The sequence below is a fragment of the Streptomyces sp. NPDC039736 genome (assembly GCF_055596485.1).
In genome coordinates this window covers 1-55,296 of sequence record NZ_JBVIUQ010000005.1, presented here as the reverse complement: position 1 = coordinate 55,296, position 55,296 = coordinate 1, and the positions used below count along the sequence as shown (strand labels likewise).

The following is a 55,296-nucleotide window of genomic DNA, read 5'->3' as shown; positions in this document are numbered from 1 at the left end:
GCCGGACGGCCCCACGGGCCCGGATCTCGCTGACGGTGACGCCCTCGGCGGACCCGGCGGGGGTGGTGGCGGAGGTCACGGAGACGGCGCTGGCCCGCGCGGGCGGATCGATCGGCACGGGCCGCTTGCCGGGTGTGCTCCGCCTGCACGGCCGGGGCCGGGGCCGACGGGTCCAGTAGGACAAGGGCACCGGCCACGACGCCCCCGCACGGCGCCACCCGGGGTGGCGCCCGTTCAGGGGCGCGGGGAACCGCGCGCCCGGCCACGACGGATCTGCACGGAACCGTGCACCTGGCCGCGCGGCGAGCGCTTCAGGAAAGGGGCAGGCCCGGGGCCCCCTGCCCGAGCGGCACGGGCTGACGCGTCCGGTACGGGGGCCGGGCTCCCGGCCTGGACGGGACCGCGCGACCCGGGACCGCGCGACCGCTCGCGCAGGGTGCGGCGCTCATCCCGCGCCCTCCCCGGACCGGGCCTCGTCGCGGGCCTCCGCCCGGGCCAGCGCCACCGCCGTTCCCACCAGTCCGATGTGGCTGAACGCCTGCGGGAAGTTCCCGAGCTGCCGCCCGGCCACCGGGTCGTACTCCTCGGCCAGCAGCCCGACGTCGTTGCGCAGCGCCAGCAGCTTGTCGAAGAGTTCGCGGGCCTCCTTGACCCGCCCGGTCAGCAGCAGCGCGTCCGCCAGCCAGAAGGAACAGACCAGGAACGCGCCCTCGCCGCCCGGCAGCCCGTCGACCCGGTTGCCCTCCGCCGTCTCGGCCTCGGCGGTGCTGTAGCGCTGGATGAAGTCGCCGTCCCGGCCGAGTTCGGCCCGTACCGCCTCCACCGTTCCCACCACCCGCGGGTCGTCCGGCGGCAGGAACCCCACCTGCGGTATCAGCAGCGCCGCCGCGTCGAGTTCGGCGGAGCCGTAGGACTGGGTGAAGGTGTTGCGCTCCGGGTCGTACCCCTTCTCGCAGACCTCGCGGTGCACCTCGTCGCGCATCGCCCGCCAGCGTGCCGCGTCGCCCGGCAGCGAGGGGTCCTTCTCCAGGGTGCGGACCGCCCGGTCGGCGGCCACCCACGCCATGACCTTGGAGTGCACGAAGTGCTTGCGCGGGCCCCGCACCTCCCACAGCCCCTCGTCGGGCTCGCGCCACATCGTCTCCAGGAAGCCGAGCAGGCTGAGCTGGAGCTTCCAGGCGTGCGGCTTGGGCGCGAGACCGGCCTCCCGGGCGAGGTACAGGGAGTCGATGACCTCGCCGTACACGTCCAGCTGCAACTGCTCGGCGGCGTCGTTGCCGATCCGTACGGGCGCGGAGTTCTCGTAGCCGCGCAGCCACGGCAGCTCCGTCTCCGGAAGCCGGCGCTCGCCGGAGATCCCGTACATGATCTTCAGGTCGGCGGGGTCCCCGGCGACCGCCCGCAGCAGCCAGTCCCGCCAGTGCCCGGCCTCCTCCAGGTACCCGGCGGCCAGCAGCGCCCCCAGCGTCAGCGTCGAGTCGCGCAGCCAGCAGTAGCGGTAGTCCCAGTTGCGCACGCCGCCCAGCTCCTCGGGCAGCGAGGTCGTCGGCGCGGCGACGATGCCGCCGGTGGGCGCGTACGTGAGGGCCTTGAGGGTGATGAGCGAGCGCAGCACCGCCTCCCGGTGCGGGCCCTCGTAGGTGCAGGTGGACGTCCACGCCTCCCAGTCCTCCAGGCTGTGCGCCAGGGACGCGTACGGGTCGACGAGGGGCGGCCTCGGCTCGTGCGAGGGGTGCCAGGTCATCACGAACGCGACCTGCTCGCCGGGCTTGACGGAGAAGGAGGAACGGGTGCTGTACTGCTGGCCCCACGTCTTGACCCGGGGCCCCGCGCCCTCGGTCCCGTCCGCCGACCGCGGCACGTCCCGCAGCCAGATCGCGTCCGGGCCCGCGACCGCCACCCGGTGCCCGTCGGTGTGGCGCACCCAGGGCACGATGTGCCCGTAGTCGAAGCGCAGCCGCAGCGTGGAGTGCACGGTGACCTCGCCGGTCAGCCCCTCCACGATCCGTACGACATCGGGGGCCTGGTCGCGCTGCGGCATGAAGTCGGTGACCTTGACGCTGCCGGAACGGGTCTCCCACACGGTCTCCAGCACCAGCGAGTCCCCCCGGTAGGAGCGCGCGGCGCAGGTGGTGGCGCCTTCGGGGGCCAGCCGCCAGTGGCCGTTCTCCTCGTCGCCGAGCAGTGCCGCGAAACACGCGGCGGAGTCGAAGCGGGGCAGGCAGAGCCAGTCCAGGGAACCGTCGCGGCCGACCAGGGCCGCGGTCTGGAGGTCCCCGATGAGCGCGTAGTCCTCGATGCGTTGGGTCACGCAGGGCGTCTTCCCGGCGGGGAAGTGTGCCAATCCGTCAGGCCGGTCACGTGTTCACCCTGGCCACGGGGCCCGCGCCGCGGCCACGAACGCCGGCGCGCGCCGGCCGCGCACCGCCGCCGACGCCCCACCGGCTCCGGTCCTTCAGGCGGAGGACGCCGTCGCGGACCTCTCCGCCTCGGCCGCCTCCGCCGCGTCCTGCGCCGCCCCGGCCGCCGCCGCGTCCCGCTCGCGCTTCTCCCGCCGTACGAGAACGACCCAGCCGACCGGCACTCCCGCCGCGAACAGCCACCACTGCACGGCGTACGCCATGTGCGCGCCGATCGACTCGGAGTCGGGAGCGGGGATCACCTCGGGGCTGCCGCCGGGCGGAACCGGAGCGGTCAGCTCCAGGTAGCCGCCGAGCACCGGGCGGCCCAGCAGCCTGGACTGCTGCGCGCTGTTGATGAGCATGACGTGCCGGGGCGGGAGACCTTCGAGGTCCTTGATGCCGCTGCCGGAGGTCGTCTCGTCGGCCTTGAGCCGGCCGGTGATCGTGACCTCGCCCTTCGGCGGGGCCGGAACGTGCGGGAACGCCTGCTGGTCGGTGCCGAAGGCCACCCAGCCCCGGTTGACCAGGACCGTGCCGCCGCCGGTGAGGTCCAGGGGCGTCAGGACGTGGAAGCCGACCTGGTCGTCGGCGGAGGTGCGGCGGCGCACGACGACCTCGTGCGCGGTGTCGAAGGTGCCGGTGGCGGTCGCCGCGCGCCAGAAGTCGGCGCGCGGGACGGTGTGCCCGGGGGAGGTGAGCTCACCGACGGGCTTCGGCTTCGCCTTGACGTTCCCGGCGATCAGCTGGTTCTGCGCGACCCTGTGCTCGTGGCGGTGGAACTGCCAGAAGCCGAGCTCGACCATCACGGGGATCAGCACGAGCGCCAGGAGGGTGAGGATCACCCACTGCCGGGACAACAGGAAGCGGTACACGCTTTGACGGTACCCGGCGCGAGAAGTCCCCCGGTGGGCGGGTTGCCCGAGCCGGGGGGAGCGCCCCGGCGCCTCACACCTTGTCGACGATGCCCGCCTTCCCCTCCGCCCGGGAGCAGTGCGCACCGCAGTACCAGTGGCCCTCGGCCTCGACGCCCTGGCCGATGATGCGGCACCGGCAGTGCTCGCAGATCGGGGCCATCCGGTGGATGGCGCAGGCGAAGCAGTCGAAGACGTGCACCGCGCCCTGTGCGTGCACCTCGAAGGACATGCCGTAGTCGTTTCCGCAAACCTCGCATCGTGCCATGGGGCACAGGGTGCACGGCGAGGACGCGTGCGGCGCGCAGGGCACGCCCGGCACTCACCCGTCCGACGTCATATGTCCGTCCGGGCCGGGGCCACGTCCCGCAGCAGGTGCGTGTACGCGGCCTCGTCGACGACCGGCGTCCCGAAGGTCTTCGCCTTGACGGTCTTGGAGGTCGCCGAGTCGGGGTCGTTGGTGACCAGCAGGCTCGTCAGCCGCGACACGCTCGTCGCGACGTGCAGCCCGGCCTCGACCGTGCGGTCCTCCAGCAGGTCGCGGTCGACGGAGGTGTCCCCGGAGAACGCCACCCGCATCCCCTGCATCAGCGGCTTGTCCGCCTGGTAGCGGCCCGGGTTCGGGTACGGGCAGGCCGGCCGCTTCCTGGACGGCCGCCAACTGCCCTGTCCGCCGCCGCTGCCGCCGTACGCGGACTGGTAACCGATCCGGGGCGCGGGCGGCGCGTCCGTCCACTCCGTCAGCGGACGGCACTCCAGCAGCGGCAGCCGTACGTTGCCCTGCGCCGCCGCGTGCAGGCTCGGCCGGAACGCCTCCGCGAGGACGCGCGCGTCGTCCAGGGCGTGGTGCGCGTGCTGCTGGACGACGCCGAAGTGGGCGGCCAGCGAGGCCAGCTTGTGGTTGGGCAGCGGCAGCGCCAGCTCCTTGGCGAGCGCGATGGTGCACAGCCGCTGCCGCACGGGCGCGGTGCGCCCGGCGCGCGCGTACTCCCGCGCCAGCATCGACCAGTCGAACATCGCGTTGTGCGCGACCAGGACCCGCCCGTCGAGCCGCTCGGACAACTCGCCCGCGACCTCCGGGAAGAGCGGGGCGCCTTCCAGTACGTCGCTCGTCAGGCCGTGGATCCACGTCGGACCCGGGTCCCGCTCGGGGTTGACCAGGGTGTACCAGTGGTCGACCACGTCGCCGTGCGCGTCCAGGCGGTAGACGGCGGCGGAGATTATCCGGTCGTCGCGGGAGAGACCGGTGGTCTCCACATCGACGACCGCGTACCCCTTCGGGTAGGCGGTCGGCCAGGTTGCTGCCGCTGGGGTCTGGTCATCGAGCATGGTCACAGAGAATACGGGCCGCCACTGACAGACCCCTATTCGCCCAGTACGGAGCGGGTCCGCCCCGAGCCGCGCCGGTCCGCGTCGAGCCGTCGGCCGGAAACCGGCGCCGGGGCCCCTCACTCCGCTTCCCCCGCCGCCCCAGCAGCGCCCGTACCGACACCACGAACACCCGCTCCGGGCCCGCCGGGCGGGCCAGGGCCCTCGCCGGGGCCGGGTCGGGCCCGGCCGGGCCGGGGGACCACAGGTCGGCCCCGGCGGGGGACTGCACCGGCGTGCGCTCCCGGTTGCGTTCGACCAGGACGTGCCCCACGGCCTGGAGCTGCACCGCCCGCACCACGGAGGCCGCCCGCGCCCCGCGCAGTCCCGCCGCGTGCACCTCGCGGACGAGGGCCTGCTGCGCGGGCAGGAACATCCGCTCGGTGAGGCCGCGTTCGTGCACCGTCGCGATCAGGTGCGGGCGGGCACGCAGCTCGCGGCGCAGGGCCCGGGTCACCGAGACCACCCGGTCGGCCGGCGTGCGGCCGCGCGGCACCAGCTCGCCCCTCTCCCGCACCGTCCGCTCCACCAGCGCGTCCAGCACGGCCTCACGCGTGAGCCGCACTCTCGGCATGGCCTCCAACTTCCCCCGGCGCACGGCTCTTTGCTCTTCATCGCCGCTGCGCCACCGCATCGGCCTCGACAAGGTCATGTGGGGCGGCGACCACCCGCACGACGAGGGCACCGCCCCCTGCTTCCTGGACGCGCTCGCCGCCGAGGCCGGGCCCACCGTCGAGGAGATCGCCCAGCCGCTCCGGGAGGTGCCGGCGGACGCCACCGGCCCGGCCTTCGCCCCGGGCGGGTCGGTGCGCGTCTGGTGAGGAACCGGGCGGCACCGCCCGCACCGCGGGCCGGTCCTGACGGAAGTTCTTACATACTTGTGGGTAACAACCCCTAGTCGGGTCCCCGCCCGCCGTCCTATCGTGCGGGCATGCCGAACCTGCCCGATGTCGTGCTGTGGTCGATCCCGGCCTTCGTCCTGCTCACCGTGCTCGAAATCGTCAGCTACCGACTGCACCCCGACGACGAGGCCGAGGGGTACGAGACCAGGGACGCCGCCACCAGCATCACCATGGGTCTCGGCAGCATCGGCTTCGACTTCCTGTGGAAGATCCCGATCGTCGCGCTCTACACGCTGGTGTACGAGCTGACGCCCGCCCGGATACCCGTGCTGTGGTGGACGGTCCCGCTGATGCTGCTGGCGCAGGACTTCTTCTACTACTGGTCGCACCGCGGCCACCACGTCGTGCGCATCCTGTGGGCCTGCCACGTCGTCCACCACTCCAGCCGGAAGTTCAACTTCACCACCGCGCTGCGCCAGCCCTGGACGACGCTCACCGTGTGGCCGTTCTACCTGCCGCTGATCGTCGCGGGAGTGCACCCGGCCGCCCTGGCCTTCTGCTCGTCCGCGAACCTCGTCTACCAGTTCTGGGTGCACACCGAGCGGGTCGGCAAGCTGCCGAGGCCCTTCGAGTACGTCCTCAACACGCCCTCGCACCACCGGGTGCACCACGCGTCCCAGGGCGGCTACCTCGACCGGAACTTCGGCGGCATCCTGATCGTCTGGGACCGTATCTTCGGCTCCTTCGTGTCCGAGACGGAACGCCCCGTCTACGGCCTGACGAAGAACATCGAGACCTACAACCCCCTGCGGGTCGCCACCCACGAGTACGCGGCCATCGCCCGCGACGTGCGCGCCGCCCGCACCTGGCGCGAGCGCGCCGGGCGCGTCTTCGGCGGCCCGGGCTGGCAACCGAAGCCGACGGCCGCCGGTGCTGCCACTGGTGCCGCCGCTGCCGCTGCCGCTGCCGCCGACGCCGCCCCCGCCCAGCAGCCCGAGCCCGCCGCGTGAGCCGCGACCGGGTCGCCCGCGCCCTCCTCGCCGCGTTCCTGCTCGCCGCCGCCGTCGACCTCGGCGGTCTCCTGGCGGGCGCGTGGCCGGTGCACGCCATCGCCAAGCCGCTGCTGATGCCGCTGCTCGCCGGTCACGTCGTCGTGCGCGGCGGCCCCCGCCTCCTGGTGGCGGCGCTCCTGTTCGGCTGGGGCGGAGACGTGGCGCTGCTCTTCGACGCCGACCCCGCCTTCCTGCTCGGCATGGGCTCCTTCGCCCTGGGCCACGTCTGCTACCTGCTGCTCTTCAGGGGCGCGCCGACGCGCCGTCCGCTCGGCGCGCTCTACGCCCTGGCGCTCGCCGGCACGGTGGCGCTGCTGTGGGCCGACCTCCCCGCCGAGCTGCGCGTCCCGGTCGCCGGATACAGCCTGCTGCTCACCGTGACGGCCTTCCGGGCGAGCGGCCTGGGCCGGTGCGCCGGACTCGGCGGCGCGCTCTTCCTGCTGTCGGACACCCTGATCGCCACCGGGGTGGCCCAGTGGCCACAGCTCCCCGCACCGGACTTCTGGGTGATGGCCACCTACGCGGCGGCGCAGTGCCTGCTGGCCCTGGGCGTCCTGCGCGCCCCGGAGCGGGCCGCCGCCCCCCGCCGGGGAGGCGCGGCGACGGCGACCCGCGGTGCGCGGGACAGGCGTGAGGGGGGCGGGGCCGTACCCGCGGCCCCGCCCCCCTCACGGTTCAACTAGCGCACGGCGCGCAGCGCGTCGACGATTCCGGCCCCGTAGAAGCCGTTGTCGTTGACCCCGCCCTTGCAGACCGCGTCGATCTTGCCGTCCTTGTCGATGTCGTACGGCGCACCGCACGCGGTGGACTCCGCCTGCGACGTCAGCATCCGCTCCAACTGGTTCGGCGTGGCGTTCGGGTGCGTCGACTTCAGCAGCGCGAGGACGCCCGAGACGTGCGGGGACGCCATCGAGGTGCCGTTCTTGTAGCCGTAGCCGCCGCCCGGCAGGGTGGAGAGGATCGCGCCGTTGACGGCCGGACCCTCCGGCTCCTGGTACGCGGTGCGGTCGCCGCCCGGGGCCGCCACGTCCACGACGCCCTTGCCGTAGCTGGAGTACGACGACTTCAGGTTCTTCGCGCCGGTGGCGGAGACCGTGATCACGTCGTCCAGCTGCATCGGGATGTCGAGGCACTTCTTCGGGTCGATGGTGCGCGGACCCGGAGTGGAGTCGTTCGGGCTGGAGGTGTCCAGGATCTCCTTGCCGCCCAGGTCGAAGTTGGAGTTGCCCGCCGAGGCGACCGAGATGGTGCCCTGCTTGCGGGCGAACCGCTGGGCCCGGTCGACGGCCTCCACGAGGGCGCCCTGGTCCGGGTCGTCCTTGCAGTTGAACATCCACGGGTCGGTGTAGTAGCTGTTGTTCGTGATGTCCGCGCCGTGCTCGGCGGCGTACACGAACGCGCAGACGACGGCCTCGGTGTAAAAGAAGCCGGTCGCGTCGGCGACCTTGATGCCGGAGACCCGCACGTTCGGCGCGACGCCGGTGACGCCGACGCCGTTCTTCGCCGCCGCGATGGTGCCCGCCACATGGGTGCCGTGGTCGGACTCGCCGGTCTTCGGCCGCCAGGTGCCGGGCGTGGTGTCCGCCTTGCCGCCGACGCAGTTCGCGGAGCCCTGCGCGTCGAAGTTCGGCGCCAGGTCCGGGTGGGTGTCGTCCACGCCGGTGTCGATGACGGTGACGTTGACCCGCTTGCTGCCCAGGGTCTTCTGGTGCGCCTTGTCGGCACGGATCGCCGGCAGGCCCCACAGCAGCGGCTCCAGCGGGTCCTGCGCGGTGTCGGCCTTCTTCGCGAGGGCCGCCGCCTGCTTCGCCTCGGCCTGGGTCAGCACCTTCGTGCCGCCGACGTCCGTGGTGCTCGCGGCCGCCATCGGCTTGGTGCGGGTGGCACCGGCCGACTCCACGCCGCGCACCGCGCGGATCTGCTTCCCGAACTCGGGGTTCTGGGAGGTGACGACGATGACGCCTATCTTGTCGTACGAGATCACGACGGTGCCGCCGGCCTTGGCTATCGCCTTCTTCACCGACGCGGCCGTCGACCTGCCGCCCTCGACGTTCACGACGTACGACAGCTTGGGGCCGTCCGCCGCCGGGACCGCCGCGGGCGCGGCCTCCACGGGCGCCGCGTTGGCCGAGGCCAGCGGGAGCACACCGAGCGAGGCCGTCAGGGCCAGCCCGACGGGCAGGGCCAGTACGCGAGATCGTCTGCTTCCCAGATGAGCCATGGGATCTCCACATCATCCGTGCCGAACGTCCCACCGCGAAAATGCGGTTGGACGGGTACATGACCAGCGAAGCTATCGCTGATCAACGGGTGCAATCAATGAGTTCGGAAAAGAAAACGCGTCCGTTGAACCGAGACGCCCCGCGCGCCGTGCCGTTGACAGGGGGAGGCAAGCCGTCCGTCCCCCGTCCCAGTGAGGTCCTCTTGACCCCCTCCGTTCCGACCGCGTCGCGAGGAGAATCCGTGACCACCGATGCACCACCGCCCCAGGGCGGCCCGGACACCCAGCCCGCCGGGCCCACGACAGAGCAGTTCGTCGCGGTGCAGGAGAGCGCGGAATTCGGCGAACTGCGCCGCGCCCACCGCTCGTTCGCCTTCCCTCTGACCGTCGCCTTCATCGCCTGGTACCTGCTGTACGTACTGATGTCGAACTACGCCGGCGGCTTCATGGGCACCAAGCTCTTCGGCAACATCAACGTCGCCCTCGTCTTCGGCATCCTCCAGTTCGTGACGACGTTCCTCATCGCCTGGTTCTACGCCCGGCACGCGGCGACCAAGCTCGACCCGAAGGCCGCGGCGATCAAGTCCCGTCTGGAGGCCGGCGAATGAACACCCTGAACCTGGGCTGGCAGCTCGCCGCCGGTGAGGGCGCGAGCGAACACCGGCCGCTGATCATCAGCCTCTTCGCCGCGTTCGTCGTGGCCACCCTCGGCATCACCGTCTGGGCCGGACGGCAGACCAAGAGCGCCTCCGACTTCTACGCCGGCGGCCGCCAGTTCACCGGCTTCCAGAACGGCCTCGCGATCTCCGGCGACTACATGTCCGCCGCTTCCTTCCTGGGCATCGCGGGCTCCATCGCCCTCTTCGGCTACGACGGCTTCCTGTACTCCATCGGCTTCCTGGTGGCCTGGCTGGTGGCCCTGCTGCTGGTCGCCGAACCGCTGCGCAACTCCGGCCGGTACACCATGGGCGACGTCCTGGCGTACCGCATGAAGCAGCGCCCGGTGCGCACCGCGGCGGGCACCTCGACGATCGTCGTGTCGATCTTCTACCTGCTCGCGCAGATGGCCGGCGCCGGTGTGCTGGTGTCCCTGCTGCTCGGTATCACCAGCGACGGCGGCAAGATCGCCATCGTCGCCCTGGTCGGCGTCCTGATGATCGTGTACGTCACCATCGGCGGCATGAAGGGCACCACCTGGGTGCAGATGGTCAAGGCCGTCCTGCTCATCGCGGGCACCCTGCTGATCACCTTCCTGATCCTGCTGAAGTTCAACTTCAACATCTCCGACCTGCTCGGCGCGGCCGCCACCAACAGCGGCAAGGAGGGCTTCCTGGAGCCGGGCCTCAAGTACGGCGTCAGCGCGATGTCCAAGCTGGACTTCCTCTCCCTGGGCATCGCCCTGGTGCTCGGCACGGCCGGACTGCCGCACATCCTGATCCGCTTCTACACCGTCCCGACCGCGCAGGCCGCCCGGAAGTCCGTCAACTGGGCCATCGGGATCATCGGCGCCTTCTACCTGATGACGATCGTGCTGGGCTTCGGCGCCGCCGCCCTCCTCAAGCCGGGCGACATCACCGCCTCCAACAAGGCGGGCAACACCGCGGCCCCGCTCGCCGCGCTCGAAATCGGCGGCGGCTCCGGTTCCACCGGCGGCGCGATCCTGCTGGCCGTCATCTCCGCCGTCGCCTTCGCGACGATCCTCGCGGTCGTCGCGGGCCTCACCCTCGCCTCGTCGTCCTCGTTCGCGCACGACATCTACGCGAACGTCATCCGGCGCGGCAGGGCGACGGAGAAGGAGGAGATGCGGGCCGCCCGCTGGGCCACCGTCCTCATCGGCATCGTCTCCATCGCGCTCGGCGCCCTCGCCCGCGACCTCAACGTCGCCGGCCTCGTCGCCCTCGCCTTCGCGGTCGCCGCCTCCGCCAACCTGCCGACGATCCTCTACAGCCTCTTCTGGAAGCGCTTCACCACCCAGGGCGCTCTGTGGTCGATCTACGGCGGCCTGTTCGCGGCGGTCTTCCTGGTGCTGTTCTCGCCGGTCGTCTCGGGCAAGCCGACCTCGATGTTCAAGGGCGTCGACTTCGCCTGGTTCCCGCTGGAGAACCCGGGCCTGATCTCGATCCCGCTGGGCTTCCTGCTCGGCTGGCTCGGCTCGGTGCTCTCCAAGGAGGCGCCCGACAAGGGCAAGTACGCCGAACTGGAGGTCAAGTCGCTCACCGGCACCGGAGCGCACTGACCGTACTTTCCGGTACGCGCCGTACTGACCGGTACGTTCCGGTACCCGGCACCGGGGCCGCGTCGTAGAGTCCTACGACGCGGCCCCGTCGCGACTCGTGACAATCGGCCCCCGGCGTTGTCAGTGCCGTCGCGTAGTGTCGGAAGTACCAGTCACCCATCGGGGAGGGGGCCCACAGTGCTCATCGACACCTTCGGCAGGGTCGCCACCGACCTGCGCGTCTCTCTGACGGACAAGTGCAATCTGCGCTGCACCTACTGCATGCCGGAAGAGGGCCTGCAGTGGCTCGGCAAGCAGGAGCTGCTCTCCGACGACGAGATCGTCCGGCTGATCCGCATCGCCGTCACCGAACTGGGCATCACCGAGATCCGCTTCACCGGCGGCGAGCCGCTGCTCCGCCCCGGCCTGGTCGGGATCGTCGAGCGCTGCGCCGCCCTCGTCCCCCGCCCCAGGATGTCGCTGACCACCAACGGCATCGGCCTCAAGCGCACCGCCGCCGCCCTCAAGGCCGCCGGCCTCGACCGGGTCAACGTCTCCCTGGACACGCTGCGCCCCGACGTCTTCAAGACCCTGACCCGCCGCGACCGCCACCGGGACGTCCTGGAGGGCATGGCCGCCGCCCGCGACGCCGGACTCACCCCCGTCAAGGTCAACACCGTCCTGATGCCCGGCCTCAACGACGACGAGGCCCCCGACCTGCTGACCTGGGCGGTCGAGAACGACTACGAGCTGCGCTTCATCGAGCAGATGCCGCTGGACGCCCAGCACGGCTGGAAGCGCGACGGCATGATCACCGCCGGTGACATCCTGGCCTCCCTGCGCACCCGCTTCACCCTCACCGAGGAGAGCGACACCGAGCGCGGCTCCGCGCCCGCCGAGCGCTGGACGGTCGACGGCGGCCCGCACCGGGTCGGCGTCATCGCCTCGGTCACCCGCCCGTTCTGCGGGGCCTGCGACCGCACCCGGCTCACCGCCGACGGCCAGGTCCGCACCTGCCTCTTCGCCCGCGAGGAGTCCGACCTGCGCTCGGCGCTGCGCTCGCAGGCCACGGACCAGGAGATCGCGGAGCTGTGGAAGGTCGCGATGTGGGGCAAGAAGGCGGGCTCGGGCCTCGACGACCCGGCCTTCCTCCAGCCGGACCGCCCGATGTCGGCGATCGGCGGCTGACGGGGGCCTCAGCGGGCCGGGGGCTCGTCCCAGTCGGCGAGCTTCACGACGTCCTTGAGGAAACCCCGTACGCCCAGGAACTGCGACAGGTGCTCGCGGTGCTCCTCGCAGGCGAGCCACGTCTTGCGGCGCTCCGGAGTGTGCAGCTTCGGATTGTTCCAGGCCAGCACCCAGACCGCGTCGACGCGGCAGCCCTTGGCGGAACAGACGGGGTTCTCTTCGCTCACCGCAGACTTCCCACAACACATCCCAGAACAAAAAGGCGACGCCGAGCAGCCACGGGGGGAGCTGCCCGGCGTCGGTCCGTCGCTCCGACGGGGGATGCGGAGCGCCTACGAAGTATGTCACGGGGGACGGGGTGCGGTGCACCGGAACGTCATGATTGATCTGAGCTTTTCTTGAGCCCGGGTGGAGCTAAGTGGTCCGCCCCCGGGGCTCGTTGACCGGTTCGGCCCGCCCGGAGGCCGCCCCCGCGTCCCGGAAAGGACCCTCGTCGGGCCCCATCACGGTGCCCTCCAGCGGCGGCCCGATCGCCGGCCGCACCGGCGCCGGCACGAACGAACTGGGCAGCGGCTTGGCGCTCTCCCGGCCGGCGTTGGCGATCACCACCGAGACGTACGGCAGCAGCACGCCCAGCGCCAGCGCCACGATCGCCACGTGACGCTCCACGTTCCACAGCACGGCGGCGAGGATGACCGCCACCGTCCTGACCGACATCGAGATGACGTACCGGCGCTGTCTGCCCCGGACGTCCTCGGCGAGGCCCTGCCGGGCTCCGGTGATCCGTACGACCTCGGCCCCGCGCAGCTTCCGCACCACGACTCCACCACCAGACTCCAGCGCCGGGCACTCCCCGGCCCGGATACCTCCACGGTACGCCCGCCCTCCGACAGACGGCAGAGCGGGGCCCGTACGGACGGGGGCGGAACCGGCCGCGCCTCGCCCGTACGGCGGTGTCCGACATGCGCCGTACGGGGTATCCGCCCAGACTTGGTCGCAGCGCACATCCGCGCCCGTACGAGGAGGCGACATGAGTTGGTTGTGGGCAATCATCGTGGGACTGGTGCTCGGTCTCATCGCCAAGGCGATCATCCCGGGCAGGCAGCAGATCCCGCTCTGGCTGACGACGATCCTCGGCATGATCGGTGCCGTGCTCGGCAACTGGATCGCGGCCGGGCTCGGTATCGACGAGACCCGGGGCATCGACTGGGGCCGGCACATCCTGCAGCTGATCGGAGCCGTGGTCATGGTCGGGGTGGGCGATGCGCTCTACGCCATGGCCCGGGGGAACAGGCGCCGCGCCTGACCCCCGGCACGAGAGCGGGCCGGAACCCCGAGGGGGGCTTCCGGCCCGCTGCCGCGCCTGCCGTACGGAAGCAGCTCCCGTACGGGTGCGAACCAGGCTCCCGTACGGGTGCGGACCCGGTTCAGCCCGTGATCTCCACCGCGGCCAGGTTCTTCTTGCCCTTGCGCAGCACCAGCCAGCGGCCGTGCAGCAGCTCGTCGGCGGTGACCTCGGCGTCCTCGGCGGTGACCTTGACGTTGTTCACGTAGGCGCCGCCCTCCTTGATGGTGCGCCGGGCGCCGCCCTTGCTGGGCGCGAGGCCCGCCGCGATCAGCAGGTCCACGACCGGGCCCGGGCCCTGCGCCTTCGCGTGCGGCAGCTCGGACAGCGCGGCCCTCAGCGTCGGCTCGTCCAGGTCGGTCAGCTCGCCCTGCCCGAACAGCGCCTTCGACGCGGCGATGACGGCGGCGCACTGGTCGGCCCCGTGCACCAGCGTCGTCAGCTCCTCCGCCAGCGCACGCTGGGCGGCGCGCGCCTGCGGACGCTCCTCGGTCTGCGCCTCCAGCTCCTCCAGCTCGGCGCGCGTGCGGAAGCTGAGGATGCGCAGGTACCGCGACACGTCCCGGTCGTCCACGTTCAGCCAGAACTGGTAGAACGCGTACGGCGTGGTCATCTCCGGGTCCAGCCAGACGGCCCCGCCCTCGGTCTTGCCGAACTTGGTGCCGTCCGCCTTCGTCATCAGCGGCGTCGCCAGCGCGTGCACGACCGCCTCCGGCTCGATCCGGTGGATCAGGTCGAGACCGGCGGTGAGGTTGCCCCACTGGTCGCTGCCGCCCTGCTGGAGGGTGCAGCCGTAGCGGCGGTACAGCTCCAGGAAGTCCATGCCCTGGAGCAGTTGGTAGCTGAACTCGGTGTAGCTGATGCCCTGCTCGGACTCCAGCCGGCGGGCGACCGAGTCCTTGGTGAGCATCTTGTTGACCCGGAAGTGCTTGCCGATGTCCCGCAGGAACTCGATCGCGGACAGGCCGCCGGTCCAGTCCAGGTTGTTGACCATGGTCGCCGGGTGGGCGGACCGCGAGCCCTCGAAGTCGAGGAAGGGCTCGATCTGCGCACGCAGCCGGTCCACCCACTCCCTGATGGTCTCCGGGTCGTTCAGCGTGCGCTCGGCCGTCGGACGGGGGTCACCGATCTGCCCGGTGGCCCCGCCCACCAGCGCCAGCGGCTTCAGACCCGCCTGCTGGAGCCTGCGCATCGTGAGCACCTGCACCAGGTGTCCCACGTGCAGGCTCGCCGCGGTCGGGTCGAAGCCGCAATAGAACGTGACGGGGCCGTCCGCGAGCGCCTTGCGCAGTGCGTCTTCGTCCGTGGACTGGGCGAACAGCCCGCGCCACTTCAGCTCGTCGACGATGTCCGTCACGGTTCTCGTATCTCCTCGGATGTACGGGTACGCGGCGATTGCCGGTACCGATGCGTGCTGACCGAGGTTATACGCCCCGGCTGACAGAACTCATATTGAAATCCGGCACCCGCAGCGCGGGCATCGCGGCCCGGGTGAACCAGTCGCCCCATTCCCTGGGCAGCGTCTTCTCGGTCGCACCGGCCTCGGTGGCCCGCGACAGCAGGTCCACCGGCGACTCGTTGAACCGGAAGTTGTTCACCTCGCCGACCACCTCTCCGTCCTCCACCAGGTACACGCCGTCCCTGGTCAGGCCGGTCAGCAGCAGCGTCGCCGGGTCGACCTCGCGGATGTACCACAGGCAGGTCAGCAGCAGTCCGCGCCCGGTGGACGCGACCATCTCGTCCAGCGTCTTCGTGCCGCCGGCGTCGAGGATCAGGTTGTCGATGTCCGGGGCCACCGGCAGTTTCGTCAGGGCGGCGGTGTTGCGGCTGGTGATCAGCCGCTCCAGCCTCCCGTCCTTGATCCACTCGGTGGGGGCCAGCGGCAGCCCGTTGTCGAACACCGACGCGTCCCCGCCCGAGGAGTGCGCCAGCACGAACGGCGCCGCTTCGAGCCCCGGCTCGTCCGGGTCGCTGCGCAGCGTCAGCGGCAGCGCGGACAGGGTGTCCCCGAGCCGGGTGGAGCCGCCCGGCCGGGAGAACACCGTCCGCCCCTCCACCGCGTCCCGCGCCCCCGACGACCAGAGTTGGTACACCAGCAGGTCCGCCACCGCGCTCGGCGGCAGCAGCGTCTCGTACCGCCCGGCGGGCAGGTCGATCCGCCGCTCGGCCCACGCCAGCCGCCGCGCCAGCTCCTCGTCCAGGGCCCCGGGGTCGACGTCCCGGAAGTCCCGGGTGGAGCGCCCGGCCCACGCCGACTTCGTACGGTCGGGGGACTTGGCGTTGACCTCCAGGGTGCCGTTGGGCTGGTCGTGGCGGAGCCGCAGCCCCGTCGACGTACCGAGGTAGCTGGAGGTCATCTCGTGGTGCGCGAACCCGTACAGCTCGCGCCCGCCCGACCGGGCGCGGGCGAAGGCCTCGCCGAGGGCGGGCGCGAAGGAGTCGAAGACCGCCGACGAGGTCTCCGCGGGCGCGTCCCGGAAGTCCGCCGACACCGGCACGCCCTCGACCAGCGGCTGGGCGTCCTCGGCGGGACCCGCCGACCGGGCGGCCGCCTCGGCGGCCCGTACCAGCGGTTCCAGCTCCTCGGCGGTGACCGCCGACCGGGACACGACACCGGACGCGGTGCCCTCGGCGCCGTCCACGGTCGCGACGACGGTCAGGGTGCGCCCGCGCGTCACACCGTTCGTGGTCAGGGCGTTGCCCGCCCACCGCAGGTTCGCGGACGACTCCTCGTCGGCGATGACGACGCATCCGTCGGCGGTGGACAGCTCCAGCGCCCGCTCGACGATCTCGTAGGGCTTGCTCACGCGGCTCATCGCCCGGCCTCCTGCGTGGTGTTCAGAATGTTGACGCCCCGGAAGAGGGCCGAAGGGCAGCCGTGCGAGACGGCCGCGACCTGGCCCGGCTGGGCCTTGCCGCAGTTGAAGGCGCCGCCCAGCACATACGTCTGCGGGCCGCCGACCTTCTCCATCGAGCCCCAGAAGTCGGTGGTCGTCGACTGGTACGCGACGTCCCGCAACTGCCCCGCCAGCCGCCCGTTCTCGATCCGGTAGAACCGCTGACCGGTGAACTGGAAATTGAAGCGCTGCATGTCGATCGACCACGACCGGTCGCCGACCACGTAGATCCCGCGCTCGACACCCCCGATCAGATCCTCCGTCGACAGCCCGCCGGGCTCCGGCCGCAACGAGACGTTCGCCATCCGCTGCACGGGCACGTGCCCGGGGGAGTCGGCGTACGCGCACCCGTTGGACCGCCCGAGCCCGGTCAGCTTCGCGATCCTGCGGTCGGTCTGGTACCCGACCAGCGTGCCGTCCTTCACCAGGTCCCAGGACTGCCCGGCGACGCCCTCGTCGTCGTACCCGATCGTCGCGAGACCGTGCTCGACGGTCCGGTCCCCGGTCACGTTCATCACCGGCGACCCGTACGCGAGCTTCCCGAGCTGGTCGAAGGTGGCGAACGAGGTCCCGGCGTAGGCCGCCTCGTACCCCAGCGCCCGGTCCAGCTCCGTCGCGTGCCCGATCGACTCGTGGATCGTCAGCCACAGGTTCGACGGGTCGACGACCAGGTCGTACGTCCCCGCCTCGACGCCCGGCGCCCGCATCTTCTCGGCCAGCAGCGAGGGAATCTCCTCGATCTCGGAGTCCCAGTCCCAGCCGGTGCCCGTCAGGTACTCCCAGCCCCGCCCGGCCGGCGGCGCGATCGTCCGCATCGAGTCGAACTCGCCGGAGCCCGCGTCCACCGCGACCGCCGTGAGCTGCGGATGCACCCGTACCCGCTGCTGCGTGGTGACGGTCCCCGCGGTGTCGGCGTAGAACTTGTTCTCCTGCACGGTCAGCAGCGAGGCGTCGACGTGCGCCACGCCGTCCGCCCGCAGCAGCCGCCCGCTCCAGTCGGCGAGCAGCGCCGCCTTCTCCTCGCCCGGCACGTCGAACGGGTTGATCTCGTACGAGGAGACCCAGGTCCGGTCCTCGTGCACCGGCTCGTCCGCGAGCTCCACCCGCTCGTCGGACCCGGCCGCCTTGATCACCTTGGCGGACAACCGGGCCATCGCGACGGCCTGCCCGGCGACGCGGGCCGCGGCGTCCATGCTGAGATCCACCCCGGAGGCGAACCCCCAGGCCCCGCCGTGCACCACCCGCACCGCGTACCCGAGGTCGGTGGAGTCGCTGGACCCGGACGGCCTGGCGTCCCGCAGCCGCCAGGAGGCACTGCGCACCCGCTCGAACCGGAAGTCGGCGTGCTCCGCCCCGAGCGCCCTGGCCCGCGCGAGGGCGGCGTCGGCGAGGGCGCGCAGGGGGAGCGCGGTGAAGGCGGGGTCGATGGGATGAGGGGATCGGGGGGACTGCGGCACGGATGTCTCCTGTCGTCGAGACGAGGTCGCCCCGATCATGTCCTGTACGGGGGCGGGGCGGCCACCCCCTTTGCGCGGCGCGGCAGCGGGACGTTTCTGTAGGGACCCGACAGCCGCCGGATGACTGCGCTGTCAGGGCCCGATTCTCCGTACGAGCTCCGGTACCGATAGTTTCGGTCGGTACCAGACCGCTATTCGAAAGGGTGATCCGTTGAGCCGCTCGGTTCTCGTCACCGGAGGAAACCGGGGCATCGGCCTCGCCATCGCCCGCGCTTTCGCCGACAACGGCGACAGGGTCGCGATCACGTACCGCTCGGGTGATCCGTCGGACCTTGAGAAGGCGGGCTTCCTCGCCGTCAAGTGCGACATCACCGACACCGAGCAGGTGGAGCAGGCCTACAAGGAGATCGAGGAGAAGCACGGTCCCGTGGAGGTGCTGGTGGCCAACGCCGGCGTCACCAAGGACCAGCTCCTGATGCGCATGTCCGAGGAGGACTTCACGTCCGTCCTCGACACCAACCTCACCGGCACCTTCCGGGTCGTGAAGCGAGCCAACCGCGGCATGCTGCGCGCCAGGAAGGGCCGCGTCGTGCTGATCTCCTCGGTGGTGGGTCTGCTGGGCTCGGCGGGGCAGGCGAACTACGCCGCCTCGAAGGCCGGTCTGGTGGGGTTCGCGCGTTCGCTCGCCCGTGAGCTGGGGTCGCGCAACATCACGTTCAACGTCGTCGCGCCCGGGTTTGTCGACACCGACATGACCCAGGTGCTCAACGACGAGCAGCGCAAGGGCATCGTCGCCCAGGTGCCGCTCGGCCGTTACGCGCAGCCGGAGGAGATCGCCGCGGCGGTGAAGTTCCTCGCCTCCGACGACGCGTCGTACATCACTGGAGCCGTCATCCCGGTTGACGGCGGATTGGGCATGGGTCACTGATCGCCATGAGTGGAATCCTCGAAGGCAAGAACATCCTCATCACGGGTGTCCTGATGGAGTCCTCCATCGCCTTTCACGCGGCCAAGGTGGCGCAGGAGCAGGGTGCGAACGTCATCCTGACGGCCTTCCCCCGCCCGACGCTGACCGAGCGCATCGCCAAGAAGCTCCCGAAGCCGGCGAAGGTCATCGAGCTGGACGTGACGAACCAGGAGCACCTGGACCGTCTCGAAGGTCTCGTCCGCGAGGAGCTGGGCTCGCTCGACGGCGTCGTGCACTCCATCGGCTTCGCGCCGCAGGACGCGCTCGGCGGCAACTTCCTGAACACGCCGTTCGAGTCGGTCGCCACCGCCATGCACGTCTCGGCCTTCTCGCTGAAGTCCCTGACGATGGCGTGCCGCCCGCTGATGAGCGAGGGCGGCTCGATCGTCGGCCTCACCTTCGACGCGCAGTTCGCCTGGCCGCAGTACGACTGGATGGGCCCGGCGAAGGCCGCGCTGGAGGCCACCTCCCGCTACCTCGCCCGCGACCTGGGCGCCGAGGGCCTGCGCTGCAACCTGATCTCGGCGGGTCCGATCGGGTCGATGGCCGCGAAGTCCATCCCGGGCTTCGGCGACCTGGCGAAGGTGTGGGACGAGCGCTCCCCGATGAAGTGGGACATGGCCGACCCGGAGCCCGCGGGCAAGGGCATCGTCGCGCTGCTGTCGGACTTCTTCCCGAAGACGACCGGCGAGATCATTCACGTCGACGGCGGCGTGCACATGATCGGCGCCTGACCTCCCGGCAGTGCACGGGCGAGGGGCGGTGCGGGATCGCACCGCCCCTCGCCGTTCTTCCGGGCGGCCCTCACGGGGACCGCTCCGGGCGGGCCAGGCGGTGCAGGCGCAGGGCGAGCTGGATCTCCAGGGCGCGGGACGGGGTGTTCCAGGCCGGTCCGAGCAGCCGGGAGACGCGCTCCAGGCGTTGGGTCACCGTGTTGACGTGGACGTGCAGCGCGTCCTTGGCGCGGATCAGTGACGCCCCGTGCGCGTAGTACGCCTCCAGCGTGCGGATCAGCTCCGTCCCCTGCGCCGCGTCGTAGTCCAGTACGGGTCCCAGCACGCGTGCCGTGTACGGGCCGACATCCGCCCGGTCGCCCAACAGGACGCCCAGGAAGCCCAGTTCCGTGACGTCCGCCCCCTCCCCGGTGCGGCCCAGCGCGTGCAGCGCGGTCAGGCAGCGTACGGCCTCCGCGTGGGCGTGCGGCAGCCCGTCGGGCCCTTCGGCGGTGCCCGCCGCGCCCGCGGTGACCGGTGAGTCCAGGACCCGGCCCAGGTCGCGGGCGAGCTCGTGGGCCAGCCGGGCGGCCCGGTCCGCGTTCCCGGGGGCGACCAGGACGACCTGCCCCTCCCGCGGACCGGACAGCGCCCCCAGCGCCCGGGCCCGCCGCGCCGCCTCCGTGGCCAGCCGGGACCTGACCCGCGGCGCGCAGTCCAGTGCCACCACCACGTGCGGCCCCGCCACGTCGACGCCCAGCCGCCGGGCGCGCAGCGCCAGACTTCCGCCGCCGGTGCGCCGCGACGGGTCGGTCAGCAGGTCGTCCAGGAGTTCGCCGCGCACCCGGTCCTCGGCCTCCGCCACCGACCGGCGCAGCAGCAGCACCAGGGCGGTGACCAGCGCGGCCCGTTCGAACAGGCGCAGGTCCGCGTCGGCGAGCACCCGCCCCGGCTCCCCGGGCCCCGACCGCCCCGTCAGCACCAGGCACCCCAGCAGTTCCGCCCCCGCGACCACCGCACAGGTCCAGCGGTCCTCCGCGTACACCGCCCGCCCGCTCGTGCGGGACTCCGCCAGCCCCCGGCTCGGCGGAACCGGCGCGCCCCCGCCGACCCGGGCCAGCACCTCGCCGTCCGCGTCGTGCACGGTGAGGCCGCCGCCCAGCAGCGCCGCGATCTCTCCCGCCACGTCCGCCACTCCGCCGCCGCGCAGCACCAGTTCGGTGAGCCGGTCGTGGGCGTCCGAGGCGCGGCGCAGCGCGTCGCTGTGCGCGCGGGCCGTGGCGTTCGCGGCCTCCAGGCCGGTGAGCGCGGCCCGGGTCTCCTCCATCAGGCGGGCCCCGTCGATGGCGACGGCCGCGTGGTCGGCGAGCGAGCCGAGCAGCGCGATCGCGTCCGGGGTGAAGTCGCGCGGACTGCGGTCGGCGGCGAACAGCACCCCGATCACCCGGTCCCCGAGCCGCAGCGGCACACCGAGGATGCCGCGCAGCCCCTCCTCCCCGACGCCGTCGTCGATGGCCCCGGTGTGCCGGAACCGGAAGTCGGTGCGGTAGTCGCGGCTGGCGTACGGCCGCGCGGTCTGCGCCACCAGCCCGCCGAGACCGTCGCCCATCCGCAGCCGCAACTGCTGGAAGGCGGCGGACACCGAGCCGTCCGTGACCCGCATGTAGGTGTCGTGGCGCGCCGGGTCGTTGAGGGTCAGGTACGCCACGTCCGCGCCCAGCAGCGTCCTGGCCCGCCGGACGATGGCCCGCAGTACGGCGTCCAGCCCGCGCAGCGCCGCCAGGTCGCCCGCCGTGTCGAACAGCGCGGCCAGTTCCGCCTCCCGCCGCCGGTGCTGGTCGAGGGTGCGCCGTACGGACAGCGCGGCCTCGGTCGCCTCGGCGAGGAGCGCCGCCTGCGCGGGGCCGGCCCCGGCCCCGGCCCGTGCGGCGGGCGCCGCCAGCTCCTCGGCGGTGGCCCCGGCGGCCAGCAGGCCGAGCAGCTCGCGCGGCACGTTCGCAGCCCCGTCGGCCACCGGGGGCGCGGGTGCGGGTGCGGGGGCGGCGTGGTCGTCGGTCATGGTGGCGGCGGTCCGTCCGTACGGGAGAGGGGAGTTGGGGGGTCATGGTGCGGGATACCAGAGTGCCGGACGCGCGGCGGGGACCGGGGCGCGCACCCGCGCCCCGGTCCCCGCCCGCCGTCCCCGCGTGCCGCCCCCGCCCCCGCCTCAGGCCCGTTCCGCCGCCTGCGCGGCGCCCGCGCCCGGCCGGCCGGAGGGGACGGCCGTGTCCGGCGACGCCTGGTCACGGGCCAGGTCGCGGCCCCGGGTCTCCCGCGCGAAGAACACCGTCAGCGACGTGACCAGCGCCGCCCCGCCCAGATACAGGCTCAGCGGCAGCGAGGAGTCGAAGTCCTTCAGCAGTTCCACCGCGACGATCGGGGCGAGCGCGCCCGCCACGATCGACGCGAGCTGCGAACCCATCGAGGCCCCCGAGTACCGCACCTTCGTGTCGAACATCTCCGAGATGAACGCCGCCTGCGGCCCGTACATCGCCCCGTGCAGCAGCAGCCCCACCGTCACCGACAACGTGATCACCGCGAAGGACTTCCCGTCCACCAGGGCGAAGAAGACGAACGCCCACACCGCCATCCCCACCGAGCCGATCAGCGTCACCGGCCGCCGCCCGAGCCGGTCCGACAGCGCCCCCCACAGCGGGATCGTCACGAAGTGCACCGCCGAGCCGATCAGCACCGCGTTCAGGGCGGTGGACCTGGGCAGCCCGAGGTGCACGGTGACGTACACGAGGAGGAAGGAGGTGAGCAGGTAGTACGAGATGTTCTCGCCGAACCGGGTGCCGATCGCGGTGAGCACCTCGCGCCAGTTCCGCTGGAACACCTCCACGACCGGCGCCTGCTCCCTGCCGCCGCGCTCCGCCTCCGTCCGCGCCTTCGCCTGCGCGGCCAGGAAGACCGGGGACTCGCTGACCGACACCCGTATCCACAGCCCGATCACGACCAGGACGCCCGACAGCAGGAACGGCACCCGCCAGCCCCAGGACAGGAACGCCTCGTCCGACTGCACCGCGGCCAGCAGCGCCAGCACCCCCGTGGCCAGCAGGTTTCCGCCGGGCGCGCCCGCCTGCGGCCAACTCGCCCAGAACCCGCGGTGCTTGTCGCCGCCGTGCTCGGAGACGATCAGCACCGCACCGCCCCACTCGCCGCCCAGCGCGAAGCCCTGCACCAGGCGCAGCACGGTCAGCAGGATCGGCGCGCCCACGCCGATGGTCTCGTAGGTGGGCAGCAGACCCATCGCGAAGGTCGCGCCGCCCATCAGCAGCAGGCTCAGGACCAGCAGCTTCTTGCGGCCGACGCGGTCGCCGAAGTGGCCGAAGACCACGCCGCCCAGGGGGCGGGCGACGAATCCGATGGCATACGTCACGAAGGCGATCAGCGTGCCCACCAGGGGGTCGCTGGTCGGGAAGAAGAGGGTGTTGAAGACCAGGGCGGCGGCCGACCCGTACAGGAAGAAGTCGTACCACTCGACGGTGGTGCCGATCAGGCTGGCGCCGACGATGCGGGCGATGCCGGAGCGTGGTGGCGCGCCCTGGGCGGAGGTGTCGGTCATGGTGGGTCACCGGTTTCCGGGAAAGAGGGGTGGGCTTCGAGGAGTTCGCAGTCGCGGGGGCGTCAGCCCGCCGTCCAACCGCCGTCCAGGGGCAGGGACACGCCGGTCACGGACGCGGCGTGCGGCCCGCACAGCCACAGCACCGCCCCCGCCACCTCCTCCGGTTCCAGCAGCCGCTTCACGGGCGAACGGGCCAGGAGCACGTCGGTGAGGACCTGGTCGGGGGTGATGCGGTGGGCGGCGGCCTGGTCCTGGAGCTGGCCCTCCACCAGCGGAGTGCGCACGTAGCCGGGGTTGACGCAGTTGCTGGTGACGCCGTGCGGGGCGCCCTCCAGGGCGGCCACCTTGCTCAGGCCCTCCAGCGCGTGCTTGGCGGCCACGTACGCGCTCTTGTACGCGCTGGCGCGCAGCCCGTGCACGCTGGAGACGTTCACCACCCGGCCCCACCGGCCGGCGTACATGTGGGGGAGGGTGTGGCGCAGCAGCAGGAAGGGGGCGGTCACCATCACCCGCTGGATCAACTCGAAGCGGTCCGGCGGGAACGCGGTGATCGGGGCGACGTGCTGGAGGCCCGCGTTGTTGACCAGGACGTCGACCTCGCGGGGGAGCGTGGCGAGGGCGGCGGCGTCCGCGAGGTCGACGGCGTGCGGCTGTCCGCCGGTCTCCTCGGCGACCGCCTTCGCGCTGTCGCCGTCCCGGTCCACGACGTGCACGGCGGCCCCGGCGTCGGCCAGGGCCCGCGCGCAGGCCCGGCCGATGCCGCTGCCGCCGCCGGTCACGAGGGCGGTGCGGCCCCGGAGGGGAGCGGCAGGGGTGGCGGAAAGGTTGCTCGTCATGGCCGGAACAGTAGGGACGCGTCCGGGCGGCTGACATGGGTGCGTACCCCACAATGCCGGGGACCGGTGTGTGGGGTGCGCACAGGGGGCGGCCGGATCAGCGGAGCTCCGGGCCGCCGTCGGCGGGCGACCGCACCGGCCGGGCGGCGCGCCGCGGACGGCCCCGCCGGTGCCCTCCGCGACCGCCGGGACGCCCCCCGCTCACCGCCCGTCCAGCAACTCCCGCGCCGCCGCCACCCGTTCCGGGGCCACCCGGATGCGCACCCCGTGGAAATCCGCCCCGCGCGTCGCGTCCAGCGCCATCCGCGAGGTCGTGCCGTCCGCCGTGGAGGAGGGGTCCAGCGGGCTTCCCGGCAGGCCGTCGACCACGAACACGTCCCGGTGCGGCTGGAGGTGCGCGGCCATCGCCCACAGCACCTGCGAGTCGTCCGTCACGTCCACGTCCGCGTCCACCGCCACCACCGTCTTCAGGTACGGGTCCCAGCCCAGCAGCCCCAGCATGATCTGCCGCGCCTGCCCCGGCCGGGACGCGCCGATCGCCACGTACGCGTGGAAGTGCGTCCCGGAGGTCGGGTAGTACAGCGCGGTGACCTCGGGGAACCGCTCCTTCAGCTTCTGCGCCATCTCCGACTCGCGCGGAATGCGGGCGAGGTTGAGGTGCTCGTCCGTATTGCCCCCGACCACGTCCAGCAGCAGCGCGTCGCGCCGCCGCAGCACGGTCTCCACCGTCAGCACGTCGTTCGTCGACCGGTCGGAGGAGTAGCCGGAGAACTCCCCGAACGGGCCCTCCTCCGCGTGTCGCGCCGGGTCGATGAACCCCTCCAGCACGATCTCCGCGCTCGCCGGCACCCGTATCCCGTACGCCGGCGTCCGGACGACCTCCAGCGGCGCCCCGAACAGACCGCCCGCCACGTCCCGCTCGTCCACGTCCGCGCCCAGCCGGGCCGAGGCCGCCAGCATGAACAGCGGGTGCCCGCCCAGCACCAGGGCCACCGGCAGCCGTTCGCCGCGCTCCTCCGCGAGCCGCAGCAACTGCCACAGGTGGCCGCGCGAGTGCAGGCTCGTCGCCAGCTCGTTGCGGCCGTGCACCATCGAGCGGTGGTAGCTGAGGTTCCCGGCCCGGCCCGGAGCGTCCGCCGGGGCCTCCGCCGCGATGATCCCGCTGGTGATGTAGGGGCCCCGGTCGGACGCGAAGTGCTGGATGAGGGGGAGCGCGGCCAGGTCCACGTCCCCGCCCGACTCCACCACCTCCAGCACCGGCCCGTCCGCGACCACGCGCGGGGCGCACCTGCGGGCGGAGGCCGCCTGGTACGCCGCGTGCAGGCCCGCCGGTTCCGTGCCCAGCAGGCGGGCCACCCGGGTGCGCGAAGCGAAGACGTTCGTGACGACCGGTATGCCGAGCCCCGCCACGTCCCGGCACACCAGCATCTCGTCCCGGCCGCGTGCCGCCAGCTCCAGGGCCAGGGCCGCGACGTCCTCGCCGTCCAGCTTCTCCTCGACGACGAGGACGTCCTCCGGGTGCTCCGCGGCGTACGTACGCAGGAACTCCCGCAGGTCCTGGGAGAGTTCAGTGCGTGTCACAGCACACCCCGGCGGGCTTCCGGGCGCCGAACATCTCGCCCCACTCGGGCGCCGTGACCGACAGGCCCAGCAGGTCGAGGCCGGTACGGACCGCCACCCGCGCCCCGTCGTACACCGGCTTGCCCAGCTCCCGTTCCGCCAGCGCCGCCACGGGCGCCACCGGCAGCTCCGTGCCCGCGACCACGATGCACTGCGCGTCCGGCGAGTCCGCCTCCTTCAGCACCCGGCGCATCCGCGAGACCGGCAGCTCCGCCGCCTCCCGCGCGGTCGCCAGCCCCAGCGCGGTCACCGAGGCGATCTTGAAGCCGGCGGCGAGATAGGTGTCCGCGACGCGGCCGGCCGTCTGCTCGTTGCCGGCCGACACCAGGGCGATCGACACGAGGTCCCGGCGCGAGAGCAGGTCGATCTGCCCGAGGGTGACCGTAGAGGCCCGTACGCCCGTGACCTCCTCCACCCAGCGCGCCATCGCCCGCCCGTGCGCCGCCCCGTGCAGGTCCGACGAGCTGCCGCCCCACACCACGGCGCCCACCCCCGCGTCCGCCAACTGGGCTGCGGCGCGGGTGAGTTCACCGGACTGGGGCGGCGCGATCGCCGGACCGCTCATCACCTCGGGGAGCGAGGCGCGGGCGATCGGATGGGACACCTCGATGGCGAGCGGCTTGCAGATCTGGGCCACCCAGCGTTCGACGCCGACGCTGGTGGAGGGGACGAGATGACCGATGCGCTGCTGCATGGCGACACCACTTTTCTCACGCGAGGAAGACGGAGCTGTGTACCGACCGGGAGAGCCGTACGGAGAAGGGGCGGCCCCGAGCCTCCCGAGCATCGGAGCCGCCCCGGTCCTCGGAGCTACGGACGCATCTCCGCCGCCGACTTGGCCGACGGGTTCTCCAGCGTCGCGAACGAGCTCTTCAGGCGCAGTTGCGCCTCCTCCACGTTCCGCGGCGGCGGCGTCGGGTCGATGCCCAGCAGCTTGGCCACGTTGTTGCCGAGGTACCCCTCCAGGTGCTCCTCGGAGAGGTTCATGCCCTGCGGCGGCGGGCCCATCAGGACCTCCAGCTCACGGGCCCACATGCCGGGCTCGTTGGGCGGCGAGTCGGTGCCGAAGACCAACTGGTGCTTCTCCATCTGCTGCGCGAACTCCACGATGCGCGACTGGAGGAGCCAGCCGGACTCGCCGTACACGTTCGGCGAGTCGAGGATCATGTAGAGCGCCTCGAAGCAGTACACGCCACCCGTCTGCACACCGAAGTGGCCGAGGATGAAGTTGACGTTCGGGAACTCGCGGATGATCGGGTAGAACTGCGTCGGGATCGAGTACGGCCCGTCGCCCGTGTGGATCAGCACGAGGATGCCCAGCTCGTCGCAGACCTTCAGTACCGGGCGCAGCCAGTCCAGAGCACGGTCGGGACGGTAGGCGTGCATGTTGGCATGCAGCTTCACCATCTTGTAGCCGTATTCCTTGACGTGGTGCCGCAGCTCCGCCGCGCCGTTCTCCGGCCCGAAGCGCGGGTTGTACATGAAGTTGCCGATGAAGCGGTCCGGGTACGTCGTCACCAGGTGCGTGATGTACGCCATGTAGTCCCGGATGCCTTCGCGCCCACCGCGCATCCCGTCCTGCCACACCGAGTTGCCCGGCGGGGGCATGATGCAGCCCATGTCGATCCGGCGCGGCTTCCCGTTGATCATGTAGGGGCCGTCCATCATCTCCAGGGTACGCTCGCCGGTGAACGGCGTGCCGTCGTGCCTCCATGCCTGGTCGACGATGTTGGTGGGGTGCATGTGGGTGTCGATGATCAAGGTGCTGTTCCTTCCCTGCTGGTTCTGGCCGTACGTGGAGCTGTGTGTGGACCGTGGTGAACCGTTCGGGGACCCAGGGCAGGGCCCGCCTCACCTCCTCTCGTCTTCGTCGGGTGTCAGGACCGCACCGGGTCGGTGGAGTCGTCGGTGTCGGTGGAGCCGCCGGTGCCGGTGAAGTCGTCGGGCCGCACCGGCACCCGGCCCAGCTCCAGGCCCGTCGCGTCGCGCAGGGCGTTCGCGATGGCCGGCGTGGAGGAGAGGGTCGGCGGCTCGCCCACCCCGTTCAGGCCGTACGGCGAGTCGGGGTGCGGCAGTTCGAGGAGGTCGATGGGCACGGACGGCATGTCCGCGATGGTGGGGATGAGGTAGTCGGTGAAGGAGGGGTTGCGCACCGTGCCGTCCTTCACGTGCAGCTCCTCCATCAGGGCCAGTCCCAGGCCCTGGGCGCTGCCGCCCTCGATCTGCCCCTCCACGGCGAGCGGGTTCATCGCCTTGCCGACGTCCTGGGCGGTCGCGAGCTCCACGACCTTCACCAGGCCGAGCTCGGTGTCCACCTCCACCACCGCGCGGTGCGCGGCGAACGCGAAGGCGATGTGCGCCTGCCCCTGCCCGCGCTCCGGGTCCACGGGATACGTACGCCGGTGGGAGTACTCGTACTCCTCCTCCAACGGCCCGTGTACGACCAGGATTTGGGCGAGATCTCCGTCACCGCCCAGCTCGGTGATCCGCTCCTTGAGGGCCTTGCACGCGCCCTGCACCGCACCGCCGCTCATCCAGCTGATGCGCGAGGCGGAGGAGGAGCCGGCGTCGCCGACCTGGGTGTCGGCGGGCAGCACCGTCACCTGCTGGACGCCGAGTTCGGTCCGTACGATCTGGGCCTGGAGGGTGACGATGCCCTGACCGCACTCCGCCGCCGAGGTGTGCACCTGTGCCACTGGCTCGCCGTCCGCGAGGGACAGCCTCACCCGGGCCACCGACCGGTCGTCGACGCCGCCGGAGAACCCGATCGCCTTGACCCCGATCGCGTACCCGACACCGCGCTTGACGCCCTCGCCACGGGTGGTGTTGTTCAGGCCGCCGGGGAGACCGAAGACGCCGTCGCCGGGCGGGGGGAGCGGCCGGTCGCGCAATCGCTCCAGAAGCTCCGCCGCCGGGGCCGGGCCGTCGACCTCCTGCCCGGTCGGCAGCATCGTGCCGGTCGTCATGGCGTTGCGGATGCGCAGCTCGACCGGCTCGATGTCCAGGGCGCGGGCCAGCTTGTCGAGGTTGGACTCCACGCCGTAACAGGACTGGACCGCGCCGAAGCCGCGCATCGCGCCGCAGGGCGGGTTGTTGGTGTAGACGGAGTAGCCGTCGATCTCGACGTGCGGGACCTCGTAGGCGCCGGCCGCGAAGTAGGAGCCGTTGGCGATGACGACCTGCGAGGTGGAGGTGTACGCGCCGCCGTCGAAGATCATCCGAGCCTTGACGTAGACGATCTTCCCGTCGCGCGTCGCCCCGTGCTCGAACCACATCTTCGCCGGGTGGCGGTGCACGTGGCCGAAGAAGGACTCCTCGCGGTTGTAGCTCATCTTCACCGGCCGCCCGGTGTGCAGCGCCAGCATCGCCGAGTGGATCTGCACGGAGACGTCCTCGCGGCCGCCGAAGGCGCCGCCCACGCCGGACATCGTCAGCCGGACCTTCTCCGGCGGGAGTCCGAGCGCCGAGCACATCTGGTGCTGGTCGTCGTACAGCCACTGCGTCGAGACGTAGACGTCGACGCCGCCGTCCTCGGCGGGTATCGCCAGCCCCGACTCCGGGCCCAGGAACGCCTGGTCCTGCATGCCCACGTCGTACGTCCCCGACACGACCACCTCGGCGAGGCGCTCGGCCTGAGCCATGTCGCCGTGCCGGATGCGGACATGGCGTACGACATTGCCCAACTCGTCCTTGCCGTCCACCCGTTGGGCGTGGACCCGGGGCCCCTCGCCGCTGACCGCCTGCTCGGAGTCGGTCAGCGGGGTGCGTATCCCGTACTCGACCGCGATGAGCCGCAGCGCCCGGCGCGCGGTCTCCGGGTGGTCGGCGGCGACCAGGGCCACCGGTTCGCCCTGGTAGCGCACCTCGTCCTTGGCCAGGACCGGCTGGTCGGCGACCTTCATGCCGTACAGCGGATGCCCGGGGACGTCCTCGTGGGTGAGCACCGCGACGACGCCGGGGAGCCCGAGGGCCCTGCTCGCGTCGAAGCGCAGGATGCGGGCGGAGGGGTGCGGGCTGCGCAGGGTCGCGCCCCACACCATGTTGTCCGCGTGCAGGTCGGAGGAGTACGCGAAGTCCCCCTTGACCTTCAGCCGGCCGTCGGGCCGCCGGACGCTCTCGCCCACCCCGTTCCGGATTCCGGTAGCGGTGCTCACGATCGGTCACTTCCCTTCCTCGGCGAGGGGCTGGGTGGTGCGATGTGGTGCGTGCGGTGCTTCGCGCGGTTCCTTTGTGCGGTACGGAAGTGCCGGTACGGGCGTCACGCCACCGGGTGGATGCCCGGGCCCCGGGGGGCGTCCTGGTCGGGGCCGGCGGCCACCGCCTGGGAGAGCCGGATGCGCAGCCGTCTGATGTGCTCCCGCGCGGCCAGCTCCGCCGCGTCCGGGTCGCCGGCCGTCATCGCCTCGAAGATCCGGCGGTGCTCGGCCACGGCGAGCCGGGGGGCCTCCGGGCTGCGCCACAGCGAGTGCAGCGCCAGGTGGGCCTTGCCCTGGATGGTGTCCAGGGCCGAGGTCAGGTGGGTGTTCCCGGCGACCTCGCGGATCAGGCTGTGGTACGCCATGTCCATCTCGATGTGCGCGGTCTCGTCGTAGTCCGAGGTGACCACGCGCTCGTGGCGCTCCAGCAGCTCGCGCAGCTCGCCGACCTTGGTGGCGTCGAGCCGCTCGGTGGCCAGGCGCGCCGCCAGCCCCTCCATGACCTCGCGGACCACGTACAACTGGCGTACGTCCTCCAGGTCGACGGTGGAGACCACGGCGCCCCGGTGCGGGACGTGGGAGGCGAGCCCGTCGTGGATGAGCCGCTGCACGGCCTCCCGGACGGGGCTGCGGCTGATGCCCATCTGGGTGGCGAGCGCCGGCACGGACAGGGCGTCGCCCGGGCGCAGGCGGTTCGCCAGGACGGCGGCCTTGAGCTCGTCGTACGCGCGGTCCGCCAGCAGACTCCCGGCCGCGACCGGATTCACAGTGTGCTGCACGGCCTGCTGTGCTTTGTCGGTCGCCATCCTCGCCTCCCCGTCCCTCTTCGCCGTGATCGCGTGAACTGTGTCCTCAGGAATTACACGGTGTCGGCTTCGGCCTGCTTCGGCACTGGTGCCGCCGTGTGCACTTCATGTTGCATGTAATGTTCCGGCGGGTCAACGGGTTCCGCCTCCTTCTTGCGACTCCCCGGCAGCCGCAAATGGTGGAAGAACAGGTTCAACAGGACAGCCGTGAGGGTGCCCAGGATGATTCCGCTCTCGAAGAGCGCATGCAGTTGCCGGGTCGGCATCTGCTCCGCGAACTGCGGGAAGGCCGTCGGCAGGAAGCCGATGCCCAGGCTGGCGGCCACCAGGATGGTGTTCCGCTGGTCCGTGAGGTCCGCCTGGAGCAGGATCTGGATGCCGACGACGCCGATCGTCGCGAAGAGCACGATGGTGGCGCCGCCCAGCACGGACGCCGGCATCGAGGCCACGACCGCGCCGATCTTGGGCACCATGCCGAAGAGGATCATGATCACGCCGGCCGACGCGATGATCCACCGGCTCTTGACGCGGGTGAGCCGGATCAGCCCGATGTTCTGCGAATAGACGGTGCTGGGGAAGGAGTTGAGCACCCCGGCGACCGCCGTGGCCAGCCCGTCCGCCCGCAGCGCCCGGGTGACGCCCTTGCCGTCCACGTCCCGGCCGACGATCTCGCCGACCGCGAAGAACTGGCCGATGGACTCCACCGCCACGATGATCATCACCATGAAGACGGCCAGGATCGCGATGGTGTCGAACTCGACGCCGTAGTGCAGCGGCGCGGCCATGCCGAACCAGGAGGCGTCCCCGATCCTGGAGAAGTCCGTCCTGCCCAGGACCGCGGCGACCGTCGTCCCGACGACCAGCCCCGCCAGCACGGCGACGGTGGCCATGAAGCCGCGCGAGAACTTGTACAGCAGCAGGATCACCACGAACGTCACCGCCGCCATCCCGAGCTGGGCCGGCGACCCGAAGGTCTTCGCACTCGGGTCGCCGCCGCCCACCTGCCGCGCGGCCACCGCGAGCAGGGTGATCCCGACGATCGTCACGATGGTGCCGGTGACCAGCGGCGGGAAGAACCTCACCAGCCTGCTGAAGACCGGCGCGATCACGAACAGGGCGAGCCCCGCCGCGATCACCGCCCCCAGCACGGTCGGCATCCCGGCCTTCGCCCCGCCGGCCGCCAGCCCCACCGAGACCAGCGAGGGCACCGCCGTGGTCGAGGTGCCCTGCACGATCGGCAGTCTGATGCCCACCCCCTTGAAGCCCACCGCCTGCATGAGCGTGGCGATGCCGCAGGTCAGCAGGGACGCGTTGACCAGCATCCCGATGTCCTTGTCCGGCAGGCCGACTCCCTGCGCGACCAGCAGCGGCATGACGACCGCGCCGGCGTAGAAGGCGAGTACGTGCTGCAACCCGTAGACGGCGAGCCGCCAGGCGGACGGCACTGCCTCCACCGGATCGGCCGACTGGTCGTCCGTCCACTCCTGTTTCGAAGAGCCCTGTGCTGTGGTGCGGGACATTGTGCGTTCTCCCTCCACCTGCCGCCCGTGACGGCAGGGGTCCTTGTATGCGCACGTACGGTGGCCGCGGACGGGCAGCCGTGGGTCCTGCGATGTCTCGGGAGGCTCGTGGTGCTCGGGAGGTCCGTGGGGCCCGGGAGGAAGCCGGTGGAGGTGCGGGGAGTTCTTTCGGAAGGCGCGGCAGGACTTCAGTGCCGCCAGGCGCCGCGCAGCGCGTCGAACCCGGCCCGCGACACCAGCCGTTCGGCCCGCTCCTGCGCCTCGGCCAGCAGCGCGGTCTCGTCCACGAGGGTGCAGCGGCCCTCCTCGTACACCACCCGGCCGTCGACGATCGTCAGCTCGACGTCGCTGCCGCGCGCGGAGTAGACGAGGGTGGCGACCGTGCGGTGCACGGGGCGCAGGTGCGGCCGGTCCAGGCCGACGACCACGACGTCGGCCGGGGCGCCCACGGAGAGCGTGCCGGTGCCGGTGCCCGCGTACGAGCCGCCCTCGCGGGTGGCCAGTTCCAGGGCCTCCTCGCAACGCGCGGCGGCCGGGTCGAGGTGGTGCTGCCGCTGGCCGAAGAGGGTCTGCTTCATCACCTCGAACATGTCCTGGCGGTGCCCGGCGCTCGGCCCGTCGGTGCCCAGCGACACCACCGCGCCCGCGTCCCGCAGCTCGCGCAGCCGCATCACCCCGGAGGCGAGATAGGCGTTGGAGGTGGGGTTGTGCGAGATTCCGGCCCGGCGTTCGCCGACGTGCTTGACCTCGGCGTCGTCCAGCCAGATCGCGTGCGCCAGGGTGGCCCGCTCGTCCAGCAGGCCCTCCCTGGCCAGCCACTCCACCGGCCGCACCCCGTACGCCTCCAGATAGCTCGCCGGGTCCTTGGCCCCCTCCGAGCAGTGCGTGTGCCAGCGGGTCCCGAACTCGGCGGCCAGCTCCACCGCCCCCCGGACCAGGTCCTGGTCGACGTAACTGAGGTTGAGCGGCGCGGGCCAGACCTCCACCATCGAGGTGCGCGGCGGCCTGCGCCGCATGCAGTCCCGCGTGATGTCCAGCTCCTCCTGCGTGGAGTACCGGTACAGCGCGTCCGGCAGTCCCCGCCGGGCCGCCACCTCGGTCCTGCGCCCCAGCATTCCGCGGGCGACCGCGCCGCGCAGTCCCACCGCCTCCACGGCGCGGGCCACGGCGAGCACGGTGTCCGGGTCGGTCGGCGCGTAGTGGTTGTCGATCACGGTGGTGATGCCCGAGCGCAGCGCCTCCACCGCCCCCAGGGTGGCCGCCACCCGGGCGTCCTCGGGGTCGACGGCTATCGAGTACGGCCACATGAACTCGCACAGCCACGGCCAGATCGACAGGCCCTCGCCCATGCCCCTGGCCAGCGCCTGGAAGAGGTGCGAGTGCCCGTCGACGAAACCGGGCAGCACCGCCCGGCCCCGGCAGTCGACGGTGCGCGCCGCCTCCCACTGGGCGTCGATCTCGGCGGCCGGGCCGACCGCCACGACCCGGTTGCCCGCGATCGCCACCGAACCCGGCTCGTGGACCGACCGCCGTCCGTCGACGGTCACCACCCGCCCGCCCGACAGCAGGAGGTCGCACCGCAGGGGGCGGGAGACATCAGGGATGTGCCTGGGCTGCATGGAGGTCCTCCCGGAAGGGTTCACGACATGCTCAATGTTGCATGTAACATATTCAGGCCAATCGGCCTGTCAACCCTCCTCGACGGAACGTGCTCGTCAGAGCCCCTTCAAGTCGAAAACCGCGTGAAGTCGTCGCAGACTGAGCTGACCGGGACAAACCGGACCCGGTTCTGTGCGTACGTCGTACACGTCCGGGGACACGCGTCCCATGTGCACGGGGGAGGAGGTGGCGGATGCCGGCACACCGCGGAAGAGCCGTCGCACTCGTCCTGCCCTCCCTGCTCCTGGCCGCGGGCGCCGGCACGGCAGCCGTCCACACCGCGCCCCCCGGCGGCCGGGCGCCCGCGGCGCACGCCGCCCCCGACCGCTTCGGAGCCGTCTGCCGCACCGCCGTCGAACGGACCAGGGCGGTCGCGTACTGCCACAACCCCTACCCGGACACCGACCTCGTCCGGCTGCACACCGAGTGCGCGCACTGGTGGGACCTCGACGGCGACAGCGCCCCGGTGGAGGTCGGCCCGGCCCAGACCGTACGGCTGAGCAGCCGGTGCTGGAAGGAGGTCGGCAGCGCCTGGGTCACCCACGAACGCGCCCCCGAACCGCCCCCGCCCCTCACCGGGGCGCGCTCCCGGTGACCCGGCCCCGGTCGGCCAGGCACTTCAGCGAGTAGCCCGCCGCCTCGGCCGCCGCGCGCTCCGCGTCGCCCGCCCGGATCGCCTCGATCAGCCGTGCGTGGTCCATGTGGTCCTCGGGCCGCAGCTCGTGCCCGATGTCGTCGCGCAGCCAGTGCCGCAGCAGGTCGCCGAGGTCCGCGTACAGCCCGATCAGCACGTCGTTGTGCGAGGCCGCCACCACCGCCAGGTGCAGGGAGGCGTCCGCCGTGACGAACTGTTCGGCGTCGCCCGAGGCCCAGGCCCGCTCGCGCCGCGCGAGCAGCGCGTCCAGTTGCCGTACGTCCTTGTCGGTACGGCGCTGCGCCGCCAGGCGGCCGGCCGAGGACTCCAGCGTGGAGCGCAGCTCGGCGATGTGCAGCGGATCGGCGTCCGCGAACCGGCGGTGCATCACCCCCGCCAGTTCGCTCGTCGCCACGACGTACGTGCCCGAGCCCTGCCGGATGTCGAGCAGGCCGTTGTGCGCGAGCGCGCGCACCGCCTCGCGGACGGTGTTGCGCGCCACCCCGAGCTGCTCGACCAGTTCGGGTTCGGTCGGAATGCGTGACCCCACGGGCCACTCGCCCGAGGTGATCTGGTTGCGCAGGGCGGTGATCACCTGGTCGGAGAGTGCGGAACGCCGGGGAGAGGTCAGCGTCATGGTGCTCCTTGTTCGGGGCGGGACGGTACGGGGCGGTTCGGAACGGGACAGGGCGGTACGGGGTGGGGCGGATCGGTCGGGGACGGTGCGGGCTTCGCACCCGTGGCCACGATTGGACAACCAATCATCCCATGATTCTATGATGGACCTCATGCCAGTCGATGAAACCCGGACCATGCACCCCGAGCCCCGCACCGCACCCCAGCCCCGCACCGCCCCGGACGCGCGACGCGAGACGCCCCCGTACGCCGGGTGGCTCGTGCGGCTCATGGTCGTCGGCCTGGTGCTCGCCGCGCTGAACCTGCGCCCCGCCATCACCAGCCTCGGCCCCCTCCTCGAAGAGGTCCGCACGGGGCTCGGGATGAGCGGCGCCGTCGCCGGACTGCTCACCTCCGTACCGTCGCTCTGCTTCGCGGTGTTCGGCATCACGGCCCCGCGCCTGGCCCGCCGCTTCGGCCCCGCCTCCATCGTCTGCGCGGGCATGACGGCGATAGCCGCCGGTCTCTTCCTGCGGCCCTTCCTCGGCGGCACCCCGGGCTTCGTGGCGGCGAGCGCGCTCGCCCTCGTCGGCATCGCCGTGTCCAACATCCTGCTGCCTGCCATCGTCAAGCAGTGGTTCCCCGACCGGGTCTCCACCATGACCGGCCTGTACTCGATGGCCCTGGCGGTCGGCACCTCGCTGGCCGCCCTGTCCACCGTCCCGCTCACCAAGGCGCTCGGCGGGAGCTGGCAGACCGGCCTCGCCGTCTGGGGCGTCCTCGCCGCGCTCGCGCTCTGCGTCTGGCTGCCGCTGGCGGTCAAGCACGGCCGCGACCGCCGGGCCGCCACCGCCGCGGCCGAGGCCGAGACCCCCGGGGTGGAGGCGCAGGAGTCCGCCGCCGCGGTCCCCGCCCCCGGCCTGCGCATGGTCACGTCCCGCACCGCCTGGGCGCTGGCCTGCTTCTTCGGCCTCCAGGCCACGGCCGCGTACATCACGATGGGCTGGATGCCGCAGATCTTCCGCGACGCCGGCATCTCCGCCGGAACCTCCGGCATGCTCCTCGCGCTCACCATGGCGATGGGCATCCCGCTGGCCTTCGTCATCCCGCGCGTCGCGACCCGGCTCCCGCAACAGGGCCCGGTCGTCCTCTTCCTCGGCCTCTGCGGCCTTTCCGGCTACGCGGGCCTCTACCTCGCCCCGGCCGGCGGCGCCTGGGCCTGGGCACTGCTGCTCGGCGTCTCCAACTGCGCCTTCCCGCTCGCGCTCACCATGATCGGCCTGCGCGCCAAGAGCCACCAGGGCGTGGTCAAGCTCTCCGCCTTCGCGCAGAGCATCGGCTACCTGATCTCCATCCCGGGCCCGCTGCTCATCGGCGTGCTGCACGACGCCAGCGGCGGCTGGGGCCTGCCGATCGCGCTGATGGCGGCGCTGATGGTGCCGCAGATGGTGGCCGGCGTCCTCGCGGGCCGCAACCGCACGGTCGAGCAGGAACTGGCCGCCTGACCCGGGGCCGGGGGAGCCGACCCGGAAGCCGGGGGAGTGGGCGAAGGGTGCGAGACTGGGTGCCATGCCCGTACTCGACCCGAATCCCCGCAACGGCCAGAAGAAGCTGCTCGCCGTCCTCGGCGCCATGCTCCTCGTCACGGTGATCATCGCGGTCATCGCCACGATCGCCTCCCCCTGAGGGCCCGCTTCCCGACGGCTCCTGCCGGGGATGGTGGGGTTGTCCCCACCGTCCCCTAGGGGGCTGGACTCAGGGTCGAGTGGGGAGTCCACCGGATGGGCGGCGGGGCCCGCGCTCCGTAGTTTTGAGGCATCCACCGGGTTCCCGCCCGCAGACCTCACGGAGGCGGCCATGTCGGCCCCAGCTCACCACCCCGCCCGCACCGCACGCCGGACCCCCGCCGGGGGCCGCCTGCCGTGGTGGTCCGTCGTCCTCCCGGCGCTCTCCTTCGCCCTGCTCCTCGCCCTGCTGACCGGCCCCGGCCAGGCGCACGCGTCGCCCGCCGCGCAGGACGGTCCCGGCATCGCGTACCTGGTGACCCTGCTCCTGGACGTACTGCCGCTCTGACCGGTCACCCGTGGTGGGGGACGGTGTCAACACCCCGGGCCCCGACACGGGTTTCGTGCGAAGCTGGGGTGCATGAGCGTCGACACACCCCGCAGGATCGTCCTTCTCCGGCACGCCAAAGCCGACTGGCCGCAGGTGTCCGACCACGAGCGGCCGCTCGCCGACCGGGGCCGCCGGGACGCCGCCACCGCAGGCCGCAAGCTCGCCGACACGGGCCTCACCTTCGACCTGGCCCTGTGCTCCACCGCCGCCAGGACCCGTGAGACCTGGAAGCTGGCCGTGCAGGAACTGGGCCACCGGCCGAAGACCGTCTACGAGGACCGGCTCTACGAAGCCTCCCCGGGCGAGATCGTCGCCGTCCTCAACGAGACCCCCGACGACGTCACGAACCTGCTGGTCATCGGCCACAACCCGGGCATGCACGCGGTCGCCGACGGACTCGCCGGCCAGTCCGACCCGGACGCGCTGGCCAAGCTGACCAGGGGCGGTTTCCCCACCGCGACGTACGCGGTCCTGGAATTCACCGGCCCGTGGAAGTCCGTGGAACTCGGCACGGCCAGGCTGACCGACTACTGGGCCCCGCACGACTGATCAGGCGTGCACGGCAGGGGGCGCCGGCGGCGGAACCGCTGCCGGCGCCCCCGCGCCGCACCCCTCAGTGCTCGTGCTCCGCGTCCCCGTCCGCGGCCTCGACCTCTTCACGGGTGATGCCCAGCAGATACAGCACGGTGTCCAGGAACGGCACGTTCACCGCCGTGTCGGCGGCCTGCCGCACCACCGGCTTGGCGTTGAACGCCACGCCGAGACCCGCCGCGTTGAGCATGTCGAGGTCGTTCGCGCCGTCCCCGATCGCCACGGTCTGGTCCAGCGGGACCCCCGCCTCGGCGGCGAACCGGCGCAGCAGCCGCGCCTTGCCCGCCCGGTCCACGACCTCCCCGACGACCCGCCCGGTCAGCTTCCCGCCGACGATCTCCAGGGTGTTCGCCTGCGCGAAGTCCAGCGAAAGATCGTCCTTCAGCGCATCCGTGACCTGGGTGAACCCCCCGGAGACGACGCCCACTTGGTACCCGAGCCGCTTCAGCGTCCGTACGAGCGTCCGCGCCCCCGGTGTCATCCGCACCTCGGCCCTGACCTTCTCCACGACCCCCGCGTCGAGCCCCTCCAGCAACGCCACCCGCGCGTGCAGGGACTGCTCGAAGTCCAGCTCCCCGCGCATCGCCTGCTCGGTGACGGCGGCCACCTCCGCCTCGCACCCGGCGTGCGCCGCGAACAGCTCGATGACCTCGTCCTGGATGAGCGTCGAGTCGACGTCCATCACCACCAGACGCTGCGCCCGCCGGTGCAGGCCCGCGGACACGACCGCGACGTCCACCCCGATCCCCGCCGCCTCCAGCGCGAGCGCGGTCCTCAGCGGCTCGGTCTCCACCCCCGACACGGCGAACTCCACGGCGGTGACCGGGTACTTGGCCAACCGGAAGATGCGGTCGATGTTCCCGCCCGTGTCCGTGATCCTGGCCGCTATGGCCGCCGTCGACTCCGCCGTCAACGGATGTCCGAGCACGGTGACGTGCGAACGGCCGCTGCCCCGCGGCCGGTTGTCGCCCACACCCGAGATGATCTCGGCCTGGAGCCGCAGCGACTCCGCCCAGCTGTGCACGGTCGCCCGCAGCTCACCGGCGGCGGCCACGGTCGGCTCGGTGACGAGCACGCACAGCACGATGCGGCCACGGGTGACGACCTGCTCGATGTCGACGACGTCGACGGAGTAGGCGGCGAGGGTGTCGAAGAGCCCGGCGGTGATCCCGGGCCGGTCCTTCCCGAAGATCTTGACGAGAAGGGTGGGGACGTCATTGTTCGGCAGTGCGCTCATGGTCCCCCCACCGTATCCGGCCCCCGCCCCCCGTCCCCCACCCGTCTTACCTCCCGGACAGCCTCCCCGGGCACGCGTCAGGGGGCGCGGGGTACCGCGCGGCCGGCCCCTACTTCCGCCCCCTCCCGGGAACCCCCGGCGGCGGCGGTCCCTCCTCCGGAGGCGGCGGCGCAGCCGCACCCGCCCGCCCCGGCGTCCCCGGCCCGACCCGCCCCGCGTCGCCCACCTCCCGCACCGGCCGCAGATACGGATTCGTACCGTCCGCCGCACCCCCCGGCCCGTACGACGGCGACGGCCGGTAAGGCCCCGGCACGTACGCCAGATCCGGATACGTCCGATCCCCTTCCCCGTCCGGCAGCGCCAACCGCGCCGCCCGCGACCCCTCCGCGCCCGCCGCACAGGCCAGCAGCGCCCCCGCCGCCCCCGCCGCTGCCCCCCACCCCACACCCAGCAGCAGCGCCAGCGGCACGTTCCCGCTCAGCACGAGCCCCGCCCCGATCGCGTCGAACCCCAGCACCGACACCGAAGCGTCCGCCGACACCCCCGCCCACCACACCAGCAGCGGCAGTCCCAGCCCGGTCACCGTCCCGAGCGCCACCGCGCACTGCCCGGCGTACCCCGGCCGCGACAGGTCCTCCCGCGGGGTCCGCACCGCGGCCAGCACACCGGCGTACAGCATCATCACGAGCACCGCGACGACCAGCAGCCACACCCGCCCGTCCAGCTCCGCGAGCCGTCCCACCGACAGCGGCCGCTCGTCGCCGCCCGACAGCAGCGCGTCGACCGGCGACGGCAGCACCTCCACCAGTGCCCCCGTCGCCCGCCCCTGCCACGGCACGAACAACCCCAGCGGCAACGCCAGCCACACCCCGTTCGGCGCTCCCAGCAGCGCGGCGCCCAGCACCCGCCCCGGCCGCTCGTCCCCGACCGCGGCGTACCCGGCGGCCGCGAGACCGGCGGCCACCGCCATCACCAGCACCGCCACCAGCGCCGACGAGGCCGGCCGCAGGACCCGGTGCACCGCGTCCCACCCCCGGGGCAGCGGGGTCCCTCGGGACGCCAGCAGCGCGATCGCCAGCACCCCCGCCGCCCACCCCGCACCGCTCACCAGCGATGTCCCCGTATCGACGGAGAAACCGACCGTGGCCTTCGCGTCGACGAGATCGGAGATCCGGTCCGGAAGCAGTCCGCCGAGCTCGCCCGGGAGCCGGTCCGCGATGCCGCCAGGAAGATCGTTCCCGGGAACGCGGTCGAGTCCGAGCCCGGCGCCGTCAATCGTGATGACGTCGTGACCCGCCCAGGCGAGACCACCCAGCGTGACGAGGAACAACACCAGCACCGACACCGCCCGCACGGCCAGTTCGGTGCCGGGAATCTCCCGCCCCGCGCTCCTGAGCGAGCGCAGGAAGAAGAATCCGAGCAACAGCGCCCCGACCAGACCCACCCCAAGTGGCGCAATATCGACGGCCGTCCGCGCCGCGGCCCCCTCCAGACCGAAGGCCGAGACGTTCCCGGTCGGCGTGACGGAACCGCCCACCGCCAGGACGACGAGCGCGGCCGTCATCGACCGCAGCGACCCCGCGGCGTCCGCCCCGAGCAGATGCAGACCGAGCGCCGCGGTGCCCGCCATTCCGACCAAAGCCCAGCTCACAGCGGCAATGGAGGCGAGAAGAACATCGCCCCAGCGCATTCCGACCCGACCGTTCCCGCCCATCAGACCACCCGATCCGTACCGGTAAGTCCTCTTCGCCCGGCTCCTGCATGATCCGTGCGCAGACGTACGGACTCATGGCCGCTTACCACTCTCCGATGGTGTTTCTGCCGAGTCAACGGGCGTGCGACGGCTGCCCGCGCCCCCTTTTCACATGGCCCGACTTTCGTATTCGAGCCCGGGCCTGAAATAGTTCCCCCCGATGTTCACCATCCCTAGACTCCCGGTGACGGGCGTAACTACGGGGGACAACTAGTGGGGCATGGAGTGCCGGAACTCGTACTGGAATTGAATGGAAGGGCCTGGACTCTCGACTCGTCCAGGTCGTACACCCTGGGGCGGGACCCCCAGGGGGACGTGGTCGTGGACGACGCCAGGGTCTCCTGGCGGCACGCCACGATCAGCTGGGGCGGCCGTAGCTGGGTGATCGAAGACCACGGCAGCACCAACGGCACGTACGTGCAGGGCCAGCGCATCCACCAGATGGAGATCGGCCCCGGCTCCGCCGTGCACCTGGGCAACGCCACCGACGGCCCGCAGCTCGTCCTGTCCGGCCCGGGCGGCGGGGGCGGCGGCTCCGCGCAGCAGCCGCACGGCCCGCAGGGCGGCCCCGGCGGCCAGCAGGTGCCGAGCTGGCAGCAGCCGCCCGCCCAGCACCAGTTCCACCAGCCCCCGCAGGGCCACCACCAGCCTCCGCAGGGGCACCAGCCCCCGCAGCACCAGGGGGCCCGGCAGCCGAGCTGGCAGCAGCAGCCCGCGCAGGGCCAGGCGGCCCCCGGGCACCACCAGCCCCCGGGCACCCCGCAGAGCACCCAGCCGCCGTACCAGCAGAACAAGCCCCAGGCGTCCGCGCAGGGCAGCCGGCCCGACGGTGCCGCGGGGGCGCCGCCGGTCTACGGCGACCGCAGCCCGACCACGTTCCACCAGATGGCACTCGGCCGCGTCATGCGCATCGGCCGCGCCCTGGAGAACGAGCTGGTCGTCTCCGACCTCCAGGTCTCGCGCCTGCACGCGGAGTTCCACGCGACGCCCGACGGCCGCATGGAGATCCGCGACCTCGGCTCGCACAACGGCACGTACATCAACGGCCAGCCGATGCCGAAGTCCGGCACGGCCCTGCTCGGCCCCAACGACATCGTCGGCGTCGGCCACTCCACCTTCCGTGTCGTCGGCGACCGCCTCGAAGAGTTCGTCGACACCGGCGAGGTCTCCTTCTCGGCCCGCCACCTGACCGTCACGGTCGACGGCGGCAAGGACATCCTCAAGGACGTCTCCTTCGGCGTCCCCGAGAAGTCCCTCATCGCGGTCATCGGCCCCTCGGGCTCCGGGAAGTCGACCCTCCTCAAGGCGCTCACCGGCTACCGGCCCGCCAACAAGGGCGACGTCCTCTACGACAACCGCAACCTCTACAAGCAGTTCGCCGAGCTGCGCCAGCGCATCGGACTGGTCCCGCAGGACGACATCCTGCACAAGGAACTGACCGTCAAGAAGGCCCTCAAGTACGCCGCCAAGCTGCGCTTCCCCGCGGACACCTCCGAGGCGGAGCGCCAGCAGCGGATCGACGAGGTCCTCGGCGAGCTCAAGCTGGACATCCACAAGGAGAAGAAGGTCACCTCCCTCTCCGGCGGCCAGCGCAAGCGCGTCTCGGTCGCCCTGGAGCTCCTGACCAAGCCCTCCCTGATCTTCCTCGACGAGCCGACCTCGGGCCTCGACCCGGGCATGGACCGCGACGTCATGCAGTTGCTGCGCGGCCTCGCCGACGACGGCCGCACGGTCCTGGTCGTCACCCACTCCGTCGCCGAGCTCGCCATCTGCGACAAGCTCCTGGTGATGGCCCCCGGCGGCTCCGTCGCCTACTTCGGCCCCCCGGAGGAAGCCCTCAACTTCTTCGGCTACAGCACCTGGGCCGACGTCTTCTCCGCCTTCGAGAACTACCGCGACTACGACTGGGCCGGCCGCTGGCGCGGCTCGCAGCACTACCAGATGTACGCCGCGGACATCGACGCGGTCGCCGCCAGCCCGGTGCACATGCCGCCGGCGCAGCAGATGCGCCCGCCGAAGCCGCAGGGCTGGGGCGCCCAGTTGATGACGCTGATCCGGCGGTACGTCTCCGTCATCGCGTCCGACAAGGGCTTCATGGGCCTGATGGTGATCCTGCCCGCCGTCCTCGGCCTGGTCAGCGTCGTCATCCCGGCCGACTTCGGGCTCGGCCCGCCCAAGCCGCCGTCCCGGTTCAACGGCGACGCGGGAACGATCATGCTGATCCTCGCGGTCGGCATGTGCTTCTCCGGCGCCGCGAACTCGGTCCGCGAGCTGATCAAGGAACGGGTCATCTACGAGCGCGAGCGGGCCACCGGCCTGTCCCGCTCCGCGTACCTGATGTCCAAGGTCATCGTCCTCGGCGTGATCACCGCGCTCCAGGGCGTCATCATCTGCGCGATCGGCTTCTCCACCCGGGAACTCCCGAAGGAGGGCCTGATCATGCCGCCCGCGGTGGAGATCTGCCTCGCCGTCATCGCGCTCGGCTTCACCTCGATGATGTTCGGCCTGGTCATCTCCTCGCTGGTGAAGACCTCCGAGAAGACGATGCCGCTCCTCGTGATGTTCGCGATCGTGCAGGTCGTCTTCACCGGCATCCTCTTCCAGGTCTACGGCCAGATCGGCCTGGAGCAGTTCGCCTGGCTGATGCCCTCGCGCTGGGCCATCGCCGCCGCCGGCACCACGCTGGACCTGGCGCACCTGATGCCGCCGTGGGACCAGAAGAACCCCACCAACTTCGACCCGCTGTGGGAGCGCACCGTCTCCCAGTGGGGCATCAACATGGCGGTTCTGCTGGCCCTCGGCCTGATCTGCGGCTTCGTGGTCGCGCGCCTGCTGCGGCGCCACGAGCCCGAGGTCATGCGCAAGTGACCCGCTAGCCGACGGTACGGAAAAAAGGGCGGCCCCCGGAATGATCCGGGGGCCGCCCTTCCGCACGTCCAGAGGACTCAGTAGGCGCCGTTGACGTTGTCGATGGAGCCGTAGCGCGCCGCCGCGTAGTTGGCCGCGGCCACGATGTTGGAGACCGGGTGGTAGATGTCGTGCGGGGTGCCCGACACGTGGTACGCGTTGAACGTCGGCTGGATGACCTGGAGCAGGCCGATCGACGGCGTGCCGTTGCGCGCGTTGATGTCCCAGCCGTTCTTGGCGCGGGGGTTGCCGGTGGACTCGCGCATGATGTTGCGGTGCAGCCCGTTGTACGAGCCGGGGATGCCCTTCGCCTTCATGACGGCGAGCGCCTCCCGGATCCAGCCGTTCAGGTTGTTCGCGTAGACCGGCTTGCGCGCGGCGGTACGGCTCGCGGCCGTCTTCTGCCCGGCGCGCTTCTTCACCTGGGCGTCGGCCTTGGCCTTCGCAGCGGCCTTCTCCCGGGCGGCCCGGTCCTTGACCCGCTTGTCGGCCGCGGCGTGCTGCTCGACGACCTTCGCCTGCATCTGGCCGGTGCCCTGGGGAGCGACCATCGCGACCGAGGCCATGCCGTGCGCCCCGGTCTCGGTGGCGCCGCCGCCGGGCAGGAGGGTCAGGGCGAGGGAGGCGGCGCCGAGAGCGGCGACACCGGTGATCGAGGCCCGGTGGGACCTGGTCAGACGGCGGCCATGGCCAGAGGCGGAGGACATACGGACGTACCTCTCGGAGGGGACGGGGAGTGCCGCGGACTCCGCGACGGCTGCAATTGTTAGCGCCCGCAAAATCCCCGCGCAAAGACCCCTTGTACGACCCCCGATAGTGGGACGGCCCTCCCGCGGGACCGTCCCGGCCCCCCACACTCCCCGCTCACACCCCCTTTACGCCGCCACTACGCCCCTTCGTAAGTGACTTGCGTCCTATGCCCGGCCTCACATCGACCACGTAACAACCTCACCCCACGTAACTCCCGCAAAGCCCTCCGTGACCCTCTCCGCCCCACCCCCCTTGATCGCCACAACGACCCCTCCACCCCCGCCCCCTTGAGCCTTGTAGCCACCCTCCGCCCCGAGCTCCCTTGGGCGACGGGGCCGCCCCAAGGGGGCGAGGGGGGTACCCCCTGCTCGAGCGAAGCCGAGAGCTTGGGGGAGGGCGGGCAAGGGGGCGGCCCCTCCCGCTCCCGGCCCACCCGGGTGCCCCCCTTCCCCGAGCCCCCTACCGCGCTCCCGCCCGACAAGGCCCCACGCGCCCCCCCCGGGCCCCCTACCCCCCAAGACCTAGTCCCTCCGACCTTCCCCTTCTCACCCCCAGGCCCGATACACCCCCACCCCCCCACCGGTACGGTGACCGACATGACCCCCGGCCGCCCCCTCGCACCCCCCGGCGGCCTCGCCGCCATCAGCTCCGCCCTCCTCGCCATGAGCCGCCACCTCGAAGTCCGCGACGTCCTCAAGACGATCGTGGCCTCCGCCCGCGACCTCCTGGACGCCGAGTACGCCGCCCTCGGCGTCCCCGACGACCACGGCGGCTTCGCCCAGTTCGTCGTCGACGGCGTCAGCGACGAGCAGTGGAAGGCCATCGGCCCGCTGCCCCGCCAGCACGGCATCCTCGCCGCGATGCTGCACGGCAACGCCACCGAGCGCCTCGCCGACGTCCGCGAGGACCCCCGCTTCGAGGGCTGGCCGGACGCCCACCCCGACATGTCCGACTTCCTGGGCCTCCCCATCCGCGACGGCGACGAGGTCATCGGCGCCCTCTTCCTCGCCAACAAGCGCTGCCCGGGACCCAAGCCCGGCGGCTGCGGCTTCACCCCCGCCGACGAGGAACTCCTCACGCTCCTCGCCCAGCACGCCGCCATCGCGCTCACCAACGCCCGCCTCTACGAGCGCAGCCGCGAGCTCACCATCGCCGAGGAACGCTCCCGCCTCGCCCACGAACTCCACGACGCGGTCAGCCAGAAGCTCTTCTCGCTGCGCCTCACCGCCCAGGCCGCCGCCGCCCTCGTCGACCGCGACCCGGCCCGCGCCAAGGACGAGCTGCACCAGGTCGCCGCCCTCGCCGCCGAGGCCGCCGACGAACTGCGCGCCGCCGTCGTCGAACTGCGCCCCGCGGGCCTCGACGAGGACGGCCTGGTCGCCACCCTGCGCACCCAGGTGCAGGTCATGGACCGCGCCCACACCGCCCGTGTCGTCTTCGAAAGCCGCGGCGTACGCGCCCTGCCCGCCGCCCAGGAGGAGGCCCTGCTCCGCGTCGCCCAGGAGGCCCTGCACAACGCCCTGCGCCACTCCGGCGCCTCCCGCGTCGACGTCGTACTCGAAAAACGTACGGCCGACCGCACCCGCCTCACCGTCACCGACGACGGCCGCGGCTTCGACCCCGCCGGAGTCCGCCGGGCCGGCCGCCACCTCGGGCTGGTCTCGATGCGCGACCGGGCGAGCGGCGTCGGCGGCACCCTGACCGTGCACTCGGAGCCCGGCAAGGGCACCACGATCACCCTGGAGGTCCCCGGTGCCTGAGCCCGGCCCGAGCAGCCCGTCCACGACGAAACCGAAGATCCGCGTCCTGCTCGTCGACGACCACCAGGTCGTCCGCCGCGGCCTGCGCACCTTCCTCGAGATCCAGGACGACATAGAGGTCGTCGGCGAGGCGGGCGACGGCGCCGAGGGCGTCGCCCAGGCGGAGTCCCTGCGCCCCGACGTCGTCCTGATGGACATCAAGATGCCCGGCGCCGACGGCATCGAGGCCCTGCGCCGGCTGCGCGAACTCGCCAACCCCGCCAAGGTCCTGATCGTCACCAGCTTCACCGAGCAGCGCACCGTCGTCCCCGCACTGCGCGCCGGAGCCTCCGGTTACGTCTACAAGGACGTCGACCCCGACGCCCTCGCCGGCGCCATCCGCTCCGTCCACGCCGGACACGTCCTCCTCCAGCCCGAGGTCGCCGGCGCCCTGCTCGCCCAGGACGACCCGCAGCACGGCCAGGGCCGCGGCAGCTCCCTCACCGAACGCGAACGCGAGGTCCTCGCCCTCATCGCCGACGGCCGCTCCAACCGCGAGATCGCCCGCGCCCTCGTCCTCTCCGAGAAGACCGTCAAGACCCACGTCTCGAACATCCTGATGAAACTGGACCTCGCCGACCGCACCCAGGCCGCGCTCTACGCGGTCAGGCACGGTCTGACCGACTGACCCGCCGCCTTCCGGACCGTCGTCCTCCGGTCTCAAATTCATACGGTCGTGTATACGTAACCCGTTCGGCGCAACCCGATCGCCGCGACGGCGTTCTCCACGGTGTGCTGCGGCGGCCCTGCCGCGGCCACCGCGAGGAGGAACCGAAGTGAAGAACCTGAAGAAGGCCGCCGCTGTCACCCTGGTCGCCGGCGGGCTCGTCGCCGCCGGTGCGGGCGCCGCCTCCGCGACCGGCCCGGGCCACGGCCACGGCCACCCCGGGGCGGTCGCCGAGGGCAAGGCCGTCCAGTCCCCGGGCGTGGGCTCGGGCAACCTGGTCCAGGTCCCCGTCGACGTTCCCGTGAACGTGGTCGGCAACACCGTCACCGTCATCGGCGGTCTCAACCCGGCGTTCGGGAACCTCGGCCTCAACCACTGACCGACCGGATCGGCGACGAGACCCGTCGCACAGCGGGAAGCGGCTCCCGGCACTGCCCGGGAGCCGCTTCCCGCGTCCCCGCGCGCACAGTCGGCCCGCGGGCGCCATTGCTTCGAAAGTGCGGATCCGCGCCGACAGCCGTGTCGTTCCCCCGTCTGGCGCGTTCTTCAACCTGCGGTCCCGGGGTCGGGGCCGCACCCGTAAACAGCAGAAGGATCATCTTTCATGAACACTGCCAAGAAGGCCGCCGTGGTCCTCGCCGTCGCCGGTCTCGCCGCGGGCGCCTCCACCGGTGCCGCGTTCGCCGAGGCCGAGGCCGAGGGCAAGGCCGCCAACTCCCCGGGTGTCGGCTCCGGCAACCAGGTCCAGGTCCCGGTGCACGTCCCGGTCAACATCGTCGGCAACACGGTCAACGTCATCGGCCTGCTGAACCCCGCGTTCGGCAACCACGGCGTGAACAGCTGACGCCGGCCCCTCCCGAGAGCCCCGCGGTCCCGGCCGCGGGGCTCTCGCCGTTCCCGGCCCGGCCGCGGCACCCGGGGCTCAGACGGTGCGCTCCACCATCGCCCCGTACGCCGCCACCATCGCCCGCCGCGTCACCCGCTCCACCGGCCGCAGCGCCTCGGTCCGCGCCCACATCTCGGAAGCGCTGACCGCACCCCCGTGCCCGTTCCGGTACGCCAGGGACACCACGAGCCCCACCCGTCGCGCCATCTCCAGCACCCGCACCGCCCGCGGCGGATACCCGGGCGCCAGCACCTCCCCGCCGGCCTCCGACCGCGCCCGGTACGCGTCGAGCGCCGCCTCCGCCACCGGCCCCGACCCCGCCACGTCCAGCCGCGCCAGCACCGCCGTCGCGTCCCTGAGCGCCTCGGCCAGTTCCCGCTCCGCCTCCCCGAGCGACGGCACGTCCGCGGGCGGCGCGTCCCGTACCGGCGAACACACCCAGGTCACCTCGACCCGCACGTCCCCCTCAGGTCCGATCTTCGCCACCTCCGGCACGAGCCCGAGCGCGGCCCCCGCACAGACCACCGCCTCCTCGGCCTCCAGCGCCCGCGCGTTGAACTCCGGCGGCCCGCTCAGCCCCAGCGGATGCCCCGGCGCGGGCAGCGCGACCCGGAACCCCGTCGCCCCCAGGGCCCGCAGCCGCCCGAGCGCGAGCGTGAGCCCGACCGGCCCCGCCTCGCCCGGCACGCCGGTCACCCGGTGCGCCGCGTCCTCGCCGACGATGGCCGTCGCGGCGTCGTCCGGTGAGACAAATCCCCCGAGCAGGGCATTTCCCCAAGCCGCCAGCATTCCTGAACGTGGTTCCGTGAGCATGCGACCCAGCCTAGATTCCGGCCCGCACCCATCCCAAGGGCCGGACCGTCCGAGTGGTGGCGTAGGTTTTCCTTGGGCGCTGTGCCCACAGGCACACGCGACATTTCGATACTGCATGGGGAGACAACGCGCTCATGAGCGATGTACTGGAGCTGGTGGACGTATCCGTGGTCCGCGACGGACGGGCTCTGGTGGACGACGTCTCCTGGTCGGTGAAAGAAGGCGAACGCTGGGTCATCCTCGGCCCCAACGGCGCCGGCAAGACCACGCTGCTGAACATCGCCTCCAGCTACCTCTTCCCCTCCGCCGGCTCCGCCGCCGTCCTCGGCGAGACCCTCGGCAGGGTGGACGTCTTCGAGCTCCGCCCCCGCATCGGCATGGCCGGCATCGCGATGGCCGACAAGATGCCCAAGCGGCAGACCGTCCTGGAAACCGTCCTCACCGCCGCGTACGGCATGACCGCCACCTGGCGCGAGGACTACGACGAGGTCGACGAGCTGCGCGCCCGCGCCTTCCTCGACCGCCTGGGCATGAGCGAGTTCCTGAACCGCAGGTTCGGCACCCTCTCCGAGGGCGAGCGCAAGCGCACCCTGATCGCCCGCGCCATGATGACCGACCCCGAACTGCTCCTGCTGGACGAGCCCGCCGCCGGTCTCGACCTCGGCGGCCGCGAGGACCTGGTCCGCCGCCTCGGCCGCCTCGCCAAGGACCCGTACGCCCCCTCGATGATCATGGTCACGCACCACGTCGAGGAGATCCCGCCGGGCTTCACCCACGTCCTGATGATCCGCCAGGGCAAGGTCCTCGCCGCGGGCCCGGTCGAGACCGAGCTGACCTCGCGCAACCTCTCCCTCTGCTTCGGCCTGCCGCTCCTCGTCGAGCACCGCGGCGACCGTTACACCGCCCAGGGCCTCCCGCTCGGCTAAGTCTGCCCGTACGCAACGGACTTGGGCCGGTACGCATCCCCTGTGCGCCCTGTCCGCGCCGTCCGGCCGCCCCTACCATGACCGTTGTGAACATGGACGCATGGCTCTGGTGGCTGATCGGCGCGGCGGTGCTCGGCATCGCTCTCGTCGTCACGACGATGCCCGAACTGGGAATGCTCGCCGTCGGCGCGCTCGCGGCGGCGCTCACCTCCTACCTGGGCGGCGGTCTCGTCACCCAGGTACTGGTGTTCGCGGCCGTTTCGGTCGTCCTGATCGCGGTGGTACGTCCCATCGCCACCCGGCACCGAAGTCAACGCCCGCAACTGGCCAGCGGCGTCGACGCGTTGCGCGGCCGTCAGGCCGTCGTCGTGGAACGCGTCGACGGCGGCGAGGGCGGCCGCATCAAACTCGCCGGGGAGATCTGGTCGGCCCGCGCCCTGGACGCCGGACAGACCTTCGAGCCCGGCCAGCAGGTCGACGTCATCGAGATCGACGGCGCCACCGCCGTCGTCATGTGAGCCACCGCACGCCGCACGGAAAGCTGTCCGGAACGCCCTGCACGGCGTACCGCCATCTGGAAAACTCGATCATCACCGCGGCACCGGACCACCGGCCCGGCCGCGCAGCGTCGAGCAACACGAAGGGCACGGGGAAGCGATGTCATCGATCATCATCGTCCTGATCATTCTGGTGGTGCTGGTCTTCATCGCCCTGATCAAGACGATCCAGGTCATCCCACAGGCCAGCGCCGCCATCGTCGAGCGCTTCGGCCGCTACACCCGCACGCTGAACGCGGGCCTGAACATCGTCGTCCCGTTCATCGACTCGATCCGCAACCGGATCGACCTGCGCGAGCAGGTCGTCCCGTTCCCGCCCCAGCCGGTGATCACCCAGGACAACCTGGTGGTCAACATCGACACCGTCATCTACTACCAGGTGACCGACGCCCGCGCCGCGACCTACGAGGTCGCCAGCTACATCCAGGCCATCGAGCAGCTCACCGTCACCACACTCCGCAACATCATCGGCGGCATGGACCTGGAGCGGACCCTGACCTCCCGCGAGGAGATCAACGCGGCCCTGCGCGGCGTCCTGGACGAGGCCACCGGCAAGTGGGGCATCCGCGTCAACCGCGTCGAGCTCAAGGCGATCGAGCCGCCGACCTCCATCCAGGACTCGATGGAGAAGCAGATGCGCGCCGACCGCGACAAGCGCGCGGCCATCCTCACCGCCGAGGGCATCCGGCAGTCCCAGATCCTCACCGCGGAGGGCGAGAAGCAGTCCGCGATCCTGCGCGCCGAGGGCGAGGCCAAGGCCGCCGCCCTGCGCGCCGAGGGCGAGGCCCAGGCCATCCGTACGGTCTTCGAGTCCATCCACGCCGGCGACGCCGACCAGAAGCTGCTCGCCTACCAGTACCTCCAGATGCTCCCGAAGATCGCCGAGGGCGACGCCAACAAGCTCTGGATCGTCCCCAGCGAGATCGGCGACGCGCTCAAGGGCCTCTCCGGGGCGATGGGCAACTTCGGCCCCATGGGCGGCGCTTCGGGCGGCTCCCAGAACAGCGGGCAACGCCGCGAACAGCCCCCCATCGACTGACCCGCCACCCCCTCGTGCATGATCGCTGCACACGGCAGCGATCAGCACGCAGCACTCAGCACGAGGGGTAGGGCCGCATGACGACCTGGGAGATGCTCGCCGTCCTCGCCGCAGGCATCGGCGCGGGCACCATCAACACCATCGTCGGCTCCGGCACCCTGATCACCTTCCCGGTGCTCCTCGCCACGGGCCTGCCGCCCGTCGTCGCGAACGTCTCCAACACCCTCGGCCTGGTCCCCGGCTCCATCAGCGGCGCCATCGGCTACCGCAAGGAGCTGCGCGGCCAGCGCCGGCGCATCCTCCGGCTCGGCCTCACCGCCCTCCTCGGCGGCCTGATCGGCGCGGTCCTCCTCCTCGCCCTGCCCTCCTCCGCCTTCGACACGATCGTCCCGGTACTGATCGGCCTGGCCCTGATCCTGGTCGTCCTCCAGCCCAAGCTCTCCGCGGCCCTCAAGCGCCGCCGCGCCCAGAACGGCGACCCGGAAACCGGCCCGCACCCCGACGGCGGCCCCGCCCTCCTGGCCGGCCTCCTGCTCGCCAGCGCGTACGGCGGCTACTTCGGCGCCGCCCAAGGGGTCCTCTACCTCTCCCTCATGGGCCTGCTCCTCAACGACTCCCTCCAGCGGATCAACGGCGTCAAGAACATCCTGGGCGCCGTCGTCAACGGAGTCGCCGCCGTCTTCTTCCTCTTCGTCGCCGAGTTCGACTGGACCGCCGTCCTCCTGATCGCCGTCGGCTCCGCCCTCGGCGGCCAGATCGGCGCCAAGGTCGGCCGCCGCCTGCCCCCGACCGTCCTGCGCGGCGTGATCGTCGCCGTCGGCATCGTCGCGATCATCCAGCTCCTGCTGGCCTGACGCCCCCGGACGCACGCACACGAAGGAGCCCGCCTCCACCACGAGACGGGCTCCCTCTTCCTGCGACCGCACCCCTAGGCGGCGGACTCCGCCAGCCAGTCCGGCAGCGCGTCCCACTCCGCGCCCCGCAGCGACAGCAACATCGCATCGGCCGGCGTCGGGACGAACGGCTCGAACAGCAACGGCATCCCCGCCTTCTCCGGCGTACGGTCCGCCTTGCGGTGATTGTCCTCGGCGCACGAGGCCACCGTGTTCAACCAGGTGTCACCGCCCCCGCGCGACCGCGGCACCACGTGGTCCACGGTCGTCGCCCGCTTCCCGCAGTACGCGCACCTGTGCTGGTCCCGTATCAGCACTCCCCGCCTCGACCACGGAGCTTGTCTTCGGAAGGGCACGCGCACGTACCGGCTCAGCCGGATCACCATCGGCACCGGAAGATCGACAGCGGCGGCACGCATGCGCAGCCCGGGATGCGACTTCTCGACCACGGCCTTGTCCGTCAGGACAAGCACCACCGCACGGTTCAACGTCACCGTCGACAGCGGCTCGAAGCTCGCGTTCAGAACCAGCGTGTCACGCATCCCGCCCACCCTCCGTGTGCCGGCCCACCCCGTGGCGGGCTGGGGTCAACTCTGGCGGGACACGCCCCAATGGACAACGCATTAACGGCGTCCCCGGCGGGGGATCATCGGCCCCCCAAACAAAAACTGCCCGTTCCCGATCTCTTTCAAGACCGGGAACGGGCAAATACCCCGTGAATCTTTCGGACTGCGGCTCAGTCCCTGCTCAGCCCCTGCTCAGCCTTCGGCCGGAGCCTCGTACTCCGCGACGAGCTGTGCCCGCCCGAGCGTGTGGAACCGCAGATTGAACCCGACGGCGGCCGGCGGAGTGTCGGCGTCGACCCCCAGGGCGGCGAGGCTCTCCACGTCCACCGCGTACACGGTGAACACGTACCGGTGGCGCTCGCCCGCCGGGGGAGCGGCCCCGCCGAACTCCTTCGACCCGTAGTCGTTACGCGCCTGTACGGCGCCCTCCGGCAGCCCCTCGAACTTCCCCGACCCCGCGCCGGCCACCAGCTCGGTCACCGTCGCCGGGATGTCGAAGACCGTCCAGTGCCAGAACCCGCTGCCGGTCGGCGCGTCCGGGTCGAAGCACGTCACCGCGAAGCTCTTGGTCTCCGCCGGGAAGCCCTCCCAGCGCAGTTGCGGCGAGGTGTTCCCGGCCGCGTACACCTGGGCGTCCTTCAGATCCGCGCCCTCGGCGACGTCGTCGCTCACCACGCTGAAGGCCGCCACCGGTGGATGGAAGTCGTGCGGCAGCGGCGCCCTCTTGCCCTCGGTCACGTCAACACCTTCCTCTTCCTGCTCACTCGCTCAGCACTCGTACGGGACCCTGCCGACCCTAGAGCCAGTTGCGCTGCCCGCCGACCTGGGCCAGCCACTGGTTGAGGTACGCGGCCCAGTCCGTCCCCTGGAAGTCGTTCAGCCCGACCTGGAACGCCCGGTAGGAGTCGCTGCTCTCGCTGAACATGCCGCCCTTGCGGTCCATCTCCAGGATCACGTCCATCTCGCGCTCGTCCGCGACGAACGTCAGCTCGACCTGGTTGAGCCCCCGGTACTGCTGCGGCGGCAGGAACTCGATCTCCTGGTAGAACGGCAGCTTCTGCCGCGTCCCCCGGATGTGCCCGCGCTCCATGTCCGCGCTCTTGAACCGGAACCCCAGCTGCACGAAGGCGTCCAGGATCGCCTGCTGCGCCGGCAGCGGATGCACGCTGATCGGGTCCAGGTCCCCGGAGTCCACGGCCCGCGCGATCTCCAGCTCCGTCGTCACCCCGATGTCCATGCCCCGCAGCTGCTGCCCGGCGATGCTCGTCACCGGCGTCTCCCACGGAATGTCGAGGCCGAACGGCACCACGTGCACCGCCCCCGCCTTCACCTCGAAGGCACCGCCCAGCCGCACCTTGGTGAACTCGATGTCCTGCTTGACCTCCTGGTCGCCGCCCTCCACCTCGACGCGCGCCTGGAGCCCGACGGACAACCCCTCGATCTGCTGGTCCACGGACCCGCCCTGGATCCGCACCTCGCCCTGCACGACCCCGCCCGGCACGACGTTCGCCTCGGTGAGCTCCGTCTCCACGGTCGCCCCGCCCGAGCCCAGGCTCGCCAGCAGCTTCTTGAATCCCATGCTCTCCCCTTAACTCTTCCAGCCTTGACCAGTACGAACGCTCGATGCCGACGCCAGGTTCCGCGGGTACCCGCACAACGAGCGGTGACAACCCGGGTTCCGTTACCCTCGGCAGGCATGATCGCCCCGAAACCGGACCGTACGCCGCTCACCCGCCCCTTCTTCGACCGCCCCGTCCTGGACGTGGCCCCGGACCTGCTGGGCCGCACCCTGGTACGTCGCACGGACGAGGGACCGATAGAACTGCGCATCACCGAGGTGGAGGCGTACGACGGCGAAGGAGACCCGGGCTCGCACGCCTACCGCGGCCGCACCGCCCGCAATGCCTCGATGTTCGGCCCGCCCGGCCACGCGTACGTCTACTTCATCTACGGCATGTGGTTCAGCCTCAATCTGGTCTGCGGCCCCGAGGGCAAGGCCAGCGGTGTCCTCCTCCGCGCCGGCGAGATCACCGCCGGTGCCGACCTCGTCCGCACACGACGACTTTCAGCCCGGAACGACAACGAACTGGCCAAAGGACCCGCCCGTCTGGCGACCGGTCTCGACATCACCCGCGCCCTCGACGGCACCGACCTCTGCACCGACCCGGAAGCCCCGCTGTCCGTACTGCACGGCACCCCGGCCCCGCCTGACCAGCGGGAAAACGGCCCCCGCACCGGAGTGGGCGGCGAGGGCGCGGTCCACCCCTGGCGCTTCTGGATCGCCGGCGACCCCACGGTCAGCCCCTACCGCGCCCACAAGCCGCGCCGCCGGGCGACTTGACTCGGCCCCGTCACACGCCTAACGTGGCCCGAGCCGCTTGAGACGGGCACTGCTGTCGGAACGGTCCATCGGACCCGACCGAGCAGCCCGGAGCGGCCAACCACTACTACGACTTCCCCTCACGGGTTCGAATTTCGGCATGCCCGAATTCCGATCCCAATGGCCCGATTGTGAGCCGCCGGGGAAAGCGGCTAAAGTAGTGAACACGCCGAAAGGCAAAGGCCCTCCAATGGCCACCGGAAACAAAATTCGAACCGGAAACGGCGCGGAAATGATCTGGTAAGGTTGGAAACACACCGAACGAAAACGTCCGGAGGAAAGCCCGCAGGGGTGAGTACGAAGGAAGCGTCCGTTCCTTGAGAACTCAACAGCGTGCCAAAAGTCAACG

General features: G+C 71.9%; 53 protein-coding genes and 1 pseudogene (1 of these 54 only partly in view). 25 read left to right on the top strand and 29 right to left on the bottom strand.

The features are described from left to right. Positions 1 to 179, top strand: the 3' portion of a protein-coding gene (gene amaP, locus ACZ56L_RS16915) for an alkaline shock response membrane anchor protein AmaP (protein WP_471064748.1). 394 nt of this gene lie to the left of the window's left edge; the window shows 179 of its 573 coding nt (coding positions 395-573); its start codon lies off the left edge, out of view; it ends in the stop codon at positions 177 to 179. A 266-nt stretch (positions 180 to 445) separates the two neighbouring features. Here amaP and ACZ56L_RS16910 read toward each other — a convergent pair whose 3' ends face one another. The 5 genes from ACZ56L_RS16910 to ACZ56L_RS16890 form a co-directional block, all read right to left on the bottom strand. Beyond that, the gene (locus ACZ56L_RS16910; RefSeq protein WP_345224270.1) at positions 446 to 2,311 is read right to left on the bottom strand and encodes a glycoside hydrolase family 15 protein; all 1,866 of its coding nucleotides are present in this window, start codon (positions 2,309 to 2,311) and stop codon (positions 446 to 448) included. 144 nt (positions 2,312 to 2,455) lie between these two features. Further along, the gene (locus ACZ56L_RS16905) at positions 2,456 to 3,274 is read right to left on the bottom strand and encodes an SURF1 family cytochrome oxidase biogenesis protein (RefSeq protein ID WP_471064746.1); all 819 of its coding nucleotides are present in this window, start codon (positions 3,272 to 3,274) and stop codon (positions 2,456 to 2,458) included. A 73-nt stretch (positions 3,275 to 3,347) separates the two neighbouring features. Then, positions 3,348 to 3,581, bottom strand: a complete 234-nt coding sequence (locus tag ACZ56L_RS16900; protein ID WP_345224274.1) for a hypothetical protein — start codon at positions 3,579 to 3,581, stop codon at positions 3,348 to 3,350. Positions 3,582 to 3,649: 68 nt separating this feature from the next. After that, the gene (locus tag ACZ56L_RS16895; RefSeq protein WP_345224275.1) at positions 3,650 to 4,648 is read right to left on the bottom strand and encodes a DEDDh family exonuclease; all 999 of its coding nucleotides are present in this window, start codon (positions 4,646 to 4,648) and stop codon (positions 3,650 to 3,652) included. Then, positions 4,632 to 5,246 (bottom strand): TetR/AcrR family transcriptional regulator, encoded by a 615-nt coding sequence (locus ACZ56L_RS16890; protein ID WP_471064744.1) that lies wholly within the window; start codon positions 5,244 to 5,246, stop codon positions 4,632 to 4,634. Before ACZ56L_RS16890 ends, ACZ56L_RS16895 begins: the two co-directional genes overlap by 17 nt. Positions 5,247 to 5,298: 52 nt before the next feature. Here ACZ56L_RS16890 and ACZ56L_RS16885 point away from each other — a divergent pair. The 3 genes and pseudogenes from ACZ56L_RS16885 to ACZ56L_RS16875 form a co-directional block, all read left to right on the top strand. Beyond that, positions 5,299 to 5,502 (top strand): annotated as a pseudogene (locus tag ACZ56L_RS16885) (amidohydrolase family protein); the annotation flags it as partial. Positions 5,503 to 5,612: 110 nt separating this feature from the next. Continuing rightward, complete coding sequence (locus ACZ56L_RS16880) at positions 5,613 to 6,533, top strand: sterol desaturase family protein (protein WP_471064742.1); 921 nt, start codon at positions 5,613 to 5,615, stop codon at positions 6,531 to 6,533. Next, positions 6,530 to 7,258 carry a lysoplasmalogenase gene (locus ACZ56L_RS16875; RefSeq protein WP_471064740.1) on the top strand — a complete coding sequence of 243 codons (729 nt, stop codon included), beginning with the start codon at positions 6,530 to 6,532 and terminating at the stop codon, positions 7,256 to 7,258. Before ACZ56L_RS16880 ends, ACZ56L_RS16875 begins: the two co-directional genes overlap by 4 nt. On the opposite strand, the gene ACZ56L_RS16870 is transcribed toward ACZ56L_RS16875, so the two are convergent. Next, positions 7,255 to 8,796, bottom strand: a complete 1,542-nt coding sequence (locus ACZ56L_RS16870; RefSeq protein WP_468684262.1) for a S8 family peptidase — start codon at positions 8,794 to 8,796, stop codon at positions 7,255 to 7,257. The genes ACZ56L_RS16875 and ACZ56L_RS16870 overlap by 4 nt on opposite strands. Before the next feature lie 242 nt (positions 8,797 to 9,038). Here ACZ56L_RS16870 and ACZ56L_RS16865 point away from each other — a divergent pair, with 242 nt between their 5' ends. The 3 genes from ACZ56L_RS16865 (at position 9,039) to moaA (ending at position 12,199) form a co-directional block, all read left to right on the top strand. Beyond that, positions 9,039 to 9,404: a DUF485 domain-containing protein gene (locus tag ACZ56L_RS16865; protein WP_345224286.1), complete on the top strand. Its 366-nt coding sequence runs from the start codon at positions 9,039 to 9,041 to the stop codon at positions 9,402 to 9,404. Next, entirely contained in the window at positions 9,401 to 11,032 is a 1,632-nt protein-coding gene (locus ACZ56L_RS16860) for a solute symporter family protein (RefSeq protein WP_345224288.1), read from the top strand. Before ACZ56L_RS16865 ends, ACZ56L_RS16860 begins: the two co-directional genes overlap by 4 nt. A gap of 177 nt (positions 11,033 to 11,209) precedes the next feature. Next, the gene (gene moaA, locus ACZ56L_RS16855) at positions 11,210 to 12,199 is read left to right on the top strand and encodes a GTP 3',8-cyclase MoaA (protein ID WP_471064737.1); all 990 of its coding nucleotides are present in this window, start codon (positions 11,210 to 11,212) and stop codon (positions 12,197 to 12,199) included. Between the two features lie 8 nt (positions 12,200 to 12,207). Here the strand turns inward: moaA and ACZ56L_RS16850 are convergent, their stop codons facing one another. Further along, positions 12,208 to 12,426: a hypothetical protein gene (locus ACZ56L_RS16850; RefSeq protein ID WP_345224293.1), complete on the bottom strand. Its 219-nt coding sequence runs from the start codon at positions 12,424 to 12,426 to the stop codon at positions 12,208 to 12,210. 187 nt (positions 12,427 to 12,613) lie between these two features. After that, positions 12,614 to 13,015, bottom strand: coding sequence for a DUF3099 domain-containing protein (locus ACZ56L_RS16845; protein WP_345224296.1), 402 nt, complete (start codon positions 13,013 to 13,015; stop codon positions 12,614 to 12,616). Positions 13,016 to 13,229: 214 nt separating this feature from the next. Here ACZ56L_RS16845 and ACZ56L_RS16840 point away from each other — a divergent pair, with 214 nt between their 5' ends. Further along, positions 13,230 to 13,505 (top strand): GlsB/YeaQ/YmgE family stress response membrane protein, encoded by a 276-nt coding sequence (locus ACZ56L_RS16840; RefSeq protein ID WP_345224298.1) that lies wholly within the window; start codon positions 13,230 to 13,232, stop codon positions 13,503 to 13,505. Positions 13,506 to 13,626: 121 nt separating this feature from the next. On the opposite strand, the gene tyrS is transcribed toward ACZ56L_RS16840, so the two are convergent. From tyrS to ACZ56L_RS16825, 3 genes are all read right to left on the bottom strand, one after another. Further along, the gene (tyrS, locus tag ACZ56L_RS16835; protein ID WP_471064735.1) at positions 13,627 to 14,901 is read right to left on the bottom strand and encodes a tyrosine--tRNA ligase; all 1,275 of its coding nucleotides are present in this window, start codon (positions 14,899 to 14,901) and stop codon (positions 13,627 to 13,629) included. A 67-nt stretch (positions 14,902 to 14,968) separates the two neighbouring features. Next, entirely contained in the window at positions 14,969 to 16,360 is a 1,392-nt protein-coding gene (locus ACZ56L_RS16830; protein WP_468684270.1) for a metallopeptidase TldD-related protein, read from the bottom strand. Next, positions 16,357 to 17,868, bottom strand: coding sequence for a TldD/PmbA family protein (locus tag ACZ56L_RS16825; RefSeq protein ID WP_468684351.1), 1,512 nt, complete (start codon positions 17,866 to 17,868; stop codon positions 16,357 to 16,359). The genes ACZ56L_RS16830 and ACZ56L_RS16825 overlap by 4 nt, the downstream gene beginning before the upstream one ends. A gap of 241 nt (positions 17,869 to 18,109) precedes the next feature. Here ACZ56L_RS16825 and fabG point away from each other — a divergent pair, with 241 nt between their 5' ends. Both fabG and fabI read left to right on the top strand, forming a co-directional pair. Beyond that, positions 18,110 to 18,826, top strand: coding sequence for a 3-oxoacyl-[acyl-carrier-protein] reductase (gene fabG, locus ACZ56L_RS16820; protein WP_345224308.1), 717 nt, complete (start codon positions 18,110 to 18,112; stop codon positions 18,824 to 18,826). Positions 18,827 to 18,831: 5 nt separating this feature from the next. After that, positions 18,832 to 19,599, top strand: coding sequence for an enoyl-ACP reductase FabI (fabI, locus tag ACZ56L_RS16815; protein WP_345224311.1), 768 nt, complete (start codon positions 18,832 to 18,834; stop codon positions 19,597 to 19,599). A gap of 70 nt (positions 19,600 to 19,669) precedes the next feature. Here fabI and ACZ56L_RS16810 read toward each other — a convergent pair whose 3' ends face one another. From ACZ56L_RS16810 to ACZ56L_RS16765, 10 genes are all read right to left on the bottom strand, one after another. Continuing rightward, positions 19,670 to 21,637 (bottom strand): helix-turn-helix domain-containing protein, encoded by a 1,968-nt coding sequence (locus ACZ56L_RS16810; RefSeq protein WP_471064731.1) that lies wholly within the window; start codon positions 21,635 to 21,637, stop codon positions 19,670 to 19,672. A gap of 147 nt (positions 21,638 to 21,784) precedes the next feature. Next, positions 21,785 to 23,182 (bottom strand): MFS transporter, encoded by a 1,398-nt coding sequence (locus ACZ56L_RS16805; protein WP_471064729.1) that lies wholly within the window; start codon positions 23,180 to 23,182, stop codon positions 21,785 to 21,787. Between the two features lie 62 nt (positions 23,183 to 23,244). Next, on the bottom strand, positions 23,245 to 24,018 hold the full coding sequence (locus ACZ56L_RS16800) for a 3-hydroxybutyrate dehydrogenase (RefSeq protein ID WP_401757878.1): 774 nt from the start codon (positions 24,016 to 24,018) through the stop codon (positions 23,245 to 23,247). 201 nt (positions 24,019 to 24,219) lie between these two features. Next, complete coding sequence (locus tag ACZ56L_RS16795) at positions 24,220 to 25,599, bottom strand: UbiD family decarboxylase (protein ID WP_471064727.1); 1,380 nt, start codon at positions 25,597 to 25,599, stop codon at positions 24,220 to 24,222. Further along, on the bottom strand, positions 25,586 to 26,332 hold the full coding sequence (locus tag ACZ56L_RS16790; RefSeq protein WP_471064725.1) for an aspartate racemase/maleate isomerase family protein: 747 nt from the start codon (positions 26,330 to 26,332) through the stop codon (positions 25,586 to 25,588). The genes ACZ56L_RS16795 and ACZ56L_RS16790 overlap by 14 nt, the downstream gene beginning before the upstream one ends. Before the next feature lie 116 nt (positions 26,333 to 26,448). Continuing rightward, positions 26,449 to 27,399 carry an amidohydrolase family protein gene (locus ACZ56L_RS16785; protein WP_345224324.1) on the bottom strand — a complete coding sequence of 317 codons (951 nt, stop codon included), beginning with the start codon at positions 27,397 to 27,399 and terminating at the stop codon, positions 26,449 to 26,451. 116 nt (positions 27,400 to 27,515) lie between these two features. After that, entirely contained in the window at positions 27,516 to 29,792 is a 2,277-nt protein-coding gene (locus ACZ56L_RS16780; protein ID WP_471064723.1) for a molybdopterin cofactor-binding domain-containing protein, read from the bottom strand. A gap of 104 nt (positions 29,793 to 29,896) precedes the next feature. Continuing rightward, positions 29,897 to 30,640, bottom strand: coding sequence for a GntR family transcriptional regulator (locus tag ACZ56L_RS16775; RefSeq protein WP_471064721.1), 744 nt, complete (start codon positions 30,638 to 30,640; stop codon positions 29,897 to 29,899). Between the two features lie 53 nt (positions 30,641 to 30,693). Continuing rightward, positions 30,694 to 32,160, bottom strand: coding sequence for a nucleobase:cation symporter-2 family protein (locus ACZ56L_RS16770; RefSeq protein ID WP_345224332.1), 1,467 nt, complete (start codon positions 32,158 to 32,160; stop codon positions 30,694 to 30,696). Between the two features lie 188 nt (positions 32,161 to 32,348). Beyond that, positions 32,349 to 33,779 carry an amidohydrolase family protein gene (locus ACZ56L_RS16765; protein WP_401757887.1) on the bottom strand — a complete coding sequence of 477 codons (1,431 nt, stop codon included), beginning with the start codon at positions 33,777 to 33,779 and terminating at the stop codon, positions 32,349 to 32,351. A 233-nt stretch (positions 33,780 to 34,012) separates the two neighbouring features. Between ACZ56L_RS16765 and ACZ56L_RS16760 the strand changes: the two genes are divergently transcribed. Beyond that, on the top strand, positions 34,013 to 34,414 hold the full coding sequence (locus tag ACZ56L_RS16760; RefSeq protein WP_345224336.1) for a hypothetical protein: 402 nt from the start codon (positions 34,013 to 34,015) through the stop codon (positions 34,412 to 34,414). Here the strand turns inward: ACZ56L_RS16760 and ACZ56L_RS16755 are convergent. Continuing rightward, the gene (locus ACZ56L_RS16755) at positions 34,392 to 35,090 is read right to left on the bottom strand and encodes a FadR/GntR family transcriptional regulator (protein WP_345224338.1); all 699 of its coding nucleotides are present in this window, start codon (positions 35,088 to 35,090) and stop codon (positions 34,392 to 34,394) included. The genes ACZ56L_RS16760 and ACZ56L_RS16755 overlap by 23 nt on opposite strands. Positions 35,091 to 35,241: 151 nt before the next feature. Between ACZ56L_RS16755 and ACZ56L_RS16750 the strand changes: the two genes are divergently transcribed. The 4 genes from ACZ56L_RS16750 (at position 35,242) to ACZ56L_RS16735 (ending at position 37,732) form a co-directional block, all read left to right on the top strand. Beyond that, positions 35,242 to 36,573, top strand: coding sequence for a CynX/NimT family MFS transporter (locus tag ACZ56L_RS16750; protein ID WP_468684289.1), 1,332 nt, complete (start codon positions 35,242 to 35,244; stop codon positions 36,571 to 36,573). A gap of 64 nt (positions 36,574 to 36,637) precedes the next feature. Next, positions 36,638 to 36,754, top strand: coding sequence for an SGM_5486 family transporter-associated protein (locus ACZ56L_RS16745; RefSeq protein WP_268253607.1), 117 nt, complete (start codon positions 36,638 to 36,640; stop codon positions 36,752 to 36,754). Between the two features lie 171 nt (positions 36,755 to 36,925). Next, complete coding sequence (locus ACZ56L_RS16740) at positions 36,926 to 37,141, top strand: hypothetical protein (protein WP_345224345.1); 216 nt, start codon at positions 36,926 to 36,928, stop codon at positions 37,139 to 37,141. A gap of 72 nt (positions 37,142 to 37,213) precedes the next feature. Further along, the gene (locus ACZ56L_RS16735; protein WP_345224348.1) at positions 37,214 to 37,732 is read left to right on the top strand and encodes a SixA phosphatase family protein; all 519 of its coding nucleotides are present in this window, start codon (positions 37,214 to 37,216) and stop codon (positions 37,730 to 37,732) included. A 64-nt stretch (positions 37,733 to 37,796) separates the two neighbouring features. Here ACZ56L_RS16735 and serB read toward each other — a convergent pair whose 3' ends face one another. After that, entirely contained in the window at positions 37,797 to 39,011 is a 1,215-nt protein-coding gene (serB, locus tag ACZ56L_RS16730; RefSeq protein ID WP_345224350.1) for a phosphoserine phosphatase SerB, read from the bottom strand. Between the two features lie 109 nt (positions 39,012 to 39,120). Continuing rightward, positions 39,121 to 40,701, bottom strand: coding sequence for a streptophobe family protein (locus ACZ56L_RS16725; protein WP_471065212.1), 1,581 nt, complete (start codon positions 40,699 to 40,701; stop codon positions 39,121 to 39,123). A 276-nt stretch (positions 40,702 to 40,977) separates the two neighbouring features. On the opposite strand from ACZ56L_RS16725, the gene ACZ56L_RS16720 reads away from it, so the two are divergent. Then, positions 40,978 to 43,632, top strand: coding sequence for an ABC transporter ATP-binding protein/permease (locus ACZ56L_RS16720; protein WP_345224353.1), 2,655 nt, complete (start codon positions 40,978 to 40,980; stop codon positions 43,630 to 43,632). A gap of 77 nt (positions 43,633 to 43,709) precedes the next feature. Here the strand turns inward: ACZ56L_RS16720 and ACZ56L_RS16715 are convergent, their stop codons facing one another. Continuing rightward, positions 43,710 to 44,378 carry a transglycosylase SLT domain-containing protein gene (locus ACZ56L_RS16715; RefSeq protein ID WP_468684297.1) on the bottom strand — a complete coding sequence of 223 codons (669 nt, stop codon included), beginning with the start codon at positions 44,376 to 44,378 and terminating at the stop codon, positions 43,710 to 43,712. Between the two features lie 639 nt (positions 44,379 to 45,017). Between ACZ56L_RS16715 and ACZ56L_RS16710 the strand changes: the two genes are divergently transcribed. The 4 genes from ACZ56L_RS16710 (at position 45,018) to ACZ56L_RS16695 (ending at position 47,731) form a co-directional block, all read left to right on the top strand. Further along, positions 45,018 to 46,181, top strand: a complete 1,164-nt coding sequence (locus ACZ56L_RS16710) for a GAF domain-containing sensor histidine kinase (RefSeq protein ID WP_471064716.1) — start codon at positions 45,018 to 45,020, stop codon at positions 46,179 to 46,181. Continuing rightward, on the top strand, positions 46,174 to 46,848 hold the full coding sequence (locus ACZ56L_RS16705) for a response regulator (RefSeq protein WP_401757901.1): 675 nt from the start codon (positions 46,174 to 46,176) through the stop codon (positions 46,846 to 46,848). Before ACZ56L_RS16710 ends, ACZ56L_RS16705 begins: the two co-directional genes overlap by 8 nt. A 148-nt stretch (positions 46,849 to 46,996) precedes the next feature. Then, complete coding sequence (locus ACZ56L_RS16700) at positions 46,997 to 47,266, top strand: chaplin family protein (protein WP_468684304.1); 270 nt, start codon at positions 46,997 to 46,999, stop codon at positions 47,264 to 47,266. Positions 47,267 to 47,491: 225 nt separating this feature from the next. Continuing rightward, the gene (locus ACZ56L_RS16695; protein WP_345224364.1) at positions 47,492 to 47,731 is read left to right on the top strand and encodes a chaplin; all 240 of its coding nucleotides are present in this window, start codon (positions 47,492 to 47,494) and stop codon (positions 47,729 to 47,731) included. 78 nt (positions 47,732 to 47,809) lie between these two features. On the opposite strand, the gene ACZ56L_RS16690 is transcribed toward ACZ56L_RS16695, so the two are convergent. Continuing rightward, entirely contained in the window at positions 47,810 to 48,586 is a 777-nt protein-coding gene (locus tag ACZ56L_RS16690; protein ID WP_468684307.1) for a hypothetical protein, read from the bottom strand. A 134-nt stretch (positions 48,587 to 48,720) separates the two neighbouring features. Here ACZ56L_RS16690 and ACZ56L_RS16685 point away from each other — a divergent pair, with 134 nt between their 5' ends. The 4 genes from ACZ56L_RS16685 to ACZ56L_RS16670 all read left to right on the top strand — a co-directional run bounded on the left by ACZ56L_RS16685 (position 48,721) and on the right by ACZ56L_RS16670 (position 51,962). Then, positions 48,721 to 49,512, top strand: a complete 792-nt coding sequence (locus tag ACZ56L_RS16685) for an ABC transporter ATP-binding protein (protein WP_345224368.1) — start codon at positions 48,721 to 48,723, stop codon at positions 49,510 to 49,512. A gap of 77 nt (positions 49,513 to 49,589) precedes the next feature. Then, positions 49,590 to 50,030 carry an NfeD family protein gene (locus ACZ56L_RS16680; RefSeq protein WP_345224371.1) on the top strand — a complete coding sequence of 147 codons (441 nt, stop codon included), beginning with the start codon at positions 49,590 to 49,592 and terminating at the stop codon, positions 50,028 to 50,030. A 139-nt stretch (positions 50,031 to 50,169) separates the two neighbouring features. Next, entirely contained in the window at positions 50,170 to 51,108 is a 939-nt protein-coding gene (locus ACZ56L_RS16675; protein WP_345224373.1) for an SPFH domain-containing protein, read from the top strand. A 77-nt stretch (positions 51,109 to 51,185) separates the two neighbouring features. After that, positions 51,186 to 51,962, top strand: coding sequence for a sulfite exporter TauE/SafE family protein (locus ACZ56L_RS16670; RefSeq protein ID WP_471064712.1), 777 nt, complete (start codon positions 51,186 to 51,188; stop codon positions 51,960 to 51,962). A gap of 74 nt (positions 51,963 to 52,036) precedes the next feature. On the opposite strand, the gene ACZ56L_RS16665 is transcribed toward ACZ56L_RS16670, so the two are convergent. The 3 genes from ACZ56L_RS16665 to ACZ56L_RS16655 all read right to left on the bottom strand — a co-directional run bounded on the left by ACZ56L_RS16665 (position 52,037) and on the right by ACZ56L_RS16655 (position 54,146). After that, positions 52,037 to 52,543, bottom strand: coding sequence for an HNH endonuclease (locus tag ACZ56L_RS16665; RefSeq protein WP_345224377.1), 507 nt, complete (start codon positions 52,541 to 52,543; stop codon positions 52,037 to 52,039). A 216-nt stretch (positions 52,544 to 52,759) separates the two neighbouring features. After that, positions 52,760 to 53,305 carry a YbhB/YbcL family Raf kinase inhibitor-like protein gene (locus ACZ56L_RS16660; RefSeq protein WP_471064710.1) on the bottom strand — a complete coding sequence of 182 codons (546 nt, stop codon included), beginning with the start codon at positions 53,303 to 53,305 and terminating at the stop codon, positions 52,760 to 52,762. A 58-nt stretch (positions 53,306 to 53,363) separates the two neighbouring features. After that, positions 53,364 to 54,146: a sporulation protein gene (locus tag ACZ56L_RS16655; RefSeq protein ID WP_345224382.1), complete on the bottom strand. Its 783-nt coding sequence runs from the start codon at positions 54,144 to 54,146 to the stop codon at positions 53,364 to 53,366. A 120-nt stretch (positions 54,147 to 54,266) separates the two neighbouring features. On the opposite strand from ACZ56L_RS16655, the gene ACZ56L_RS16650 reads away from it, so the two are divergent. Next, positions 54,267 to 54,908 (top strand): DNA-3-methyladenine glycosylase, encoded by a 642-nt coding sequence (locus ACZ56L_RS16650; protein ID WP_471065210.1) that lies wholly within the window; start codon positions 54,267 to 54,269, stop codon positions 54,906 to 54,908. Positions 54,909 to 55,296: the final 388 nt, after the last annotated feature.

Bases quoted from the DNA above. Each gene is read 5' to 3' on its own strand.
- ACZ56L_RS16770 (WP_345224332.1), bottom strand. From the start codon at position 32,160: ATGTCCCGCACCACAGCACAGGGCTCTTCGAAACAGGAGTGGACGGAC.
- ACZ56L_RS16840 (WP_345224298.1), top strand. From the start codon at position 13,230: ATGAGTTGGTTGTGGGCAATCATCGTGGGACTGGTGCTCGGTCTCATC.
- ACZ56L_RS16900 (WP_345224274.1), bottom strand. From the start codon at position 3,581: ATGGCACGATGCGAGGTTTGCGGAAACGACTACGGCATGTCCTTCGAG.
- serB (WP_345224350.1), bottom strand. From the start codon at position 39,011: ATGAGCGCACTGCCGAACAATGACGTCCCCACCCTTCTCGTCAAGATC.
- ACZ56L_RS16765 (WP_401757887.1), bottom strand. From the start codon at position 33,779: ATGCAGCCCAGGCACATCCCTGATGTCTCCCGCCCCCTGCGGTGCGAC.
- ACZ56L_RS16740 (WP_345224345.1), top strand. From the start codon at position 36,926: ATGTCGGCCCCAGCTCACCACCCCGCCCGCACCGCACGCCGGACCCCC.
- ACZ56L_RS16725 (WP_471065212.1), bottom strand. From the start codon at position 40,701: ATGCGCTGGGGCGATGTTCTTCTCGCCTCCATTGCCGCTGTGAGCTGG.
- ACZ56L_RS16675 (WP_345224373.1), top strand. From the start codon at position 50,170: ATGTCATCGATCATCATCGTCCTGATCATTCTGGTGGTGCTGGTCTTC.
- ACZ56L_RS16830 (WP_468684270.1), bottom strand. From the start codon at position 16,360: ATGAGCCGCGTGAGCAAGCCCTACGAGATCGTCGAGCGGGCGCTGGAG.
- ACZ56L_RS16790 (WP_471064725.1), bottom strand. From the start codon at position 26,332: ATGCAGCAGCGCATCGGTCATCTCGTCCCCTCCACCAGCGTCGGCGTC.
- ACZ56L_RS16870 (WP_468684262.1), bottom strand. From the start codon at position 8,796: ATGGCTCATCTGGGAAGCAGACGATCTCGCGTACTGGCCCTGCCCGTC.
- ACZ56L_RS16735 (WP_345224348.1), top strand. From the start codon at position 37,214: ATGAGCGTCGACACACCCCGCAGGATCGTCCTTCTCCGGCACGCCAAA.
- ACZ56L_RS16665 (WP_345224377.1), bottom strand. From the start codon at position 52,543: ATGCGTGACACGCTGGTTCTGAACGCGAGCTTCGAGCCGCTGTCGACG.
- ACZ56L_RS16760 (WP_345224336.1), top strand. From the start codon at position 34,013: ATGCCGGCACACCGCGGAAGAGCCGTCGCACTCGTCCTGCCCTCCCTG.
- ACZ56L_RS16880 (WP_471064742.1), top strand. From the start codon at position 5,613: ATGCCGAACCTGCCCGATGTCGTGCTGTGGTCGATCCCGGCCTTCGTC.
- ACZ56L_RS16695 (WP_345224364.1), top strand. From the start codon at position 47,492: ATGAACACTGCCAAGAAGGCCGCCGTGGTCCTCGCCGTCGCCGGTCTC.
- ACZ56L_RS16800 (WP_401757878.1), bottom strand. From the start codon at position 24,018: ATGACGAGCAACCTTTCCGCCACCCCTGCCGCTCCCCTCCGGGGCCGC.
- ACZ56L_RS16755 (WP_345224338.1), bottom strand. From the start codon at position 35,090: ATGACGCTGACCTCTCCCCGGCGTTCCGCACTCTCCGACCAGGTGATC.
- ACZ56L_RS16810 (WP_471064731.1), bottom strand. From the start codon at position 21,637: ATGACCGACGACCACGCCGCCCCCGCACCCGCACCCGCGCCCCCGGTG.
- ACZ56L_RS16805 (WP_471064729.1), bottom strand. From the start codon at position 23,182: ATGACCGACACCTCCGCCCAGGGCGCGCCACCACGCTCCGGCATCGCC.
- ACZ56L_RS16860 (WP_345224288.1), top strand. From the start codon at position 9,401: ATGAACACCCTGAACCTGGGCTGGCAGCTCGCCGCCGGTGAGGGCGCG.
- ACZ56L_RS16685 (WP_345224368.1), top strand. From the start codon at position 48,721: ATGAGCGATGTACTGGAGCTGGTGGACGTATCCGTGGTCCGCGACGGA.
- ACZ56L_RS16680 (WP_345224371.1), top strand. From the start codon at position 49,590: ATGACCGTTGTGAACATGGACGCATGGCTCTGGTGGCTGATCGGCGCG.
- ACZ56L_RS16715 (WP_468684297.1), bottom strand. From the start codon at position 44,378: ATGTCCTCCGCCTCTGGCCATGGCCGCCGTCTGACCAGGTCCCACCGG.
- ACZ56L_RS16775 (WP_471064721.1), bottom strand. From the start codon at position 30,640: ATGGCGACCGACAAAGCACAGCAGGCCGTGCAGCACACTGTGAATCCG.
- ACZ56L_RS16750 (WP_468684289.1), top strand. From the start codon at position 35,242: ATGCCAGTCGATGAAACCCGGACCATGCACCCCGAGCCCCGCACCGCA.
- ACZ56L_RS16670 (WP_471064712.1), top strand. From the start codon at position 51,186: ATGACGACCTGGGAGATGCTCGCCGTCCTCGCCGCAGGCATCGGCGCG.
- ACZ56L_RS16710 (WP_471064716.1), top strand. From the start codon at position 45,018: ATGACCCCCGGCCGCCCCCTCGCACCCCCCGGCGGCCTCGCCGCCATC.
- fabI (WP_345224311.1), top strand. From the start codon at position 18,832: ATGAGTGGAATCCTCGAAGGCAAGAACATCCTCATCACGGGTGTCCTG.
- ACZ56L_RS16745 (WP_268253607.1), top strand. From the start codon at position 36,638: ATGCCCGTACTCGACCCGAATCCCCGCAACGGCCAGAAGAAGCTGCTC.
- ACZ56L_RS16655 (WP_345224382.1), bottom strand. From the start codon at position 54,146: ATGGGATTCAAGAAGCTGCTGGCGAGCCTGGGCTCGGGCGGGGCGACC.
- ACZ56L_RS16690 (WP_468684307.1), bottom strand. From the start codon at position 48,586: ATGCTCACGGAACCACGTTCAGGAATGCTGGCGGCTTGGGGAAATGCC.